General features: G+C 42.1%; 47 protein-coding genes (1 of these 47 cut by a window edge). 8 read left to right on the forward strand and 39 right to left on the reverse strand.

What is annotated here, in order from left to right; translation table 11 throughout:
• Positions 1–586 precede the first annotated feature (586 nt).
• Positions 587–1,090 (reverse strand): hypothetical protein, encoded by a 504-nt coding sequence (locus CVU62_02310; protein PKN39050.1) that lies wholly within the window; start codon positions 1,088–1,090, stop codon positions 587–589.
• Positions 1,087–1,398 (reverse strand): hypothetical protein, encoded by a 312-nt coding sequence (locus tag CVU62_02315; protein PKN39051.1) that lies wholly within the window; start codon positions 1,396–1,398, stop codon positions 1,087–1,089. The genes CVU62_02310 and CVU62_02315 overlap by 4 nt, the downstream gene beginning before the upstream one ends.
• Positions 1,399–1,738: 340 nt before the next feature.
• On the opposite strand from CVU62_02315, the gene CVU62_02320 reads away from it, so the two are divergent.
• Positions 1,739–2,146: a hypothetical protein gene (locus CVU62_02320; GenBank protein ID PKN39052.1), complete on the forward strand. Its 408-nt coding sequence runs from the start codon at positions 1,739–1,741 to the stop codon at positions 2,144–2,146.
• Positions 2,147–2,591: 445 nt separating this feature from the next.
• Here CVU62_02320 and CVU62_02325 read toward each other — a convergent pair whose 3' ends face one another.
• From CVU62_02325 to CVU62_02370, 10 genes are all read right to left on the reverse strand, one after another.
• Positions 2,592–3,056 carry a hypothetical protein gene (locus CVU62_02325; protein ID PKN39053.1) on the reverse strand — a complete coding sequence of 155 codons (465 nt, stop codon included), beginning with the start codon at positions 3,054–3,056 and terminating at the stop codon, positions 2,592–2,594.
• Entirely contained in the window at positions 3,016–3,570 is a 555-nt protein-coding gene (locus CVU62_02330; protein PKN39054.1) for a hypothetical protein, read from the reverse strand. Before CVU62_02330 ends, CVU62_02325 begins: the two co-directional genes overlap by 41 nt.
• A 78-nt stretch (positions 3,571–3,648) precedes the next feature.
• Positions 3,649–3,930 (reverse strand): hypothetical protein, encoded by a 282-nt coding sequence (locus CVU62_02335; protein PKN39055.1) that lies wholly within the window; start codon positions 3,928–3,930, stop codon positions 3,649–3,651.
• Positions 3,927–4,142, reverse strand: a complete 216-nt coding sequence (locus tag CVU62_02340; GenBank protein ID PKN39056.1) for a transcriptional regulator — start codon at positions 4,140–4,142, stop codon at positions 3,927–3,929. Before CVU62_02340 ends, CVU62_02335 begins: the two co-directional genes overlap by 4 nt.
• A 172-nt stretch (positions 4,143–4,314) precedes the next feature.
• Positions 4,315–5,451: a hypothetical protein gene (locus CVU62_02345; protein ID PKN39057.1), complete on the reverse strand. Its 1,137-nt coding sequence runs from the start codon at positions 5,449–5,451 to the stop codon at positions 4,315–4,317.
• A gap of 303 nt (positions 5,452–5,754) precedes the next feature.
• A complete protein-coding gene (locus CVU62_02350) occupies positions 5,755–6,924 on the reverse strand; it encodes an integrase (protein ID PKN39058.1) in 1,170 nt (389 codons plus the stop codon).
• A gap of 262 nt (positions 6,925–7,186) precedes the next feature.
• Positions 7,187–8,254, reverse strand: a complete 1,068-nt coding sequence (locus tag CVU62_02355) for an integrase (GenBank protein ID PKN39059.1) — start codon at positions 8,252–8,254, stop codon at positions 7,187–7,189.
• Between the two features lie 286 nt (positions 8,255–8,540).
• Positions 8,541–9,035 (reverse strand): hypothetical protein, encoded by a 495-nt coding sequence (locus CVU62_02360; protein ID PKN39060.1) that lies wholly within the window; start codon positions 9,033–9,035, stop codon positions 8,541–8,543.
• Complete coding sequence (locus CVU62_02365) at positions 8,999–9,328, reverse strand: hypothetical protein (GenBank protein PKN39061.1); 330 nt, start codon at positions 9,326–9,328, stop codon at positions 8,999–9,001. The genes CVU62_02360 and CVU62_02365 overlap by 37 nt, the downstream gene beginning before the upstream one ends.
• A 149-nt stretch (positions 9,329–9,477) precedes the next feature.
• On the reverse strand, positions 9,478–9,849 hold the full coding sequence (locus CVU62_02370) for a hypothetical protein (protein PKN39062.1): 372 nt from the start codon (positions 9,847–9,849) through the stop codon (positions 9,478–9,480).
• A 252-nt stretch (positions 9,850–10,101) separates the two neighbouring features.
• Here CVU62_02370 and CVU62_02375 point away from each other — a divergent pair, with 252 nt between their 5' ends.
• On the forward strand, positions 10,102–11,286 hold the full coding sequence (locus CVU62_02375) for a hypothetical protein (GenBank protein PKN39063.1): 1,185 nt from the start codon (positions 10,102–10,104) through the stop codon (positions 11,284–11,286).
• Positions 11,287–11,473: 187 nt separating this feature from the next.
• On the opposite strand, the gene CVU62_02380 is transcribed toward CVU62_02375, so the two are convergent.
• From CVU62_02380 to CVU62_02435, 12 genes are all read right to left on the reverse strand, one after another.
• A complete protein-coding gene (locus tag CVU62_02380; GenBank protein PKN39064.1) occupies positions 11,474–11,992 on the reverse strand; it encodes a hypothetical protein in 519 nt (172 codons plus the stop codon).
• 61 nt (positions 11,993–12,053) lie between these two features.
• Complete coding sequence (locus CVU62_02385) at positions 12,054–12,236, reverse strand: hypothetical protein (GenBank protein PKN39065.1); 183 nt, start codon at positions 12,234–12,236, stop codon at positions 12,054–12,056.
• 552 nt (positions 12,237–12,788) lie between these two features.
• On the reverse strand, positions 12,789–14,447 hold the full coding sequence (locus CVU62_02390) for a hypothetical protein (protein ID PKN39066.1): 1,659 nt from the start codon (positions 14,445–14,447) through the stop codon (positions 12,789–12,791).
• A 77-nt stretch (positions 14,448–14,524) separates the two neighbouring features.
• The gene (locus CVU62_02395; protein PKN39067.1) at positions 14,525–15,397 is read right to left on the reverse strand and encodes a hypothetical protein; all 873 of its coding nucleotides are present in this window, start codon (positions 15,395–15,397) and stop codon (positions 14,525–14,527) included.
• Between the two features lie 4 nt (positions 15,398–15,401).
• Positions 15,402–17,564 (reverse strand): hypothetical protein, encoded by a 2,163-nt coding sequence (locus CVU62_02400; protein ID PKN39068.1) that lies wholly within the window; start codon positions 17,562–17,564, stop codon positions 15,402–15,404.
• Positions 17,565–18,101: 537 nt separating this feature from the next.
• Positions 18,102–19,016, reverse strand: coding sequence for a hypothetical protein (locus tag CVU62_02405; protein ID PKN39069.1), 915 nt, complete (start codon positions 19,014–19,016; stop codon positions 18,102–18,104).
• Between the two features lie 93 nt (positions 19,017–19,109).
• Complete coding sequence (locus CVU62_02410) at positions 19,110–20,180, reverse strand: C4-dicarboxylate ABC transporter substrate-binding protein (protein PKN39070.1); 1,071 nt, start codon at positions 20,178–20,180, stop codon at positions 19,110–19,112.
• 205 nt (positions 20,181–20,385) lie between these two features.
• Positions 20,386–21,519, reverse strand: coding sequence for an acyl-CoA dehydrogenase (locus CVU62_02415; GenBank protein ID PKN39071.1), 1,134 nt, complete (start codon positions 21,517–21,519; stop codon positions 20,386–20,388).
• A 12-nt stretch (positions 21,520–21,531) separates the two neighbouring features.
• The gene (locus CVU62_02420) at positions 21,532–23,037 is read right to left on the reverse strand and encodes an acyl-CoA dehydrogenase (protein ID PKN39072.1); all 1,506 of its coding nucleotides are present in this window, start codon (positions 23,035–23,037) and stop codon (positions 21,532–21,534) included.
• A 41-nt stretch (positions 23,038–23,078) separates the two neighbouring features.
• A complete protein-coding gene (locus CVU62_02425) occupies positions 23,079–25,535 on the reverse strand; it encodes a hypothetical protein (GenBank protein ID PKN39073.1) in 2,457 nt (818 codons plus the stop codon).
• A gap of 197 nt (positions 25,536–25,732) precedes the next feature.
• Positions 25,733–26,971 carry a thiolase gene (locus CVU62_02430; GenBank protein PKN39074.1) on the reverse strand — a complete coding sequence of 413 codons (1,239 nt, stop codon included), beginning with the start codon at positions 26,969–26,971 and terminating at the stop codon, positions 25,733–25,735.
• A 115-nt stretch (positions 26,972–27,086) separates the two neighbouring features.
• Entirely contained in the window at positions 27,087–28,685 is a 1,599-nt protein-coding gene (locus tag CVU62_02435; protein PKN39075.1) for an ATP-dependent acyl-CoA ligase, read from the reverse strand.
• A gap of 433 nt (positions 28,686–29,118) precedes the next feature.
• Between CVU62_02435 and CVU62_02440 the strand changes: the two genes are divergently transcribed.
• The 3 genes from CVU62_02440 to CVU62_02450 all read left to right on the forward strand — a co-directional run bounded on the left by CVU62_02440 (position 29,119) and on the right by CVU62_02450 (position 33,043).
• Positions 29,119–30,171, forward strand: a complete 1,053-nt coding sequence (locus tag CVU62_02440) for a hypothetical protein (GenBank protein PKN39076.1) — start codon at positions 29,119–29,121, stop codon at positions 30,169–30,171.
• Between the two features lie 798 nt (positions 30,172–30,969).
• Positions 30,970–31,677 (forward strand): glycosyltransferase, encoded by a 708-nt coding sequence (locus CVU62_02445; protein PKN39077.1) that lies wholly within the window; start codon positions 30,970–30,972, stop codon positions 31,675–31,677.
• Between the two features lies 1 nt (position 31,678).
• Positions 31,679–33,043, forward strand: coding sequence for a hypothetical protein (locus CVU62_02450; GenBank protein ID PKN39078.1), 1,365 nt, complete (start codon positions 31,679–31,681; stop codon positions 33,041–33,043).
• 81 nt (positions 33,044–33,124) lie between these two features.
• Here CVU62_02450 and CVU62_02455 read toward each other — a convergent pair whose 3' ends face one another.
• The 3 genes from CVU62_02455 to CVU62_02465 all read right to left on the reverse strand — a co-directional run bounded on the left by CVU62_02455 (position 33,125) and on the right by CVU62_02465 (position 37,483).
• The gene (locus tag CVU62_02455) at positions 33,125–34,927 is read right to left on the reverse strand and encodes a hypothetical protein (GenBank protein ID PKN39079.1); all 1,803 of its coding nucleotides are present in this window, start codon (positions 34,925–34,927) and stop codon (positions 33,125–33,127) included.
• 8 nt (positions 34,928–34,935) lie between these two features.
• Positions 34,936–37,122 carry a hypothetical protein gene (locus CVU62_02460; protein PKN39080.1) on the reverse strand — a complete coding sequence of 729 codons (2,187 nt, stop codon included), beginning with the start codon at positions 37,120–37,122 and terminating at the stop codon, positions 34,936–34,938.
• Positions 37,123–37,288: 166 nt separating this feature from the next.
• Positions 37,289–37,483, reverse strand: coding sequence for a hypothetical protein (locus CVU62_02465; protein PKN39081.1), 195 nt, complete (start codon positions 37,481–37,483; stop codon positions 37,289–37,291).
• A gap of 206 nt (positions 37,484–37,689) precedes the next feature.
• Here CVU62_02465 and CVU62_02470 point away from each other — a divergent pair, with 206 nt between their 5' ends.
• Positions 37,690–38,784 carry a hypothetical protein gene (locus CVU62_02470; protein PKN39082.1) on the forward strand — a complete coding sequence of 365 codons (1,095 nt, stop codon included), beginning with the start codon at positions 37,690–37,692 and terminating at the stop codon, positions 38,782–38,784.
• A gap of 49 nt (positions 38,785–38,833) precedes the next feature.
• On the opposite strand, the gene CVU62_02475 is transcribed toward CVU62_02470, so the two are convergent.
• From CVU62_02475 to CVU62_02485, 3 genes are all read right to left on the reverse strand, one after another.
• Complete coding sequence (locus CVU62_02475) at positions 38,834–40,246, reverse strand: hypothetical protein (GenBank protein PKN39083.1); 1,413 nt, start codon at positions 40,244–40,246, stop codon at positions 38,834–38,836.
• A 170-nt stretch (positions 40,247–40,416) separates the two neighbouring features.
• The gene (locus CVU62_02480) at positions 40,417–42,222 is read right to left on the reverse strand and encodes a hypothetical protein (protein PKN39084.1); all 1,806 of its coding nucleotides are present in this window, start codon (positions 42,220–42,222) and stop codon (positions 40,417–40,419) included.
• A 175-nt stretch (positions 42,223–42,397) separates the two neighbouring features.
• Positions 42,398–44,035, reverse strand: coding sequence for a hypothetical protein (locus CVU62_02485; protein ID PKN39085.1), 1,638 nt, complete (start codon positions 44,033–44,035; stop codon positions 42,398–42,400).
• Between the two features lie 172 nt (positions 44,036–44,207).
• Between CVU62_02485 and CVU62_02490 the strand changes: the two genes are divergently transcribed.
• Both CVU62_02490 and CVU62_02495 read left to right on the forward strand, forming a co-directional pair.
• Positions 44,208–44,960, forward strand: coding sequence for a hypothetical protein (locus CVU62_02490; GenBank protein ID PKN39086.1), 753 nt, complete (start codon positions 44,208–44,210; stop codon positions 44,958–44,960).
• A 47-nt stretch (positions 44,961–45,007) separates the two neighbouring features.
• A complete protein-coding gene (locus CVU62_02495) occupies positions 45,008–46,420 on the forward strand; it encodes a hypothetical protein (GenBank protein ID PKN39087.1) in 1,413 nt (470 codons plus the stop codon).
• 11 nt (positions 46,421–46,431) lie between these two features.
• Here the strand turns inward: CVU62_02495 and CVU62_02500 are convergent, their stop codons facing one another.
• The 9 genes from CVU62_02500 to CVU62_02540 form a co-directional block, all read right to left on the reverse strand.
• Positions 46,432–47,235, reverse strand: a complete 804-nt coding sequence (locus tag CVU62_02500; GenBank protein PKN39088.1) for a hypothetical protein — start codon at positions 47,233–47,235, stop codon at positions 46,432–46,434.
• Positions 47,232–48,734, reverse strand: a complete 1,503-nt coding sequence (locus tag CVU62_02505; GenBank protein PKN39089.1) for a hypothetical protein — start codon at positions 48,732–48,734, stop codon at positions 47,232–47,234. The genes CVU62_02500 and CVU62_02505 overlap by 4 nt, the downstream gene beginning before the upstream one ends.
• Positions 48,735–48,736: 2 nt before the next feature.
• Complete coding sequence (gene asnB, locus CVU62_02510) at positions 48,737–50,623, reverse strand: asparagine synthase (glutamine-hydrolyzing) (protein PKN39090.1); 1,887 nt, start codon at positions 50,621–50,623, stop codon at positions 48,737–48,739.
• 7 nt (positions 50,624–50,630) lie between these two features.
• Complete coding sequence (locus CVU62_02515) at positions 50,631–51,356, reverse strand: hypothetical protein (protein ID PKN39091.1); 726 nt, start codon at positions 51,354–51,356, stop codon at positions 50,631–50,633.
• A gap of 28 nt (positions 51,357–51,384) precedes the next feature.
• Positions 51,385–52,350 (reverse strand): glycosyltransferase, encoded by a 966-nt coding sequence (locus CVU62_02520; protein PKN39092.1) that lies wholly within the window; start codon positions 52,348–52,350, stop codon positions 51,385–51,387.
• Positions 52,350–53,810, reverse strand: coding sequence for a B12-binding domain-containing radical SAM protein (locus CVU62_02525; GenBank protein PKN39093.1), 1,461 nt, complete (start codon positions 53,808–53,810; stop codon positions 52,350–52,352). The genes CVU62_02520 and CVU62_02525 overlap by 1 nt, the downstream gene beginning before the upstream one ends.
• Before the next feature lie 170 nt (positions 53,811–53,980).
• Positions 53,981–55,390, reverse strand: a complete 1,410-nt coding sequence (locus CVU62_02530) for a hypothetical protein (GenBank protein ID PKN39094.1) — start codon at positions 55,388–55,390, stop codon at positions 53,981–53,983.
• Positions 55,391–55,495: 105 nt separating this feature from the next.
• A complete protein-coding gene (locus CVU62_02535) occupies positions 55,496–56,338 on the reverse strand; it encodes a hypothetical protein (GenBank protein PKN39095.1) in 843 nt (280 codons plus the stop codon).
• Positions 56,326–57,671, reverse strand: partial view of a hypothetical protein gene (locus CVU62_02540; protein PKN39096.1) — the 3' portion only. The gene runs 352 nt beyond the window's last position; 1,346 of the gene's 1,698 nt are visible here — the last part of the coding sequence; its start codon lies off the right edge, out of view; it ends in the stop codon at positions 56,326–56,328. The genes CVU62_02535 and CVU62_02540 overlap by 13 nt, the downstream gene beginning before the upstream one ends.

A 57,671-nucleotide genomic window follows, 5' to 3' on the forward strand; every position in this document is an offset into this window, starting at 1 on the left:
GCAGTATGGATCAGCGCGTTGCACGCAAAGGGCAATTCCCTTTTAGATAATATATAAACAATATTGATTGCTTAAAGTCTGCATAAGTCCATTTTTAACAGTAAGTAGGCTAACAAACATAAAAATAGGGGTTTTGCCGTGTTTTGCTCAAAGTGTTGCAATTATTTTAGTGCATATAGCTTACTTGTTTTATAAGCGATATAAGCTATTTATATTCTACTTGCATTATGAAAAGAAAAATAGAAGTGGTACAAAATTGAGCAGTTTTCAGAGGTATAGCCTAAACACACACAAGGCCAAACAAGTGCAAAGAGGCCATAAAAAGCTTTAAATACACCTAAAAATAGGCCAATTTTATTTAAGAAAGTTCACAAAAAGTAAACATTGTAAAATCGTTTAAGTAATAAATAACATTAATTTATTAACTAAATTTGATTTTAAGAAGTTAACAAAAAGTATAAAAAGTACAGGGGGGCGGGGAAATATTCAGAAAATTAAGTTATGAATCAATAAACCCTCTTTAGTTGCGCGGCAAATTTTATAAAAATGACTTTTACGTTTACCGCTCATAGTATTCTAATTTTTATTAGTGTTGCATTACAGATGCATTAAAGGGATCATTCTTGCTAAATATTAACAGAGGGTCTTTTGTATCAAGATAGTTTACTACAGTAATGAAATCACAATATTTATTATTTTGTAAAAACACAATGCCTCTATTTTTAGGAATTTTGTCAACCCTCATGCTTATATATTTATACGTTTTTATGTCGTAAAGATATACAACGTCCAACATGCCATCATCTCCAAAACTGATAATTAGATGATATGCTGCAACCAAGGAGGTTTTTTTAACAGTAGTTTCCGGTTCACCAATAATCATAGCATACGCCGCTTCTAACATAGCTTCATACTTTAATTTCTCAAGATCATCGTTTTTTACTTGTTTTTCAGAATTTAATTGTTTCTCCATTTTTTTTAGGTTTTCAAGACCCTGTAAAGCACGTGCCTTCCAAAGCAGATCAACATCTTGCGCTAAAGCAGTAGAAAAAAAACAGAAAATAAATAAAGCAATAATAATTTTTTTCATTTCCCCCCCTTTTTTTTAAATGCAAAAACCGACACAATAGCGATCCCAATTGTAACAACATTTACTAATGACCATATCTCCCGGTTCAGATGCACACGGAAAATTGGATTATAGAGCAAAGCTGTAATTCCCAGAATCCAAACCCACCCCTGCATTTTTTGTTCAAATGATTGGAATGCAAGATAAGCAAACACGCCACAGCAAACCCAGCGAAGCAAAATATAATACGCATATGAATTGCTTGGATTAAGTGCCCATAGAAGCATAAAGATACAAATGACCTGCGGAATCCACAGTTGTTTCTTCATTCATTCCCCTTCTAGTATTTTAAAAATGCTTCTGATTAAGTTATTTGTGAAGATTAAAGACTGTAAAAAAATACTCTTATGGAATTAATTTGTCAATAGGGGGGTAGTTACCCCCTACCCGGTATAGTCAAAAATGGATGTTTATTGCCACGGTTGATAGTTACTGACCAGCCTCTGAAATTTCCCTAAAGTTTTTTATAAAGTAATTTTAGATAACAGGATGTATTTTCTTCTTTATAAAAAAATGAATGGTGTTAGCATAATTGAACGATTTTTAAAGAAAGATAAGTTCGTGTATTAATTGTTAGGTGTTGTTAAACATTGAAAGGAAAGAAACGCAATGGATACATCAAAGGACTATTCCGATAAAAATATCTTGTTGCAACTGACTCGTGAACAGAGGTTACAAATCTATAAAGAAGAAAAGGAACGAATAAAACCGGAGCAGAAATGGCTCTCAGATAAAAATAAAAGGATTATTATAATTCTATATATTATAGGTTTAGTGACGGCTTATTTCGGTAAAACTTTCATTGAATTATTTAAGACCGGACAATGGAATTATAAACCAAACTCAGAAATTATACTTCAACTTCTCAACTCTGTATTTTTACTATTCATGCCATTAATAGCAGGTTTTGCAACAGTCTTTATTATTTATATGCCTATTATGATGGTTTCTCTGTTAATTTTTGATTTCGACTTGACGGGATATCTGATGAAGATTTTCCATCTTGACGACGAATAAGATCGTAACGATTGTGCATAGCTTAGTATATTTTTTATTATCATTAACTTAATAACAGGGCATAAAAAGAAAGTCGCAAGATTAGTTAATAAAACTATGAATATCAATATAATATACATAGTCTATGATATTGGATTGAATTGTTGAAAGGTAAGTGCACTTCGTAATATAAAGAAATTTTTTAACAAAACTTAAAACACCAGGTTACCGTAAGACCTTTAACAAGACTCTTTTTTACTTCTATACGTGGCTATCATGTAAACGCATATAGATTTACTTGTTGCTTATGCTTTTTCCTATGCCTTAACTCTAACCGTTACCTTTACCTTAACTCATACCTATACTTTAACCTATACTTATACCTTTACCTGTACCTATACTTATACCAGTACCAATTTAATATTGCTGTAAGCCTTGTAAATAAATAGTTTGCAAAGATTCATTGTCAATTTAATTTCTCTATTAAAGAATCAATTACAGAATAAAGTTCGCTATTTTTTTTGTGTGAACCGTCTTTGTTTTTAGTTATGGTTTTAATATGCGCTTTAAAAGTTCCGTTCTTAAATATTGACGGTGACATTCTGTCTTTTCTTGCCGGATTAATATTGTTATTGGCAAGAACCCATTGCTTATAATATTTTGAACCCGGCGGGACTTTCTTAAAAGCGTTCATTGCCATAAATATTTCTATTCCCTCATATTCATACGGTTCTATAATTTGAAACCACAAGTAAATTTTCGTTGTTCCGTAGTAATTTTTCAAATCATATTTTATATAACAGACTTTACACAACCCCTCTGGAATACTCGGCCTTGCTTCCCCGGCCTCAAACCACCCTTCTAAATCTTGTTTTTCCAGTTCTTCAAATTTATGCAACTGCTGTTTGTTTAATTTCTCTGCCAAAGGCATTTCTTTCACCCCTTAACAAAATAATTTTATCTTCAAAGTTCCCCTTAAAAAGTAAATCAATTTTAAATTCTATCTCTGCCAGTGCACCCATAAGCCCGGCAAAATAAGCCGCGCCTTGCTCCGTTAATGCGCCGGGATTCTCTTTTACTTGTATTTTGACTTTGTGCAGTTCGCGGGATTGCTGGCAAAGTTTCTCATAAAGATTATTAATTGCCTCTTCATAATCTTTTTGAATTTTCTTTTCTCGCGCGATTGTCGGATCAACCCGGACAGGCTGGCCGCTTTTTATTCCTAGATAAATAAGCGCGTCTTTAAAAGTGATTCCCTTCAGTTTCATAATGAATGAAATCACGTCCCCGCTTTCACCGCACCCCCAGCAATGAAAAGTCTGTCTATCCCTATTCACCATAAAAGAGGGTGTTTTTTCAGAATGAAAAGGACAAAGTGCCTTGCCACGTTTCAATTCAATTCCTTCCTGTTCAATAACGTGTTTAATGTCTGGTTTATTGTCCATTAATCCTTTCCCTTAACCAATAGAGTCATGTTGCTAGAACCCCTTCTACAAAAGCCGCCAGAGCATTAGAAAGCGAATTTAAAGCCGCGCCGCCCTCATCTTTTCCATGTGATCTTTAGGCATGATTCTTTTTACAGTTCGCTTTTCCCGGTTTTGGTTGTAGGCCATGAAAGGATGAAGTGAGCAATGCGGCATATTACAATCAACTTTTCCGTCTGCGTAATATCCGGCGCAATCATAACAATGAGCATTGGCCGCCTGTTTTAAAGTTAGCTTCTGGCCGGATAAGTGTTTAAGCAATTCATTTTTCCCTTTGGCCGTCTTTCCGTATTTTCGTATGTTCTTAATTCTTTCAATCATGCCACTACCTCATCAAATGTAATGCGCCGACCTTCCATGAAAGCAATCACATCTTCGCTTTTGTATCTGATTGAGCGCCCGCCCACTTTCAGATAAGGCAAACCCTTGCGCATGAAACGTTCATTGCGTAATGTTGAAACCGCGCGGCCTGTTATTGCCGCAACTTCCTTTTCATTGAGATACGTTTTTCCTAATAACTCTTTTTCTGACATTTTATTTCCCCCTTAAGTGATTTACAGTTACGGAAAAAGAAAACCCGTAAGCTGAATGAAACTTACGGGCATATAATAATACTGGAAGTGATTATTGGCAAGAAAAGCTTAGTCTTTACAATTACTTATGTCCCTTAAAATTTAGGGGACAGGCGAAATTTAGGGGACAAGTTTATAAATATGTAACAGGATCATCTTCTCTTTGTTTGCGCTTTTTTTCCTTCTCATATTCTCTAGCGCAACTTTCTTCATAACAACGTTGTCTCTTATTATCCTTCGCAATGAAAAAAAGATTACAATAGGGGCATTTCTTCAATCTCTTTCTATCTTCTTTTTTATTGATAAATTGCATTGCAGAAAAACAGCAAACTCTAAAGATCAAATTATCCCATTCAAACATAAATTGAAAACTATTTCCGCGATACCAATGACCTACTGACTTCATTTCCCAACTACCAATGAAATTATCACTACCATATCCTTCAGCCCATTCACCAAATTCATATTCTTCAAATGGCAACTGCATTTTTATAATATCATCTTGATCATCAAGATAGTAATCGTGCCTACATTCGTTATATGATTGCAAAATGGTATGAATTAGACTTATCTCTATTAGCTCATTGCTGTGAGTAAGTTCTTCAAGAAAGTGTCTAAGGAATCCTCTAAGTATGCCCATATCACCGTTTCTATCAATAAGATAATTAAGTTCATCCATTGTTTTTTGAGAAATATATCGAAACCTGTCGTCAGTAATTTGCTTTTTTATTTTCTCAATTTCGTCATGAACATTTCTCAATTCTTTATATTCAAATTGATATAGTGGGTTCAATCGTTTATCAGAAAAATCAATCGAAACCTCATCGGGTTTAGGCAGTATGTCTTCTGACCAATCCAAGTATTGCGGTGCAAGAGTGAATACAAGAGCTTTTCTTGAGTCATCAAAATCTTTAAACTTTAGATATTTTCTTTTTGTTTCTTTGCTATCTTCTTCACTTGAAGACCTTTCAATAATAGTGTCCTGTATGAGATCAGGGGCTTCGTGCAATACAAGCAATGCTTCTGCTTCACGCATTTTTAGGGCAACAGCTCTTCTTTCTGTATCATTAAATTCACTTAGAAAATCGTCGTATAGTTTTTTTATTTCGTTAACTTCGTACAAAAACAAATCATCAGTTTTAAATAATTTACATATATTATCAAACAAAACAAGGTAAGCCGCCAAGGTTGTTTCTGCGTTTACAAGATGAGCTAAAAAAGCTCCGTATTCTTTAGGTGGAAATGAAAAGCGTTTACGTTTTTTATCCATTGCTTCCCCTCTCACAAGCTTCCCCTATGATTTATCCGGGGAAACGGAAAGGGGTGCTTCCGCTTATCGGCTGGCCTGCCTATCCCCGGACTATTCTTTTTTATAGTGTGCGAAAATCCCCTCTAATCTTGTTTGCTCACACCACCTTTGACAAGTTTTAAGCCTTGTATTTCATGCCGTCCCTGTTTTTGTAACCTTACTTTTTCAAATTCTCTTTTTCGCTTTATTTCTTCAATGTCTTTTTGTATTCCATTAAGTATCTTTATTATTTCCCGTTCTGTATTCATTTGCGCCCTCTCTTATTTATGCCTTTTTTTCTTTGTGAAGTTCAACCACGTTTTTATTTGTTGCCGCGTCAATGATATTCCCGGCCAATGTTGAAGCGTTCCTCAATGCCTCATCTCTTAAATGCGCATACCTTTGAGTCATAACCGGGGATTTATGCGTTAATAGCTTTTGTATTGTATATAAATCAACTTTGCCACTTGAAGCAAGCATAGAAGCGAATGAGTGCCTTAAACCATGCAAGGCGCGAAAGTCTGCCGGGATTCCAGCCGCCTTTTTAATTGGATTCACGCGGCGGCGTATATCTGTAAAGGGTTCACCGTCTGGCCTTAGAAAAACATATTCAGAAATTTCCTTTTTATTGTTTCTTATGATTTCAGTTTTGGGGTGATTCTCTAAGACTTGTCGCGCCTGTTCATTCAGAGGGATTTTCTGACTAACGCCGCCCTTTGGGTTTCTTATAGCGATAAAGCCGCGCTGAAAATCAATGTCATTCCATTTCAACTTGAACATTTCCCCGCGCCGCATACCCGTATATAAAGCAAGGCGCATAATGTTGGCCGCCTCAATATCTTCTGACTTATCAATGGCCGTTAATAGGTTTTTTAATTGTTCGGGGTTTAAATCTTCTGTCTTTTGGTTATCAACTTTTATTGTTTCAACTATGAAATTCAGATTGCCGCATAATTGCCGGGATACTCCGAAATTGACTATGCGCTTAAGCAATCCAAAAACATGTTTGACTGTTTGAGGCTTTAAAGTCTTTAGTAATCTAATGCGCAAACGATCAGCTTCAAGCCTTATAATCTTGTGCGGTTCTTTATTGCCAAAGTCCGGCATTAGATATTTTTCAAATCTTCCCCTGTCTGTATTGATTGCTTTAGAGTCTGCCTTATTTGCTTCATATTCTTTCCACAAACGCGCCAGAGTCATTTTCCCGGCCTCTGCTAACTTTGCCGCCCTCACTTGCTCACGCCGGGAAGTATTAGAAGGTTCTTTTCCCTTTGAACGTTCGGCACGAATACCCGCCGCCTTTGCCGCCGTCATGTCATTTTCAAATTGACGGCCTGCCTTTTCTTCAATCTTTTTACCATTAAGATAATAGATAATATAGAATGTTTTTTCTTTCCCTTTAGCTATGTAATAAACGCCCGGATATTTCGTCTTTATTCGGTCTTGCTTTGGCATTTCTCATTTCCCCCTTGTCTTTGTATGCCTTAAATATTTTCCCCTACACTATCCCCTACACTTGAAATAAATATAGCAATTAATAATAGTAAGTCAAGGGAAATGATATATGCCTTGATAGCATTGAATTATCTAGGATTAGATTATTAAAGGTATGAAAAAGTAAAACAGGGATAAAGGTTAGAATTCGGCCTCTCACGCCGGAAACCGGGGTTCAACTCCCCGTGGGACTACCATAAACTTGTCTAACAATTTCAACTGCTTATAGTGCTATTAATTTTTGTTGTTGTTGGTTTTGATACATGGTCGTGACTTTTGGTCGTGAATTTCTATTCGATAGAATTTCAAGAGCCGGTCTGATCGGTGCAAGTCCATGAATATATCTTTCCGTTGTCGCTAATTTCCTGTGTCTCAAAATACTTTGAATCGTCACCATCGGAACACCCGCTTGAGCTAAGATACTAGCCGTCAAATGTCTTACGGCGTGCAATCCGAAAGGCTTAACACCTGCCTTATTACAAATTCGCCTCATATGACGTTGACGAGCTATAAATGGAACACCTTTTTCAGGATTAGGAAACACCCATTCGGTTTTTGTTGCTTGCCGGTGTAGAATCATTGCATTAAAAAGTTCATCTGTCATTGGCAGCCAATCATATTCAAGGCTACCACCAAGTCTTTTTCTTGTTCCGATTCTCACCTGCTGACCGGCAAAATCAACATCATCCCATTTCAATCGGTATAGCTCCGATCTTCTGGCAGCCAAATGAAGATAGGCAAGGAGCATTACTTTATCTTGCCCCTCTAGGCTTTCATAGACGCTCCAGAAATCACTTTCCGGAGGCACGTAACGATTATGTCTCTCTTCCGGAAAACGCTCCGTTAAACAAGGATTAGGTGAAGGCAGACTCAAATATTTAATGCCCCAATTCCACCCAGCGAGCAGATTTTTTCTTTCCTTATTCGCCGCATAACCTGATCGCTTTGTCGCTTGCATCCGCAGATAATTGAGCACTATGACAGGCTTAATACTTGCAACCGGCAGAGATGGATCAACTTGTTTGAAAAATCTTTTGAATACTGATTTCTTTTCATCAAAGGTTTTTGCCGAAAATTTGATTTCCGCATATTCAAGATATTTTATTGCCCATTCAATGAGCGTCAAGGATTCCGAAGGGATCATCAATTCTTTTTCTGGTGTGTTTCTTATTTCCGATTCCCATGCAAGGGCTTTTGCCTTGGTATCGAATATCCTGTAATACCTCTTGCCCTGTCTCATCACATCGGCTATCCACTCTGTCTTGTTCTTCTTCTTTCGCTTGTAAGGCATGACTTGTCTCCTCTATTGCGTGAATGATTAAATTTTCAAAGAACAAGAAACGGCGTCCTAGCCTAATACCACCAATGAGATGATAATATCGCCTTACAGTCTCAGCGTCAACTCCGAAATATTCAGCAACTTCCTGAGCTGTCAACTTCTTGCCTAGCTTATTATTTAATTCATCCATAATATTAATTATTATAACTACTTATAAGTATGGCATTCTAGACACTATTATGATTCAAGCAACGGTATTATGTCCCGTTTGCTATCATTGAGACCTTTCCTCTGTTGCCTATGCAAACAGAGAATTCTGAAGTAAAGGACATCCATCTTGAAAATACTTCAACGGCCCGCCCACATCTATATCGCCCTTTTTAAATGCGTATGCTGATTTACAAAGATATTCTTCAGCGCCGCATCCTTTTCCTTTATACGGATGAATCCTTGCATATCCACCCATCTTATTATGCAAATCCATATATCCTAGTCTATTTACCCATTCCGGCACTCTACCTATCAGATCGTGGAAATGTATCGCGCCACGATATTGTTCTTCTCTAGCTCTAATCCAGATGACCCCGTCATTAGGTCTTTTCCAATATCTGACGCCGAATATTTCCCTGTTCAGAATATGGATAAGTTTATCGTGAATTTTTATAGCCGCTTCCGGGTGAATCATTTCATCAGTAAAGGGATTATCCCTATATGTGAAATGACAAAACCAACTCCACGGCCACTGGCTAACAAAACTCACCCATTCTTTTGGTAAGTTATTGGGTCTAAACATATAACCTTCCCGTTTCTCTGTTTCTTATCCCACAGGCAATTTCTTCTAAATTTTATCTTATGACGTTTAAATAACCTCACATGCAACCGTCTATCTTCTTTCAGACCATTCATTATCTGGGTCAACGTATTGACTCCAGGTGATACATATTTACTAGCACTCGTACTTTCGCACATGCGCGCCTGCTCGCTCGCGGGCGCTCTACCCGCGCCGCTGCGCGCAGGCTCTCTAGATTTAATCCGATTTTGTATGTTTTTTAATTCGTAAGTAAGACGCTTTTTCGAACCGTTCATTCTCAAATCCTCATAGCTGGATGAGAGCCTTGACAGGTTCAAGATGCACTGATAAACTTCAGACATCCTGAGTTTGTCGAAAGACTCTCTGGTTACTGAAAAGTCAAGCATTCGCACCCGCTAAAGTCGCTTGCTTGGCTTTTCTTTTTTTATCCTTTTTTCTTTTTACTTACTTTTTTCTTTTTATCAAAATCATCCACTATTTCATGATACAATTGACGCAATTCTTCATCAGTCTTTTCCTTATATAATTTCTGAAATATTGCCGAAATCATTTCTTCTAATATCTCACATGCAAGACCTGATCTTGTAGTCCTCCATCTTTCTGCTAAATGATCCAGTATTGCTACTTTAAATTTATCTATCCTCATCATCACGGGAACACTCAAATCTTCATAAGCATCTATTAAATCTAAGGTCTCTTCTTTTCTATTAATGAAATTAGTAATGTTTTCTTCAAACATTGGCCCTTTTTTGTTCTCCCTATCTCCGGCTTTCTTATTTAATATTTTTTTCTTCACGGCATTATCTCCTTTCAGAATAATCATAATGATTACATTTTGTAATCATTATAGTAAGTATTTTTATTATGTCAAGCTTTTTTAAAATTTTTTTTGTAATTAAGAAGTCAGCTCGGCACCGGCTCCGACGAGCTTGGCGGGAGCCCATTCTCGCCGGTGCCGTGATATTTGTTTTTAACCTTTATTGACAAATATTTATTTATATGTATGATTTTCCTCAACTATTGTAATAGACATTAAAAGGAGATTATTATGGAATGGAAAGAAGCTAAAAACGGTGACGATGGGAGCATCTCAATTCCAGATAATTGGTTATTTTTATACTATTACGAAGCTTTGAATACTCTCTTTCGCATAGAGAATGCACTTCGCGTTTTTGTCTACATTGTACTAAAGACGCAGTTTAAAGACGACTGGCTTAATCTCTCTGCCATAAGTGACGACGAAGAAAACACTACTTTAGGAAAAGTCGCAAAACAAAGGATGAGTCAAGCACGTAACTTTGGATATTTGGGATATGTGATACCATGTCCCTTAATGTATATGACAAGCGGCGAACTCGTACGCCTCATGACATCAGAGGCTTATTGGAAGTATTTTGCTGCATACTTTCTTGGCACTAAAGAAGTTATGAAAAACAAATTAGATGAGATTGGTGTCGTTCGTAATGCTCTTGCCCATTTCAGACCGATTAAAAAGGATGATGTTGAATTAATCAAGCAGAACGCTCGACATGTTCTCGGGAAGATAGAACCTTGTCTAACTGATATTATGCGTTGTGCAAACGTAGTTCCCACTAACACACAAGATGAGTGGTATACACAACTGAAGACACTCGGAACAGAAAGTTGTAGATTGTCTTTTAGACAGAGCGATGATGAAAATTGGATTCGATTGACGTTAGATTATAAGTGCGCGGTAATTAAACAACAAGGAAATCGACGAATCAGGCGTCACCGTGTCTTGCAGATCAATACACCTGCAATATTGCACCTTCTTCCAGAACTTAAAGGACTTTTGGCTTATCTTTCCGAGTCAGTTACATATCCAAGTTTGATAGAAGATGGATTAACACTAAATAAATCGGTCATTTTTCTATTTAATAAAAATATACTGTCGCAAAATTACAAAGCGTTGAAAGAACACATGGAGAGTTTATTAAGATTTATCTCTGAGGAGTCAGAATTACTCAAGGAGGATAATCTCGCACGCGGCGAGATTATTAGGGCTGTAAATGTATTAGCACGCTATAATAAAACAGAAGATGAAGAAGTTGGATATTGGTCATTTACCTATGATGAAATGTTTTGTGATGTGAAAGAAAGTGACCCGCCAGAGTACTGGGGTAGAATAGGGACTGTTGATGTAAACTATGTCACGTCCACAGATGATTATCCATGGATGCCAGTATCAGTGTCTGAGTCGGTGCCATTCTGAAATAATGACATCGGGACTTAATCGGTTTACACAAAATTAAAACTTAATATAATTGTTGATTTAGGCGTTTCCGGTATTCTCTTTAGCTGCAACGATAGTTTATTTTATCTCTTAATTATAAATAAGTTTTTCGGTAAGTTTTCTTGAGTTATTTTTCAAATAGAAAGAAATTTACAGATGATTAATTTTATTTATCAGCTTTCACAAACTTTATTCCATAAGTAAACAAAAGGAGCATCATTAAAGAATGGGGAGAAACAGATTTATAACGTAAGTATAGTAATAAATCCTGCCATTGATCTGACGTTATTTCAGGATTTGTTTTTAATTTAGGATTATTTGTATCATAATTGCAATAGAGGAAAGCCAATGAAATTGCGAAGATTTCGTTGATTATTGGTATAAACTCTTTACTATCTGTAACATTTTCAAGAGATTTAATTGGTTTTAACTTTCTTATCCAAAATGCTAAATGCCCCATTTTTTTATAAACATTAGGACATTTAATTTCCGAATATCTATCATATATATCCATATCTTCTAAATATTTCAAAAATACTTGTTGACCTATACTCAAATCAATCTCGAATTTAACGTTTTTTCCCAATCCCAAATCATCTGAAAATTGGGGTAAATGTTTATCAAAAAAGTTTTTGATGAATTCAACAGAAGGAGGCTTACCATAGGAGAAATCAGAGAGAGGCATAATATACCCTTGTCGATTGATTTATCAGAATTGATTCAATCAATGAATTTTTATTGAAAACTTATTTTACAGCACAAATATTTTTTGCTGCAGTCTTCAGCGCTTTAAGATTGCTCGCTGCGAACTGTTTCCAGCCATTCTCAATTTGTGCTTTCGTAAGGTCTAAACGTACCCCACGATTTTTTGAAAAACTTATTTTTTTGCCTTTTTCATCAAGAGGGATATTAATATATGTAATTTCCATAATTGCCCTCCTTTCTTTAAAATTTTTTTAATTATCAACAAAGAACTTTTAGCTACAAATTAACTATTTAAATGGTTCTATTTTGTAATTATACACTTTTTTCAAAAATCAACAATTTTTTTTATTTTTCAAGAATTGATGATTATACTTGACTAAAAGTCAAGCGATTGCAGCCTGTAACAAATTATTTATCTACTTGTCAATAGAAAAAATAATATTCTTACTTATATAAATAAGAATTACTTTTGCTTAAAATTTGATACTAATGAATAATATGAATTATTATTTAAATAATCAAGTATTATTGGGTCGTGAATTTAGTCGGGACTTAATCGGTTTTAATCGGTTTAAACAAATTTAAATCTTAATAAAATGGTGGATTTAGGCATTTCCGGTAAACTCTCACGCCGGAAACCGGGGTTCAACTCCCCGTGGGACTACCAAGCAAATCAATAAGTTACAAAATTTTCAGCAGTAGTGAAGCATTGATAAATCTTTATTTTCCAACCTTCTTGCCAATCTTCAGCCCTAAAATTGGTCTTTTTGTTCAATTTATAATTCGGTGATGAGCGTTGAAAGGTAAGTGCGCTCTTCGCCGATGGGAATCTTCGGAAGGATGACCTCCTGCACGGCTTTTTTCGCCCGCGTTATGCCCTGCTCTTTCTCTTTATCCGTAAGTTCAATATCGTCAAGTTCGGACGCCGCCTCGATTGATTCGCGTAAGCTGAAGACGAATTTGATCGGATCGTCTGATTTTCCCTCGTAGTAGGCACGGTATGCTTCGCGTATCTTGTTGGCCATGTCAACGATCTCCTTCAAATCTTCAATACGCTCCTTGCGATCTGCTGTGAGAAAATCTGCCGCCAGTGGATCGCTCTTGTCATTTACAACGTTATCCCAAAGCAATTGGAAGTCCTTCAGGTCGAGCTCCTTGAGATTCGCGACATACTGGCGGAGAATCATCGCTTCGTCAGAACGGTACTGTTTCGGCTCATGGGATGTCTTGTCCTCTTTTTCGAATGGTGGATAGGTAATTTCCATGATGCGCGCCCGCGATTTGATCGTTTCCGCGAGCGGCTTCACGCCCATGTAGTGTTGCGGATTTTGAAGTCCGACCAAGACAACTTCATTCGCCGCCTTAACCACTTCTTTGTCCTCGCCAAGGAAAAGCGCGCGGTCGTGATCGAATAGCGAGTTCAGTATTTTCGCCACTTCCGGCTTCAGGGTGTTGATTTCGTCGAATTCCAAAATCGCGCCAGGCGTCTCAAGCGCCTCCACGACGGTGGAATTGATCCGGTATGTGCCACGCTTCGAATCATATTCCAGCAAATATTTCAAATCCTGTTCGTCCTTACCTGCCGAGCAGGTGAAGCGGAAGACCGGCCGACGTGTAAGATACGCCAGATGGTCGACGATTTTGTTTTTACCGGTGCCCGCATCGCCCTGGATAATCACGACGCCCTGACCGCGCTCTCGCTGGCGGTTCATAAGGCGGATAAATTTCTCCATTGTCTTGACAACATGAAGAGTTTCTACAAAATACGGATCGCGCCCCAAAATTCCCGTGACTTTCTTAGTGGCCACTCCGTTCAAATGCCGCAGCACCCGCAAGACCCACTCTGAATTCGGGTGTTTTTCATGCAGTTCTTTGAGATAAACCCGCGCTTTCTCTTTTTTCTTTTTATCGTCGCTTGAAATGTTTTTAATGGCTTCAAGATAATTTTCTTTTGTATTCTTCAGAGCTTTGAATTTCTCGATGGGCATGAAGCGGTCTTTATCTCCAAAACGCACCTTACCCTCAACGGGCTCCCCACCGGGCTGTATCTCAAGGCCGTCGCTCCGCATGAAAGAAATATCCACCATCGTCTGCCCTTGTTCGCGGAATTGGTGCGCTACGATGTCCCATGAAAGTTTCTCTTCATTGTCCTCGAACACTGTCGTCCACTCGCGTCCGATGCGCACTTTTTTCCCGTTTCTTTCTTCGGCAATCATTTCTCTCTCCCTGCTCCGGCTCTCAAGAAAGGCTTCCACTTCGCTCACTTTCACCTTTACGTCCATCTGGCAAAGAATCTCCTTCACCTCTTCGGGAACGTTCCGGGACTGTAGAAGTTCTTCTCGCGTCCTTTCGATTTCACCCAGGCGATCAATGTCTTCCTGACGTAAGGCACTTAATGATTCTATTTTCCCCATGGTTTTGAATTTTTCTTTCATTGATTTCTGTTGCTATAAAATATTTTTTACAACCAAAAAACCGGTTAGTATCAAGATTCCAATAGCCAATGATGAAACTACCGGGACGGACACACGCCAAGGTGCAATGACGAGTATCCCCTGACAACGTAGTTAACACCCAGGCCATTGGAGCCGAATTTACCGACCAACATGAAGTAGCCATCCGACGACTGCACATCGGTCCAGTCCCAATCCTTTTCCAAAATGTGTTTGTTCCTTACATGGTAATATGCGGGAATGTCGTACGCTGCCTCGGCAGGCGTTCGCCGGGTAACGAATTTTGGATCGACCTTGTGTTCCTTCGCCCATTGTTGCAAAATTTTTTCCTGTTCGTCCCAATTCTTACTGCGCGACTCATCGAGTACTTCTTTTTTGACGATTGCCCACGTCATCCGCACGGCATTTTTCTGGTCCGTCGCAAACTTTTCATTATTATACCAACTCAGGTCATAGAAAAGACCTTTAAATTTCTTCCGCAAATTCTCTATCGTGGCCAGTAGTTCCCTGCCTTCGTGCATGATTGTCGGAGTCCGGAGGACTACCATAAAACCCTCGTCTTTCAGGCGTTCGATATCTTCCCTTGTCAGGCTCTGTTCCTTTATTTTTTCAATCCACATATTGGCGATTTGTTTCTTCTCATTTTCATTGAACTTCCGGCCTGTGAATTTTTCAATCTCCAGGATGCCGAGGAAATCATTTTTGAAGAGCGCTTTTATTTCACGCAGGGACAAGCCTTCCGGCGCACGTTCACTCTCCGGCAGCGTTTTTTCCCTGAGCCGGTTCAGACTTTCCAGCACGGCTCCGAAATCGTTTGCCACAAATGATTCCTGCGCCCGCTTCGCGAGGTCGGTAAGATCCCTTCGTTCGCTTTCGGCCTGCGTCTTTTCGTTCTTTTTCCTGAATGCTTCAAATGAAAATTTTTCCAGCATGGTATTATAAACTCTTTTTCTCGAACCGCGCGAGCTGATTGCTCAAAATCTTGAGGAATGCCTGCTGTAACCTGCCCACGTCCGGTACCGGCAGACCGTTCTTGTCATAATATTCCTTGATAGTTGCTTCCATCTCGTATCCTATCCCCACGCCAATCAGAGGGATTTGCTTAGACCATTTTCGTACGATGTTGTGTAGCTCCCATTCGGCGCCTGCGTGCGCCGCGCTCGGCACAGGTTTGCCATCGGAAAACACGATGAGCACCCCTGCCGCGTTGTTTTCCATAAGTTTTCGCTGGAGGCGGCGAGCGGCGGCGTCCACTGCATAACCGTCGTCGTTCCATTGAGCATTGGATGTTTCCACTTCTTTTAATACGCTCATTATCTTTAATTTTTTCTTCCCGAAGTACTCTTCATCGAATCTTTTAAGTTCGATCAGTTTATCATGGAATGCAAGTATCTCGAATGGCAAGCCTTTTTTCGAAAAAGCCTCCGCCATAAGGATGGCTGCTTTCAAAGCTTCTATGATATTCCTTCCCCGCATGCTGTTGCTCACGTCGATAAGAAGCGAAAACACCACTTCACGTATATCGGGTATTTCCCTGGTTTCAAAGAATTTGCCATGCTCCGTGGGAACTTCCCTCGCCAATCGTTTGGCGTCAATCCGCTTCCCTCGCTGTCGGCCGCCTTCCCATGCTTCTTCTTCCTGCGGCGGGAAAACCTCGTCCAAGCGTTCGACTAGTATGTTTACGTATTTTTTGATCTGATCATAATACTTGTTATACTGGCTGCGTTCTTCTTCCGTCAGGCCGGTCGCACGTTCCCGGAGCCGTTCTTCGGCTTCGCGAGCGGCCTTCGCTACTTCTTTTTTGGTCTTGTTGATCTGTTGCGCTCGGTCAGCTTCGCTTTCCTCGTATTCTTTCTCTTGAGCTTCGGCTTTTTTTACGTCCTCGTTGTTCACCTTGCGCGGTTTTATTTCAAGAGTGCCGTCTTTTTTCTCTGCCACTTCCACCGACTTCGGCTGAATGTGCCCGACAAATTCGCGTTCTTCTTCGGTAAGCTTTTCGCGCGCTGCCGTGCGGTATTTCTCTGTTTTCTCCGGAGACAAATCGTCCGACGAACGCTCAAGTTGCCCTTCTTCAGACAACATTCCTTCCTGCGACGCGTTTTCCTGTTCTTTCCGGGACGATACTTCTTCTTTTCCGTTTTTCTTTTCTACTGATTCCTGTTGCCCTTCGCCCTGTGTTTGTCCTTCCTGAGATTTGCCCCCGCCACTTCTATGTTGCGATATATTTTCAGATTCCGTACGCTGCCGCCTGGCTTCCTCTTCCACGTACCTGTCAATCAGTTCCTTGAAAACCGGCCATCCTTTCCGCCAGAGGATTTCCCGGAAAGCTTTGCGTCCCTTGCCTTCGTGCAGGTATTCGTCAAGTGCCGCCTGCGTTTCTTCATAGGCCTTCAGCACTTTCGCATCCTTTATCCTTGCCTTCATTGCCTCGAAGTCAAATCCCTTAATGAACGGTTCCGCGCCTTTCGCCCAACACAACGCGCTGTACTGGACAGGAAGCGGTCGCTTTTCAAAATCGTGCGTGAGCGCATCAGCAATATCCTCCTGGAGGTATGCACCAAGGCGCCACTTTGCGGTAGCGGATGTCTGTCCTTCAAGGGCGTTCGAGCGGCCGTCTTCCCACGCGTCGTAGATCATGAAAAGATCCATTGGCTGATAGCCTTCCATCTTCGCTCCCTCCTGTGCCTCGATAACCGACCGATAATCGGAATGCTTCAGACGGCCGACTTCACGGCGAAAAATGCCGAAAATGTAATCTTCGCTCCGATTTAGAAGATCTTTTTCAGAATACGTCATAATTTCCGGAGCAAGAAGTTTCTCGTCAAATTCTTCCAGGCTTTTTCCGGGATACCTGCGGCGTTCCTCTTCAAATTTTTCGGAAAGTCCCGCCGTCCATGCCTGCCCAGGCATCAGACGCAAACCGAAATTTTTTGACAATGTTTTAGCGACGAAACGAAGACGATTTTTCAGTTCCTGGATTTCGCGTTGATTACGCTTTTGTTGATCGGCTTTTATCTTTTCAGAGACAAACGTTGCGGCCTCAAATGAGGTCTTTTTCGCTTCCGGTTGAAATTCTGTATCAAAGGATACTTTCTTCATGGTGATGGTTTAATTATATAAATTATCAGCATAAAAGTCAAATTCCGAAGGGATAGCCTCTAACTACAAGCTATCCCTTCTTAAATTCTTAGAGTGTTTTATTTCTAATAATGACTTATTAAATTTCGATGTTTTGTCCAGAATCCATAACATGTAATGTATCTGTAATGTCTGAATAAATAGCAGCTTTTACGCGTTCTTGAGTTAACAGGAATAGTACTAGATTCAAAATTGCAATTACAAAAAAACAGAAACGACTCCGTATCATAAAAACATCCTGATATTTCATGAAAGGCTTTATTGTTATCGTTCCCTCTCAGCAGACTTGCCTCGGTAAGGACGGCAGGATTATCAGGATGAAAACCATACGCAGTGATTGAAGAACAATTCATAATCCTCTTCACTCCATACCGGGCGGCAGCAATCAGGACATTCTTCGTTCCATTTTCTTTAAGGACGGTATTGATACCCAATGTCGCATGAAATGGGTGGAAAGCCATTACAGCTTCCCACCCATTTCAATAAAAAAACTGCTTTTCAAAACCATCTCTCTCTATGTTCCATGTTGTACCGCGCCTTCTGTTTGGCCAACTCATTTACCGCGCAAAGCCCGCCACCAAGTTTACAGGAATCCATCTCGATTACGCGGTTATTCAGCTTATCATACATTTCTTCATCCTTGATGAGCGGAGCCAGATACCTTGCCTTAAACATATCCGCCAATCCAAATTCACCATTTTCGGCTTTGTTGCTGTTAGCAAAAGCTTCCATGGACTCATCTGCGCCGCCACCCAGACCGCTCCATCCTGGATAAATTGCATAGACGATGCCCATAGCCATCCAGCAGCCTCCCCAGGCATAATTCGGATCGAGCTCGATGGAACGTTTGACCATGGCAATCCCGTCCTGAACATCGGTAATCTTTCCCACTCTATCCAATTGCAGTGTGCAACGCTTGGCAATATTAAGAGCACACCAGGTCATAGCCTTCAAATCATCCTTGGTCAGGAACTTTACAGCATCAGGAATCTTAACCCCTTCTTCCATCGCTTTACGAAATTTGGAATTATTGGCTTTCAGTGCCCTCATACCGTAATCCGCTCCGACTTTATAAAGGGATATGGCGTAATCGTTATTTTCGTCCTCTTCAAACAAACCATAAGCGCAATACAAGTAAGAAGTTGTTGCCAGCAGGTTATAATCTGTCGGCGCCAACTCGGTCAGACCGGTAACCACCAGTAAAGCACCGGGAAGGCCATCTCTTACAAAAGTACCATTTTTTGTCCTTAAAAGTTTATCCACAAGGTCGTCCACCGACGTATCCAGCGCGGGAACGACGGTCTTCTGTACAGTATGCCGCGTTGCTGTACACCCTGATAAACCCATAGTCAGGAAAACAATCAAACAGAGGATTGAAATACCCTCGAAAAGCAGTCTAGTCTTTCTTGTCATTATCCCCGCCTCCGTAAAAATTAATTTTTTTGGAAAATAAGCTGCATTACACCCTGCGTTTTCTTCTGCAGGACAGATAACTGGGCATCCTGTTTATTTTCTATTTTTATTCCTATATTCCGCCAGGATTCCCTTAAGCTCCGCCAACTCGGCTTTTGTATAGTATCCCTTCTCGGCAAATTCATCCCAAACAGGGAGGAGTCTTTTCTTAAATACATCAATCTCCGCCCGTGTCATCTTGGTCTCTTTCAAACCGTATTTATACATGGCTTTAAGACATTCTTCATTATCGTCACGAACTCTCTGCCTAAACCCCTTCTCAATTGTTGCCATAAAATTATCAATAGCAACTTGATGCTCTTTAGGCAATTGGTTCCATGCCATTAACGAAATGATTCCAATTGCCGGCGAATATCGTATGCGAGCGGTATTGACGTATTTCGCAATAGTATACATCTGAGTGCCTACTATCCAGATAGCCGGGCTGACACTGGCATCGATTACGCCCGTGTGGTATGATGAAGCTATCTCGGGTACGCGAACCGGTACAGGACTTGCGCCAATAGCTTTCAGAGATCTTTCTTCCAACAGCCCGTTCCACGTTACGATCTTGACATCCTTGAAATCATCGGGTTTCCTTATTTCATGTTTTACGGAATAAATTTGATCGAAATCCTGTTCCGCCAGCAAGAAAAGGTGGTATCCTCTTTTTTCATACCATTGAGAAATTCGCGGTCTTAGCTTAGCGTAAACATATTCCACTTCCTGATAATTATCAAACATGAACGGGAGTTCTATCAAGGACATCTCCGGACAGGCCATTATCGTTCCCTGTCCGGAAAATCCTCCTCCATGTAACTGACCGTTCCGCATTTTGGCTATTATATCCTGGTCATCACCCATCGTACCGCCGTAATACCAATCCAGCTTCACCTCGCCATTCGTTGCTTTTGTTATTCCGGGTGCAATTATAGTTTTGATTAAAGCCGCCCAGCCTACTCCGTTGGGGGCCAGTGTACCCATTTTTAGAACATACACTGTTTTACCATTTTTGATTTGTTTAACATTATCTATTGCCCACGCTTCTTGAAATAAAAAAATTGAACAAAAAGAAAAAAGAACTAACACTTTCCACAAGAGCCGCACAACTTTTCTATCTTTCATAAAAAATTCCTCCCTGAAATATTTATGATGTAATGCGTAGCCTAAATTACCGAGCAAACACAAAAAGAAACAAACCGTTTTAATTAAAGAATATTTCCCCCTTTCAACAAATTCTCATACTAAACACCCTCCTCTCATCGCGTGCAAAGCTCACTTCGAGTTGACGGAAAAATCCGGCGGCGATACGGATTCTTTTCGTTAACTTTTATGCTATTATTTCACGTATGAGCGCCAATTTCTTAAGCGGGACCAAGCCAAGGAGCGCCTGAACCTGTCTGGCATCACGGTAGCGTTTTTCCTGCCCATAGTCCTTCATGTACCCGTTGCCACCCAGCAGTTGGACACCGTCGGTGACAACCTCGCACGCCAGATCATGGACATGCAATGTGGACGCGATGCTTATCTGTCCCCAGTCTTTAAGATTCTCATCGATAGCCTTGCAGGTCTGAGTCACACAGAGTTCAGCAGCTTTTGATTTGATCGCCATGTTAGCCAGGAGCATCCTTACTTCCGACCAGTTGATGACGGGTCTGCCGCCTTGTTCCCGCTCCTTCATGTAATCGATGGCTTCCTTGAGAGATCCTCTCATGATACCGGCATTGATGGCCGCGGCAGCCACGTGCATGATTGTGGATGCAGCTTCGAAATACTTTCCACCTTCACCTTCCCCGCCGATGATCTGAGCACTTGCTCCGTTTAGTGTAATGTCTATAATTGGGCAAGCATGGAGTCCAAGACTGAAGATAGGCCGGCTTTTTCTAACTGCCTTATCATTCAGATCTACAAGGAAGAATGAATAGCTCTTACCGCCGGCAGTTCTGGCCGGTACGATAGCCCATTTCGAAAAATTGCCCAGAACAAGATAGTCGAGCTTCCCGGTAAGTGTATAACCCGTACCGGAAGACGAAGCCTGCGGTAAAGCGGCTGCCTGACCGGGATCGGTGAAAGACGGAAAGGCGACGAGATATTCCCGTGCATTCGTCACGACAGGGTATATCTTTTTAGCTATCTCATCTGAACCGGCATTCAGAATGATCTGCTGGGACATTGCGCTTGTGAAGATAATCAGGGAGTAGGACGCATCCACCTCGGCGACATGGCCGAGCATCATACACATTGTACTGATCCCCTGTCCGATACCGGCGTACTTCTCGGGCAGCATGATACCAAGAAATCCAAGATTATAGATATTATGGAATACATTCTCGATGAGTTCAGTATCGAGCTTGCCGAAGGGGTATCGGTCATGCTCCTCCACATGCGGTTTGAGTTCGTCTTTGGAAAATTTTGTTATGAGTTCTTCAAATGGTTTCAGGTCTTTGTTTAATGCAGTCAGCATGGTGTCCTCCTTTTATTCTTCAAAGAATGTTGCCTTGGGACAGGCAGGGGCAATGATGGATTTGAACAGATTGATCCGGTTGAGCTGGTTGGTGCCCTCATAGATCTGGAGAAGTTTGGCGTCTCGCAGGATCTTCTCTGCGCCGTTGTCCTGCCTGAGGCCGGCCTTGCCCATGAGTTCGAGGGCCATTTGGCAGTTCCTCACCCCTAAATCCGTGCAGGAAAACTTGGCCATCGAAGCCAGTCCTGTAGTCAAGTGCTGGTCCTCCGGCTTCTGCCAGTCCAGGTACCACTTGCTCATCAGCCATGTCCCGATCGATTTGTTGAGCAGGGAAGCAATGATTGTGTTGAAAAACCACAGCGGCATATACTTCAGATAGTAGTACATGGGTTTCATCTGAAGAAGGTTGTACGGACCACGATGCTGATTGGCATAATTTGCCTCCTGATAGGCGAGCCTGCCTAGTCTGACATTGGCATACATTTCGGCCAGCCGACATTGCACCCATTCGTATGTAACCATCGACTTGCCGTCGATTTCGGTTTCATTTGCATACTTGAGAGCGGCATTGAAGGCCCCTCGCGCAGCCCCGATGCCAAACGCGCCAACTGCGGCACGGGAGATAGAAAAGACATAGTCGATATGACGCATGTTCATGTCGCGGGGGGAATGATCTGTAAAGGATTTAAGAGATTCAGGATAAGTCAGCACATACTCATCTGGCACGAAGCAGTCTTCGAAGTTGAGCACGCTGGCCGGACAGATTCTCTGACCCATCTTGTTCTCGTGTCGACCAAAGGAAAATCCTTTCATGCCGGTTTTAACCACCATGGAAACCTTGGTATCGGCGCCTTTTTTCAGGTCTCCATAGGCATAGAGGACGGTCCATTTCGAAAGATGTCCCATGGAAATGAAAATCTTGCTGCCGTTGACGATGTAGCCGCTCTTGACTTTCTTGGCATGACAGCCCAGCCTGCCGACAGCTTCCAGCTCTACCTCTTCCACGTCGGTACCGGCGTTGGGTTCGGTAATGGAAAAAGAAATAAGGCATGGTTCGCCGGTTTTTTCACCATCAACAACTTCACTTAGAACTTTCTTTGTTACTTTAGCATTGCAAGACATCATGAGTCCTGTCATACCGAGATAATGCACGCCGATCACATTGGCGATACCAAGGCAAACCGATCCGATCTCCTCCAGGAAATATGAGATGGATGGCATGTTGTAGCCCTTCCCGCCGAAGAGCTTTGGTATCCACAAAGTATAGAAGCCCCATTCGTTGGCCTTTTTTACCAGTTCCACGGGGAAGTAATCCGGGTCTTCATGGGTCTTGCGATCTAGTTCGAGGCATAAAGGCCTGGCAACCTCGTCATTGAACTTACGTGCGAGTGCGATCAGTTCTTCTGTTTCCTTAATCATGGCCCTGGGCATCCGCGGCGCATAATACATGGAAAGGGTCTCGTCCTCGAAACGCGGGAACCGTGATATGAATGACTTTACATCCGATCTTTCCAACATAAATCCTCCTTATTGTTTTGAGAAATTCAATAATTCCTGTATCACTCCACCCAGTTAATCTTCGGAAATTCGCGGTCCACGGGTTTATCAACCTGCACCGCGGGATAGCCGAGGGTAATAACTATGGACACCGAGCTATAAGGCCACGCGAGTCCCAGTTTTTTACCGAACTTCATTTTGGTTATAGGATCAAGGTTCAGCGCATTGGCCACGAATCCTACATAGCAGGTTCCCAACCCCAGTGAATGTGCCGCCAGCACCATGTTTTGTCCCAGGATGCCCATACCGAGCTCCGGTTCGGAGATGTGCAGACTATGTTTCAAAAGGAATATGGCCACCGGTGCGTGGAACATGCAGTGTGCCATTCCTTCGCCGAACCTGGGCGCCAGCGAACCCTGTATCGCCGCCATTGGCCTCTGATCGATAGAATTCGGTTTGATGAAGGCCAGAGCTTTTTTCAGTATTGTTCTGCCCAACCCCCTGCCCTGATAGAGCTTGGTGAAGATGGCGAGGAACTTAAGCGAGGAATCGGAAAGATCTTGCAGAAGCTTCCTGTCCGTAACTACCACAAATTTCCATCCCTGGCAGTTGCCCGCCGATGGCGCAAACCTGCCCGCTTCAATGACCCGGCTGATGAGTTCTTTCGGCACAGGTTGATCTTTGTACACGCGCACTGAGCGCCGACTGTACAGCACCTTTTCCACACCGGTGAGTTTATCTCCTATCTCGCTCAAAGGAACAGGTTTATCCAGTTGAAGCGGATTGGGGAATCCCTGACCAACCTCTGGATAATCGAAGTCATAGGCAAATCTACCTTCTTCCACATTGTAGAAATGAGGAAAAACCAGGGCTTCCTGCGGGCAGACTGCTTGACAATCGTGGCAGGCAATGCAGATCTTGCCGAAATATTGCACCCCGGCAAAATTCGGCTCGTTCAAACCGCAACCGAGGCATCTCTTTGGTTCAGCCGATACCTGGTTGCCATTCAACGTGGTACAAACCTCCGTATCAGGCTGACTGAGTCTTTGTTTTACCGGAATGTCCGTGGATTCGCTTCGCTCTTCCTTTTTAATTTCAGGAAAAGGAACACCTGTGTAGTCGATCTCTTTCACTAGAGGCACTGTTGCCTCCTTGCCCTTGATGAAGGCATCGATGGCCAGCGCAGCTTTTTTTCCCGCGCCGACGGCCTCGGAAACCAAGCCCGGCCCCTGTGCTGCGTCACCTCCCGCGAAGACTCCCTTCTCGTTCGTATTCCCCATGATGCCGGACGTAAGCCAGGATGAGCCGAGCAGGCGTTCAAAACCTTCTGATTTAAGGTTCTGACCCACGGCAATAATGAGAGCATCAAATGCAATGTCAAACTCACTTCCTTGGACAGGGACAGGTTTCCCTCGTCCCGATTCGTCCGGTTCTCCCAATTGCATTCGCTGGCAGATCGCCTTCCACGCCGCGCCGTCTTTCGATATTTGTACGGGAGCGCACAGAAACTCAATTTTTACGCCTTCCTGCCGGGCTGCCTCCACTTCTGTTTGATGTGCGGGCATCTCAGCAATGGTCCGGCGATAGAGGATGGTCACCTCTGAACCCATGCGGCGTGCCGTTCGCGCTGCATCAATAGCTGTATTACCGCCGCCAACGACAATGACTTTTCCCCCCAACTTGAGGGGTTGGTTCTTCTTTACAGACCTCAAAAAATCCAGCCCTGGATAAACGCTTGCCTCCTTGTCCCATCCAAAACTCACAGAACTACTGTTCTGAGCACCCGGGGCCAGATAGACAGCGTTGAAATTCTTTTTCAAATCGTCGAGCGTTATATCTTTTCCGATGGCGACGTTGAGCTTCATGGTAATGCCCATATCGATGATTCGCTTCATCTCCTTGTCCACCACCGATTCGGGCAGACGATATTGCGGAATCGCCCAGGTGAGCATGCCCCCCGGTTTTGATCCCGACTCATACACGGTAACCTGATACCCTAGCCGGGCAAGCTGGTATGCGCACGACATCCCCGATGGACCGGACCCCACCACCGCAATTTTCTCACCGAGCACCTTGGCCGGCCTTGCAAAGGATAGCCCCTTGTCGATGGCGTAATCCCCGATAAATCGCTCCATGCCGTGGATGTTGAGTGCCGCATCCACACCACGCCGGTTACAGGAATTCTCGCAAGGGTGCGGGCAGACCCTTCCGGTAACAGCCGGCATCGGGTTCGTCTCCGTGATTGTTCTCCATGCATCTTCATAAGAGCCTTCCTTGGAAAGGAGTTGCATGTACCACCTGATATCTATTCCTGCCGGGCAATTGTACTGACACGCCGCCTGCTGCCTCTGCGAAGGTTCTTTCCGCGGAACCATTTCAATGGATTGGACTGGACATTGTTTGACGCAGACGCTGCATCCAACGCACTTGTCTCTGTCAACCTCGATGCCGAACGGTTTTGTTGAAACCGGCGGATCACTAACATACTTGAACTTGCTTGGTTTAAAAGACCCGGACATACCCAACACCCCCTCTTTTGAATTTTTTCCTTACGTAAGTATTTTTGTGAGATTTTTTATTTATCGTACTGCATCCTGCCTCAATAATGCAGATTCCCAGATCTTTTCCTACCTATCGTGGAAGAAGCAGCTTCCCATCACAGCAGGGATATAACCTAAGCGGCCTCTTGTACAGGTTTGAGCAGACTGGAAATGTCTCAAACTTTCTCGAATAGGTGTATGGTCATAGAAGCCTCTTCTACGCCGAGGTTTCCTCCGCCGTTTTCCGTGAGGGCAATACGTGCACCCTCGACCTGACGATTTCCTGCCTCACCTCTGAGTTGGGTAACAACTTCGTGAATCTGGGAAAGGCCGGACGCACCAATGGGGTGTCCTTTGCATTCAAGTCCGCCGCTCGTATTCACGGGCAGTTTGCCGCCAAGCGTTGTGGCTCCTGATTCTGCAAAATGTCCGCCTTCGCCCGGCGCGCAAAATCCCATGCATTCGCACTGATGCAGTTCCCCGTAGGATGTAGCATCATGAAGTTCGGCCAGGTCAATGTCTTGAGGTCCTATTCCCGCTATTTCGTAAGCCTTTTTGGAAAGTCTCTCGCCGATATCCTCACCGTCAATATCACGATGGGTCGCCGATCCGAGCACGGAGGCCCTGATTTTCACCGGCCTTGCGATTTTAAGTTTCCGCAGATATCTATCCGAGCAGAGAATGGCAGCAGCAGCTCCATCTCCCACAGGCGCACACATGGGAACTGTGAGGGGATAGGTCACCGGTCGGGCATTCATGACTTCGTCAACGGTCATTGTTTCCTGAAACTGGGAATAAGGATTGAGAGATCCGTGCAGATGATTTTTGGAGCAAATCACGGCAAGCTGTTTTTTTGTGGACCCGTATTTTTTCATGTGCCACCGCGCTCCCATGGCATAAGCATCCATGAAGATGCTTCTCCCTTCTCCGGGAGGAGTCTCTCCCTCGGGCAGTTTAAAGTCCAATATCTTGTTGAGATCCATCAGCATGTTGATGTGTTTTTCAAAGTTCTCCACATCCATGCACGTGGCGTATGCGCTCAAGGAAAGAGCCTTGTTTTGATTGCTGATCTTTTCCGAGCCAAGCGCCAGTACTACATCATACATACCGGAAAGGATGGCGGTATACCCCAAGTGGAAGGCCGTGGAACCACCCGCACAGGCATTTTCACAATTCACGATGGGTATGCCCTTAAATCCCGAATCCCAGAGCATAACCTCGCCACGGATGGAATGCTGGTTGGAAAACATACCCCAGAAGGAATTGGCCACATAGGCAGCCTGTAGATCTTCTATTCCTAACGCGGCATCGGCCAGAGTCGCGTTCAGAGCATCTTTGGCCATCCCTCTTACAGACCCGTCGAGGTACTTGCCGAACCTTATCATACCGACACCGATTACATATACATTGTCCATCTGTATCTCCTCTTTATTTTTTATGAAATCTTGTTGATGCTAATTTCATGTCTACAGCCTTGAGCGTCTGAAATGAGCCATGACATACACTCCATATTTCGGGCTGATACATTTTCTAAAATGCGAAGACATTGCTTGCGTCCATGCGGAACTCGTCTCGCAATACGCGATCCAGATTCTTCTCGGAAGCAGTTTTGGGTATCTCGTCCACGATTTGAAGATACTGTGGTATATAGCCTTTTTCCAAGGTTTTGGAGAGTTCTTTCGCGATAATCGCCACATCGAGTTTTGTACCCGGAACGGGTACAACAGCGGCGACGATGTCGCTCTCACCCGGCGCCCCCGATTCAGCCGGTATGCCGTACACGCAGACATCACTCACGTAGCCGAGATCCGCTATTGCTTTCTCCACATACTCGGGCAAGATAAAGTCACCTTGACGCCTTAAGCCCCCGCCTTTGCGGAAATCGAAGAACAGCCACCCATTCTCGTCTTTGTGGCACATGTCACCGGTGCGGAGTATGCCGCCGCGGGTTTTGTCTTCGGAAGCCTTCTTTTTACCAAGATACTCCACTTCCACTTTACCCTGCTTCTGGGACACGACCAGCTCGCCGATTTCTCCAGGGGCACATTCAGAATCATCATCGTGTACCACTTTCATCTCCATGACTCCTTCAATAGGTTTGCCGAATGAACCAATGGGACCTTCACCCGGAGGATTGTGCGCAAAGCCACCCTCCACGGCACCGTACCATTCATGAATCTTCACGTTGAAACGCTTCTCGAAATCCTCCCAGATGCTCCTGGGTGTTCCTGCGCTCAGGACCTTACGCACCGGGTTGTCGGCATCGTCCGGCCTTCTGGGCTCGCTATAGATGCCCATCATCATGCCACCCAAAAGCGAAAAGGTAGTGCAACCGTGCTTCCTGCAGATGTCCCAGAGCCTACTCTTTGTGAATTTGCGGCTGATGACCGACGGAATATTTAACATTAGAGAAGGTATCAGAGTAACGGATTGCGCATTGCCATGGGTGAGCGAGAGTCCGGTGTAGAGCTTATCATCCGGGGTATATTGCCAGATAAGCTGGGCAAGCATGATAAACATGGGCAGCCGATGCGCCTTAACCACAACTCCCTTGGGATCGCCTGTAGTACCCGAAGTATAGATGACCTCGAAAGGTACGTTGATCTCCCGGTTCAAATTATCTGGAAGACCGACCTCGGGACCATCAAGGATCTCGTTTAGAGAGGGGTAATTACTCATTGCAGGTTTTTTGAAACCCTCTTTGTGCAATACTCCTATTACTTTGACGTCCTTTAGCTCGTTCAGGACATTATTCACATCGTCGTTGAACTCGCTGGAGTAGATGATGCCTTTCGAATTGGAATCCTTGATCTGGTAGTTGAGCTTGCTCCCTTTGGACCGCGGATCGATTGGTACGACGACAGCACCGGTCATGGACCCGGCAAGCATGGTATAAATAAATTCAGGGTGATTGCGCATAACCAGACTGAAGCGGTCTCCCTTACCGATGCCTGCAGCCTCAAGGGCTTTCGCAACTTTGCACCCGTTCAGGAAAATGTCTTTGTAAGTTACCACCTCGTCCGCCAGGCTATCGCCGTTTTCGAAAGTAACAACAGGAAAGTCCGGCATCTGCTCGCACTTTGCCTGTATTTCATCGCAAAGTAATCCTTGTACATATTCTTTCGGCATAGCTCCTCCTTGTGATATTGCCTTATTTTTCTGTTGATGCTAGAGTAGCAAGCAAGGTTACTTAAAACAATATTATGAGAGGTCAATTCAATTGTGAGTTGCGGTCAGTGAGACAGGTGCTGTCCGGATATTTCATAATTCTTTTTGAATATTGGGTATAATAATCGAATATTAGAAAGATTTTCAGACAGATGCATTATGACGAAACATCATGGTACGGCTAAAAATAATTGACTAATGGCCACTAACCACAATGTATATGGCCTTAAATCATATTCGATCTTGTTCAAATAGACGGTATATTGATTATCAATGAACAGAAAGAAGGTGTCAGTGCAATTTAATCTTCCAATGTGTGATTAAACTGTATCAAGAGTCTTTCAACGTCTCTCTAAGATTGTTCAAGCGAAATAGAAGGCATGGTCAGTACGTTATGAATAAAGCTCCCGATCTTGGCAAGATTCATCTCAAGTCAACGGATCGTCTAAATCTTAAGCGATCTATCTACAGCATAAGAATACTTGCCGAGTATGCAAAGAAATTCAATGTTTCCGCTGAGGTTCTTCTATACGGCAGCAAGATTAGTGCTGATGATTTGACGGATCCTGAAATATCCATCACTCCCGAAGAGGAGCTGAAGCTCTTCAGAAGAGCTATTGCCCTGATTCCCGACCCGAAGATCGGATTGGAAATAGGCAAACTGCACAATGTCAGCGCTATGAGCCGGGTGGCCATTCCAGCAATTTTCTGTGACACTTTTCTTGACGCAATCCGCATGGTATTCAAGTATATGGACCTCACGCAGACATATTGCCAATACGAGCTCATCGTAAAGGATAACGACGCGATCATGAGCTGCGAGGAACTTATTGTATTCGGAGATCTGAGGCGATTTCTGTGCGAGCGCGATTTAGTGTCTGCCTATACTTTATGCTGCAATGCATTGGGCGCGCCTCTTGTTCTAAAAGAGATAATGCTGACGTATGCACAGCCTGAATATGTCAATGCTTATCAGGATATTTTCAATTGCCCGGTTACATTCAACGCAAACAGGTATCAGGTGATTTTCGATAAAAGCTATTTGTCTAAACAATTACCCCTGGCCAATGCCCTGACCAGGGACACCTATGAAAAAGAGTGCAAGCGGGCTTATGCACACCTGCATGAACAGAAGTCCACTCTGGACAAAATACAACAGGAACTTTTGTTCCCTTATGAAGACCCCCCTTGCTTCGAAAAGCTGGCTCGCCGGCTGAACATGTCTACCCGAACCCTGAGACGTCACCTTGCTGTCGAGGGTATATCGTACAAAACCCTGTTGAATGAGTTCCGGAAGAAAAAGGCTCTTGAACTTATCTCCTCAACGAACACGCCGATAGAAAACATTGCTGCGGAACTGGGCTATAAAGACACAGCAAATTTTTACCATGCCTTTAAGAACTGGACAGGCACCACTCCCAGTAGCTATCGGAAGACAAAACTTTAAAGTAATTTTTTTAAACTCGACGATAGCAAAAGAAAAGCAGGTCATAAATTTATTGCTTTTCGAAACGGCAGACAAGAGCAAAATTGTACACTCTAGCTTATTTTCACGTTGCATTCTTCAAATGGTAATCCTCAATTCTAATGACTGCAAAATATTGAGGAATAGCAGATGTAACGTTCAATAAGTTATTGGATCGTGAATTTAGTCAGGACTTCATCGGTTTAAACAAATTTCAATATTGATAAAATGGTAAATTTACGCATTTCCGACAAACTCTCCCGCGAAAAACCGGGGTTCAACTCCCCGTGGGACTACCATAAAATGATTGGCATTAATTGATTATTTTACAACTTAGAGTTGGGTTCCTGGATAGGTGGATGGAGAGCGTTGCTCTCTTTTAACATATCTTGATTCCGCAGTCTTCTGTCGCAGCACCTGGATTCATCTCAGGAACTTCTCCGTCGCTTAGTACGATCTTATACCCACACCTTGGGCATTTGCGGATCTCAACTGATCCGACAGTGTGTCACCCGCCCGTACCGACGAAGATATAATCGGTGTGATCCTTTTTCAATTTACAGTTTTTACAAATCAATTCCATGTTTTCACCTACAGGACTATAAAACAATTTTTTAACATATTGTGTTTTGATTTTAAGAAGGCTGTCCTACCTTGTCAAGGGATATTTTATATTAGAAGAGTTTTTATCAAACAATTCTGCGGTAACATTCAGGGGAAACTGTTCAGTAGCCAATATTTCCTTGATTTTGCCGATATTTATAAAGTAATAAGATAACTATGGATAAACTTTACATTGTTATGCCGGCCTATAACGAAGAGAACGTGATAGTCAATGTCGTGGATGAATGGCACAAAGTTATTGAAAAAATCGGGCATGATAGCAAACTGGTAATATTTAATGATGGAAGCAAAGATAATACATTAAGCGTTTTAGAAAACATCCGGAGTAAATATCCAGATCTGGTAGTGATTAGCAAAGAAAATACGGGACACGGGCCAACATGCATCTTTGCTTATAAATATGCCATTGCCGAAAATGCGGATTGGATTTTTCAAACAGATTCCGATGGCCAAACAAGATCAAGCGATTTTTGGCATTTTTGGAAAAAACGGAATAGCTATGATTTTATTATTGGCTATCGCGTGAAACGCGGCGACGGATTGGCTCGACGGTTTATCTCGCAAACGCTTAAAGTAGTAATACTCATAATATTTAAGATTTTTGTGAAAGACGCCAACACACCTTTCCGTTTGATGAAAGTTGAATGTTTACGTAAATACATACCGGCAATCCCCCGTGATTTTTTTCTTCCCAACACATTATTGTCGGTGATGATTACGAAAAATAAGGAAAATTTTTTCTGGCAAGAAATTACTTTTGCTCCGCGAACTTCCGGCATTTCAACTATTTCTTTGGCGAAAATCGGCAAACTGGGAACAACGCTGATAAAGCAATTATATAAATTGAGAAATGTAAAAACCTGAGATGAAAATTGTCTTAATAAGACCAAATTATAACTCTCACATAATAACACCACCGCTGGGGCTGGGTTATCTCTCGTCATATTTAAAAAAGTTCGGGATAGACACAGTAATTATTGACGGGTTAAAAGAAAGTTTGGAATTGAACCAAATGGTTGGTAAGATTTTAGACTTGAAGCCTGACGCCGTAGCAATAACCTGTCTCACGGCTTTTTATAAAGAAGTTATTTTATTATCCAGAGAATTAAAAAAAAATAATATTAGAACTATTATCGGCGGTGCGCATCCTACTTTTTTACCTTATCAAACATTAATTGATTCAGGGGCTGATTATGTAGTGTGTGGAGAGGGAGAACTCTCGTTCCTTAATTTAATTAACAGAAGCTTTCAAAATGATAATATTCAAGGTGTTTACTCTTTAAAAAATTTAAAAAATGAACAGCAGCCAATAATAAAATCGCCGATAGTCGAGAATCTGGACGAACTGCCATTCCCTGATTGGGAACAAATAGACCCGAACAGCTACCCCAGGGCTCCGCATGGAGCTTTTATGAAGGGATTTCCTATCGGTGTGATTATCACCAGCCGTGGTTGCCCTTATGAATGTACATTTTGCGCCAGTCCCCAATTTTGCGATAGAAAAATACGATTCAGAACTCCGGAAAACGTTGTCGCGGAAATTGAATATTTGGTTAAAGATTTCAAAGTAAAAGAAATACACTTCGAAGATGATAATTTGACTTTAAGAAGAGATAACTTAGAAAAACTATGTCATTTGTTAATTGAAAAGAATATTAACATTAAATGGGCCTGTCCAAACGGAATCCGAGCCGATGAAGTCGATCAGGAAATTATTCAATTAATGAAGGACAGTGGATGTTATTATTTTGCCTATGGCATTGAATCCGCTAATCCTCGGATTTTAAAAAATATTAAAAAAAGAGAATCCATAGAGACTATTGAAAGAGCGATTGCAACAGCGGACAAGGTCGGTATAGCCTGCCAGGGATTTTTTATTTTTGGGTTACCGGGAGAGACTGCCGATACTATTGAAGAAAATATAAATTTTGCTGTCAGGTCAAAATTGTCACGGGCGCAATTTATGATTTTAGATGTTTTACCTGGTTCTGAATTGTGGGAAATACTAAAAGGCAAATTTGTTCCGAACTGGAATAAAGAAAGCTACAAGGAACCGGAATGGATACCTGATGGCGTAACCAGGGAACAACTGCTATCAGCGCAATCGACTGCCTTTAGAAAATTTTATTTGAGGCCCCAAATATTCTTTAGATTATTAAAACTGGTTGATCACAGACAGATTTTTTATTTTATTAGAAGATTAAAAGATTACAGGTTATTAAAAGATTAACCGTTATGATTATTTGATGATAGTCGGAGATGATTCAAACTTCTTTTTTCTAAAAAATCATTCCATGAGCAAGTTCAGATTCTAATTAGTGGGATTGATTTTTAATTTACTTCCCATAAAACGTGATACGGAATCATTATCCAGAAAACATCTTACAGACAAACCTTCCGCAATCGAAAATCTGTCTATCAGTGTCATATTGGCAAGAACATATTGAGAAATCGGATCGCCGGAAGGGAAAGAAAATTGTTTGTCTTGCCAGAAGCGCAGAGGTTCTTCCAGAGCAATAGGCACCAGAGCAGGCATTGCTTCAAACACGTAAACCAGTTTGGGCTTGCGCCCACGGGTTTTCATGAATTCCATTGTCATATGAAGATAATACTCAGGCTCCTCTATAAAAGAAATAATAGGGTCTTGCAGGGCTGGTCTACGCCGGGCTATCATGTGCACCATGGGAGAGGAAACATAAGAAATTATATAATCATTTTTATTCGAATAAGCCTGAGACGTTGTACTGATCCAGTCATACAAGTTTTTGTAAATCTGATTGGTTTTGATGCCCTTGCCGAACCCTGCTTCTATTTCAGCATTTGCCTGTTCAGGAGCCACATCGAAAAAAGTATATTGCCAGTCAGACCATGCCGTTGAATAGTAAAAAGGAGCAAAAAACAAGATTAAAATAGCCAATTTTACAAGATAGATTCTTTTTTTGATCGTTTCCATGGATAAAATAACGCATGCCATTGCTGCTATAGCGGGTATGGAAGAGTGAAGCACCGTCAGGAAACCTACGGCAGAAAGAATACTGCTGGTAATGGCTGCGATTACGCTATAAAAAAAGAGGACAATGGCAAGCGATTCAAAGTTACTCCAAGGCGTTTTCTTAACAATTTTGAATATGAAATAACACAAAAACAATAAATACGATGATGCCAATAAAGCGGCAAACCATAGGGGACGGCTATACCATCCGTTATACCAGCCATGATAATAAGGAGTTGTCAATCCGAACAGAGACGTGTTGATGGCAAAAAACATCATTATTGATAGTATGAACAATAAGCCAACTAATGATACCGTCTTCGATATCTTTGTACTCCACAAAAAGGCACTCGTAAAAAGAAAGGTGATGCTGACGCGTTTCAATGCTTCCCCATTAATGGAAATGAGGGGCCCCGCTAAATGAGGGGATGAAGAAAGCCTCAATTGAACCTCTGTAATAACACTCTGGATGAAGGCATTTCCGTAAATACCAAGGAAAATTATCCACAATAATAAAACCGGAGCCATAACAAAACATAGATCCTTAAAATTAAAATCAAGAGCTTCTATTTTAAATCTCCTGATAATAATAAACAATATAATCACCGAAATGACGACCACACTCATGTGGAGCAGACTGAAGCTGATCAGCCCCATGATGAAGAATGCCAGATGAAGAGTTATAAACAGATGGGGATAGGTGTAATAGTTAAGATTCGAGATTGCGCCCACGGGATCAAGCCCTGTAAACGCAAATACGGAAAATATGAGCGGTTGGAACCAGAAATCTTTATTGATTCTATATAGCGCGAAGCTCAAAAACAACAGTGAAAAAATAGTAAGAATAAATTGCAATTCCCGGAAACCGAGCAATGTTATGCCGGGGTAAAGCCTGAAAACAAGAGCGTTAATCAATATTGCAGCCCTGGGTGCACCTGTAAATTTGTCACTGAAAAAGTCATCACCGACTGTAAGCCGCCAGGCCTCTGTCATGTGCCAGCCTTCATCGCCAAAATTAAAACCGTATTGGAGTTTGAACCATCCGAATACGGCGGCCACAATGAAAATGCTACAAGATATAAAAAAGGGAAGAAGCTGGCTGGAATGGATTTTATTTTTCATATGAGGCCTCAATCCCTAACATTAGCTTCTTGAAGTTTCTTCAGAATCGCCTTATAGTCCTTCGTATTTTTGATGTTATCAAAATCATGGTCTGTCTGCAAAAGTCCCCCATCATTAAAACCTTTATCCACCGCTTTCGTAAGCCACAGAATTGAATCGTTAATTTGTTTTCGCTTGGCATAGATACAGGCAATATTATAGTAACTATCAATCCTATTCGGATCAATTGCTACAACTTTTTTCAAGAGATTCAAGACTTCCAGATCATTTCCTTTCAGAGATTGATTGATCGCCAGGCGCATCAAAGCCGGGATGAACTTCGGGTTGGTATCCAGTGCTCTTTGATAATATCTTTCGGCCTTATTAAAATTCCCCCGCCTTTGATAAAAATTTCCCATAAGCAAATTTGAATTCGGATTAGCGGGATCAATATTCAATTTATTTTCCAATACACGTAATGCAGACGCATTATCAAGAAAACACCTTACAGATAATTCCTGCGTAATGGGGAAACTGTCTATCAGTGTCGTATTGGCAAGGACATATTGAGAAATAGGATCGTCGGAAGGGAAAGAAAATTGTTTGCCTTGCCAGACGCGTAGAGGTTCTTCCAGATTAATAGTATACAGAGCAGGCATTGCTTCAAACACGTAAACCAGTTTTGGCTTGCGCCTACGGGTTTTCATGAATTCCATTGTCTTATGATAATAATCCTCAGGAAACTCTGCAAAAGAAATATGGGATTCATCCAGGGCTGGCCTGCGCCTCGCGATTATATACACCATGGGAGAGGCAACATAAGAAATTACATAATCATCTTTATTCGAATAAGCCTGAGACGTTGTACTGATCCAATTATATAAGTTTTTGTAAATCTGATTGGTTTTGATACCCTTGCCGAATCCCGTTTCTATTTCAGCATTTGCCTGTTCAGGAGCTACATCAAAAAAAAGAAATTTCCAGTCAGTCCATACCGTTGAATAGTAAAAAGGTGCGAAAAACAGAATTAGAATGGTTAATTGTACAAGATATGCCCTCTTTTTGATGGTTTCCAAAGACAGGATGATGCATGTCATTGCCGCCACAGCAGGGATGGAAGAGCCGAGTATTGCTCCAATGCCAACACCAGAAAACATACTGCCGTCGATGGCTGTAATTATGCCGGGAATAAAAACAATAAGAGCAAATAATTCAAAATTATTCCATGACTTTTTCTTGACAATTTTAAATATGAAATAACACAAAAATAAGAAATACGATGATGCCAATAAAGCGGAAAACCACATGGGACGGTTATACCAGCCGTTATACCAGCCGCGATGATAAGTCGTTATCAATCCGAAAAAGGTCGTATCGATAGCCGTGAACATCAATATTGCCAGTATTGATAAGACAGCCACTAAAAGAGCGGTCTTGGATATCTTTGTGCTCCACAAAAAGACAATCGTAAAAAGCAAGGTGATGATGGTATATTTCAAGACCTCCAGATTAATGTAGATTAACGAGTTCACTAATGGATTTGAAGGAGAGAATATCACTTGAAGTGATGAAATGACATTCCAGATGAAGGCGTTTCCATAAATACCAAGGAAAATTATCCATAATAATAAAACCGGCGCCATAACAAAACACATATCCTTAAAATTAAAATCAAGAGCTTCTATTTTGAATCTCCTGATAATAATAAACAATATAATCACCGAAATGACGACCACACTCATGTGGAGCAGACTGAAGCTGATCAGCCGAAGGGTTATAAACAGATGGGGATAGGTGTAATAGCTAAGATTCGAGATTGCGCCCATGGGATCAAGCCCTGTAAACGCAAATACGGAGAATATTATCGGCTGAAACCAGAACTCTTTACTAATTTTGTATAGCGCGAAGCTCAAAAACAACAGTGAAACAATAGTAAGAATAAATTGCAATTCCCGGAAACCAAGCAATGTTATGCCGGGATAAATCCTAAAAATAAGAGAGTTAATCAGTGTTGCAGCCCTGAGCGCACCTGTAAATTTGTCACTGAAAAAGTCATCACCGACTGTAAGCCGCCAGGCCTCTGTCATGTGCCAACCTTCATCAGCAAAATTAAAGCCGTAGCGGAGTTTAAGCCATCCGAATACGGCGGCTATCATGAAGATACCGAAAGATATGGCAAAAGGGAGCAGTTGGCTGGAACGGATTTTATTCTTCATAGTGACGGCGCCCCAAAAAGATTAAGAACAGCAGTCGTAAGCCGCAAGATATGTTCCTTTGTCTGAGTCGGGTTGAGGTTTGTTCTCTCTGTTTGCCGCCTAATTCCGCGATGAGACATCATTATCAAACATGTATCCTTTGGCCTCGGTCCATACAGAACACATATTATATATTTATCATACCCATATCAAAATTATTTTTGAAATACAATTGCGGAATGTTTTCATTGGAATCACAGGTATGAATCCCAAAGCAAGCTTTGGGAACGGATTCCGTAGCAAGCTGCGGAGTATTAAACCATCCGCTTCGCGGGATTGTTCCCAATCCCGATCCATTAGTATTGGATAATTCGACTAACAAACTTTAATGCGCTTAGCTTTTAAAGTTTGAGTCTTATTACAACTTACCCATTGAGCTGCTCTTCGCTTTCGGAATGGAAGTTTCAACAATAAAAAGTTTTAATGAATTACAAAAGATGGTGAAAAAAGCAATTGACTATTACAATAACGGGCGATATCAATTCAATAAGCGGATAAAAAACAGGATGCAGTATAGAATTCTTCGAGATGAGAAGCAAATACCTTAAAATCCTTAGACAAAAGATTAGAGAAAGCGATTTCTTGTGGTTTCCGAAAAACGCTGTCCGGATGGCCGGTGTCGTCGCTTCCGCATATCTTAATAAAAACGTTGTCGGTCCGGTGAATGTCATAATCGTACCATCATGGCGCTGTAATTCTTTGTGCAAGATGTGCGATCTCGCAAAAAAACCATCGGCAGGAGAGATGGACTTTAATGAGTTCAAGCGAATCGTAGATGAACTTGCCGATATCGGCGCATCAGTATTCTCCTTCTTTGGCGGAGAGCCTTTTGTGAGGGAGGATATATTGGAAATGATTTCTTATGTCAGATCTAAGCATCTGATTACACAGATTAGCACGAATGGCATAATTCTCTCCGACAAGAAGCTCGCTCGAAAGCTCGTTGAAACAAATTGCGACATTATCACTTTCTCTCTGGACTGCATGGATTCTGTGACATACAAGCGGATAAGGGGCGTTGACAAGTTTAATGAAACCATCGAAGGCATCCAAAACACTATCTACTTCAGGGATCTCCTAAAAAAGCAAACCGCCATCAATGTAAATTTTGTAGTGATGGATGAGAATATCGATGATGCCATGGAAATAATCAAGTTCATCAAGAGTCTGGGTATAGATCTTGTGACTTCTTATCCAATCGTCGAACTCGGTTACCTCAAAAATTACCAATCCAACGAATTCAACAAAAAGCTGGTTGATCTTTTTAAAGAATTAAAAAAAATCAAAGATCGCAACAATGTTTTGGATATTTCAATTGAATATCTTGATTACATCATTAAAAGGATCACAGATAAACGGCCGAGAGTTAAATGCTTTGCGCCAATCTCAGACATACATATCGATCCATTCGGAAATGTATTCCCATGCATACATTTCTTAGGCAAAGAAAAGGCTGTTGGAAATATCAAGGGTAAATCTATCAGGGAATTCTGGTATGGTAAGAATTATGCAGCACTGAGAAAGCAGTTGGCAAACTGCGACCAATGCGACTACATGTGCCATGTCGAGCCTGCGTTATTCTTCAACAAGTTCTGGTTTAAAAGCAATACAAAGAAAGCATGAAAGTCCCGCAAACAGCAATCTGTCCCGGAAAATCGATTTGCTGATTTATTTAACCGAAGATGCCTTTCGAAAGCCTTTTGAAATATTCAGGAATATACAGGGGAAGTCTTCGCGTCTGGGGGAAATCTCTTATAATTCTGGCGATTCTGTAGGGATTCATATAGAAATCCCTGTTTGCTTTTCTCTGATAATAAAACAACGTTTCATCAGGAACATCCGCCAGGTTGAACCTAATATGAGAATATTCTTTATCTTCATAGTTGATGTTTCTGAGTTTCTCCGGATTATTTTTCAAGGCGATATCATATATCTTTGTGTTCGGAAATGGAGTGAGGGTATAAAATGAAACAGCGTGAAGCTTTGACATGCGGGTGACCTCTAACGTCTGCTTTAAATCATCCTCGGTTTCCGTTGGAAATCCCATCATCACAAACCCGAATGTAAAGATTCTTTTCGAAGCCGCGTATTTCACGTTCTCCAGATATTTCCGGATATTAAGATTTTTTCCGATCAGCTTTTGAAGCCGCGGCGAGCCTGATTCCAGAGGGCAGGAGCAGTAGTACATACCCGCGTCCGTGAGAGCGTCAATCGAGCTCTCGCTGAGCTCGTCAACCCGCAGTCCGTTTGGGAAAGACAATCCGATCTTAGTCCCAAATTTCCCGATAAGTTCGCAGATTTCAAACAGCCTTTTTTTATCATGATTAAAGATATCATCGTAGATCTCAAAATCATTAATCCCGTATTTCTTCATATAGAATCTCATTTCTTCAACAACTCTCTGAGCCGAATGGATACGAAGTCTGTCTCCAAAAATCCGATGACAGTAAATACATCTGAAGGGACATCCTCTGCTGCTGAAAAGAGCGACATATTTCCTATGCATTAAAAGAGTCATTGCCTGGATTTTCCAGTATGGCTCAAGATCGATAAGATCATAAGCCGGGAATGGAAGCGAATCAATATCTTCAACAAGCGGAGTAATCCCTGGATTGGTCACTATTCCTTCCTCGGCACGCCTGAATATTCCGGGGACATCTGCCATGTTCCCGCCTCCCGAATACGCGTTAATCACCAACTCGAAAGCAAGTTCTCCCTCGTAAGGCACCGCCACATCGGCAAGGTTGCCCTCCAACGACTTCTCTCCAAACGCGGAAACATGAGGTCCCCCTATGACTATCAGTGCGTCAGGAAGCACGACCTTCAAATTACTTGTGATATAAGGAAGACTGTGTGCGTTCGTGGTCAGCATACTTAACCCGACTACGTCAGCGCCGAATTCTTTAGCCTGTTTTACGAGTTCGTCGTTTGGCATGTTACTTATTTTTTGATTAACAATACGTATCTCAACATTTAATTTCTGCCGGAGATGCGCCGCGATATACATTATCCCGAGAGGCGGAGTCACGCCCAAAACTGATCGCCTGAATCCAAGGCTGGCAAGAAATATTTTTAGAGGCCGCATAACATACCTGATTGATTCTTTTGACAAGAACTTGTTTTTCAAGTGAGGAGTTTAGGTGAATTGCAATTGCGTGTCAATGCAATATTGACCGCAGAATATGGGTTGTGGTATAGACGACTAAAGAAAAAACGGGCACACGTTGCAGGAGAGGCACAGAAGGGGCATCATATTCAGCGCAGTTGCAGTAATTTCTTAAAGGAAGAATCGACTGTCGCACCAATTTTCTCAGCAGTTAATACATCCTGTTTTGCTTCAGCAATGCGCCCCAGATTATAATATGTATTGGCCCTGTTTATATAGTTGATCGGGTTAAATGGTTTCAGTCTAATCGCCAGATCAAAGTCAGCCAAAGCTTTTTCGTATGATCCCATTTTAGAATAAATCACGCCTCTATTGCCTAGCACGTCCGAGACGAGGGGATTGGGAACATTACCGTTAATATAAAAAGGCGGCAGAAACCCGAGATAGCGATTGTAATCCTGCAATACCTTTTCGATATCATTTCTGTCTAAATAGATGGAGCTGCGATCGAGGTAGGCTGGTGGATACTCCGGATTTACCTCAATTGCCGCGTTGAAGTCGTCAAGGGCTTTGTCGGATTGCTTGTTTTTGTAAAAATAATGCCCCCTGTTGAGATAGGCGATAGCTATTTTGCGGGGATATTTTTCGATTACATCAGTCCAGAGGGTCTCGCTATTTTTCCATATGGGAATATATTTCATCGTTAATGCGCAAAAATAAACCATCAGAACAATAGCAAGACCAGCTGCCATCAAGCGGTATCGTGAAGTCTTTTCCGCTAATTGTTGCATACCCATGACCATAACAAAAAACAGCCCGATATAGGCAATATAGGTGTAGTGGTCATTAAGGAAGGCAGACTCGTTTGCCAAAAACGGCATGAGGAGCAAGAAAATATTAAAGGTAAAAAACAGCAGACCGAAGGTAACGAAACGTTGCTTTCGCCATAAGGCCAATGCACTTATAAAGATAATGGCTGCTATCGCCGCTCCTGCCCAGTGTTCCACATTAAGTGCGGTTGGTGTGGGGTAAAGAGCGGATATAGCATAAGGGAAAAACGATTTCAATATGTATACCGTGTACGCATATCCACCAAGTATAATCTGTTCTAAAAAACTAAAAGCATTTACGATTGCCTTGCTGTCAGTTGTGAGGTAAACATTCTTAAAGAAAAATGTCATACCCAGCAGACCACTGGCCAAAGAGCCGGCAAAGAAGACTGCTTTTTCGAGAATAACTTTCAAGCAGATTTTTCTTGTAAAATACCAGTCCAACAACACCATCACTAGCGGCAGAGTCACAGCCTGACCTTTGGAAAGCAGCGATAATGTAAAAAAAATGAAGGTAAGTACTAGTTGAGCGTTTTTACCGGAAACGATGTAGCGGATGTAGGTAAGCAGAGCGGCCAGATAAAAGAGCGCGTAAAGAAGGTCTTTGCGTTCTGTGACCCAGGCCACGGACTCTACCCGCAGGGGATGGATGCCGAAGAGCAGGGCCGCAAAACCGCTCCACCAGATGGAGAGACCCATTCTGCGGCACAACAGCAAGACTAACGCTGTGCAGAACAGATGCAGCAACAAATTATCCAGGTGGTAGAGAAAGGGCCGGTCCTTTACCAGCTTCCATTCCAGCGCGAAAGAGACGATCACCATTGGATTATAGGTATTATAGTCGGCAGGTGTCGTGAAAATCTCTTTCAGCGTTCCCTCTTTGACTAACCGGTTTCCATAGATGTACAAATCGTCGTCCCAGTTGGTCCAGTCCAACTTGAGGCTACCGGAAAATACGAAGGCCGTGATGATAAGCACCAGGAAGATCACAAGGAGGTCGTGTTTTCTCTTGTGGTTGCTATCTTCTATTCCCTTTTCTTGGATCAGAGCTTCATTTCCCACGGTGAAAGTATATGAAGAATGGTCTTGTGTGTCAAAGAAATATTTATACCCTTTCGCTTTCAAAGGCTAACTTTGTTGGCAGCGTCGTCAGCGTCCTCAACGTATTTACATATACGACTGCGGAGCCTCCTCCTTGCCGCCCCGTTAGCCTTTGAAGGCGAAGGGGTATAACCTACCGGATGTATCTTATGATCATGGGAGAGGTATATCAATGCTGACGCTGAACCACAGGGACAGGCTACATTTGGTTATTCCCGGCATATTGTTTTGGTGCATATATGAATAAGCAACCACCGCCTAGCCATGGTATTTCGTCCGGCCAGTCTTTTTTAAAAATTTCCGCGTAATCGGGCAAATCTAACGCTTTATAAGAAAGTATGACAGCTTCATGCCTGTCTATTAATTTCGCCTGTTTGGAAATATCGTCTACCCATGGGAAATGTACCGGTGCAATTTGGATACGCGGCAAATCATTCATCGCAAAAGCGACTACATCCGACGTATAATTAAGAATATGACATGAATTCTTAAAAGGAGCGATGGCTTCAAATACTTCCTGATAAAAATCATTATACTCTTTAGTTAAAAGTTTGCCTTTAAATATTCCAATAGTTTTATTGGTAACTCCATTACTAAACAAAACATCCATCTTCCATGGATAATAGGCTGAAGTGGTTGTTTTAAAGAACATGGTGGCTGACAAAAACAAACCCAACAGAACACTGGAAAAGACAATGAGATATTTTACCGGCTTTATGGTTTGGGTGAAAAAATTATAAAAAACAAACACGACTATACCTATGCCTAAAGACGCGCCATTGACCAACCGGAATGTTTCATAAACATGAACTGAATTCAAATATCCAAAGACCGTTATAAGGCATACGGCCGCTATATCATAACGGGTATATGCAGACACCACAGACTTACCGAATATTTTTCGAATGATTTCCCGCAAAATTATAAAGGAACATACTATCAGTATTAACGTGAATAGTTTACCTCGGAAATCGGATGCGTAACTATCGTTGATCTGGATGATAGAGGCCAAGAAATTAAGATATGTGTAAATACTATCGCCTTTTCCTATTGTATTGATTAGCATTTTGTTCTGATAAAAGAAATCATCCAGTGCGGAATTCATCGCGAGATACGCAAAAAATATTATTAAAGGAATAAAAAAGCCAAAACTCATGATTCCAATTTTTTCTATAATACGTTTTTTTGTGCCTTGAATGGTAAAAAATTCCCAGCACAGCAGAATTATGAACGGCGGAATAATTGCGATAACCGAAGAATACCGGGAAAGCACCGACATGCTCAGAAAAATACCTGCCAGAAAACCATTATACCGGTTTTCGGAATATCGTAATAAAAAAATCAGTGCCAGCAGTTGAAAAGTATACGCGAAGTAATTAGGAGATGGATAAATAATATACGGATGAATTAAGAAAATCAGCCCCACCGCAATAAAGGCCAAGTGTTTGGCCAGGAATCGGAGAAAAACACGATAGGATAGAAATAACGTCAAGGAATAAAATAGCCCTGTAATAATTCCAACGCTCATTAACCTTTCGCCAAACACAGTTAAGGCAACTTTCATAATCCATGTGTGGAGATATCCATAGAAAGTAAGTGTTTCGGAATGCGGTATGGCCCCCCTCTGTAAATCAAGCGCAGCAAGATAGGGCCAGCCCCAATGTAGACTGTCATAATTAAGCATGGATTCAATCCAGCTGCAGCAAAAACTCGCCGCGCAGATAAGTAATACCAGTAGATCAAACCCATTCCATCTGTTGAAGAAGAGAAAGAATTTTTCAAGAGGTTTTTCTTCGGATAATTCCTGCTTATTAGCTGATAATTTCCGTAATGCCATAATTTTTTTGATCAGTCTTTTTAAAAATCTTGATTAAACGGCGCATTTTGCTTGAACCTGCGCCACAATAAATAAAGGAAATTCAATCTAATATTTGCAGTTTTTCTTGTAAAGTAATATTTTAAGCAGTAGATTAAATAGTAACTACTATTTCAGTTCCAATGTCACCTTAATGCTTACAAACGGAGACAGGAATAAAATTAAAAACATAATCATTGATAAAGACAAAGTAAAATATTCCTTATTATTGTTGTCCAAACGATACAACTATAATCACTGGATATACGACAATATTCAAGATTTTATCGGAGACGATATTCTGGAAGTAGGAGCCGGCATCGGGAATATTACCGATTTCATTATGTTTAAAAATAAATTAACGCTTATTGATATTGATCAAAATTATGTAGATTATTTAAAGGCCAAGTATTCATTTCGTGATAAATCAAACTTTAAAGTTTTCAGGACCGATATTCAGGACGTTAAATCATCTCTTCTTGCCACAAATACGTATGACACTATTATTTGTTTAAACATTCTCGAGCATTTAAAAAATGACGAAAAGGCTGTTGAAAACATGACCTCTCTTTTGCAACCGGGTGGACGACTAATAATTCTTGTACCGGCTTTAAATATACTTTATGGGTCAATGGATGTATCTTTCGGACATTATCGACGTTACAACAAAAAAAAGTTAAAGTTACTTATACAGGGGCAAGATCTCGATATAGTTAAAGTTTATTATTTAAATTCTTTAGGTTTATTCGGATGGTTTATCAATGGCCGAATACTTAAAAACGAAGAGTTGCCGGAATATCAGACGAAATTATTTGATAAATTAGTTCCTTTTTTAGGGCTTGCTGAAAAAATAATTAAGCCTCCATTAGGACAGTCACTTATTCTCATTGCTCAAAAAAAATATTAAAAGCATAGATATTAAAATTAAACACAGGTCGCTTATTAACTAAACCAATGAATTTTGTTTTTATTAATCCGCCGCGTGATATTGCCGCAAATAATATATGGAGGATAATCAATTCCGAAAACCCTCCGCTGGGACTAGCGTTACTATCAGCAATATGGGATGCGCAAGGACATACTTCACAAATAATAGATGCCGCCGCCTTACAACTAAAGATTCCGGAAATTATTGCCCTGATTAATCCTGTTACGGATTTTGTCGGGATTACGGCAACTACTCCGGAAATTTCCCGGGCTTTAGTTATTGCCCGGAAGGTGCGCGAAGCTTTTCCCCGCATCAAAATAATAATGGGCGGAGTCCATCCAACGGTATTCCATGAAGAACTCATTCGGGATAAATTTTGCGATATGGTTGTTCGAAATGAGGGCGAAATTCCAATTACAGAATTAGCCAAGGGAACCTCATATAATCTTATCCCTAACCTAACTTGGAGAAAATCCGACAATGAAGTTGTTGTCAATCCCGATGCCAAAACATATGTGGATTTGGATAATTTACCCCTCCCTGCTTATCACAAACTACCGATGCATCTGTATCATTCTGCTTTAGGTGCAGCCCGGCAGGAACCGTCTATCGGAATGGTAACTTCCAGGGGCTGCCCCGGCAAATGTACCTTCTGTTTCTCGGGAATGTTTGGCTCTCAAATAAGATTTTTGTCTCCGGTAAAAATTATTGACCATATTGAACATCTTCAGAAAAATTATGGCATCAAAGAGATATCTTTTTATGATGACACATTCACTGCCAACCAAAAGAATGTCGCCGAATTATGTCAGTTAATTCTTACGGAGAAAATCAAGATTACCTGGTCTTGTTTTGCCCGGGTGGATTGTGTGACACCCGAATTACTTTTGCTGATGAAAGAAGCAGGATGCCATCAAATCATGTACGGTTTTGAAAGTATCGATGAGAATATCTTAAAAAACATCAACAAGAGAATTAATTTAACTCAATTTCAAAAAGCCATTGACTGGACCAAGGCGGCAAAAATCAATATCCGCGGAGCCTTTATGTTGGGCAATCCCGGAGAAACATTAAAAAGCATGGGAGAAACTATTGATTATGCCAAAAACACCGGGATTCCATTTGCTATTTTTAATATTACTACTCCCTATCCGGGAACGGCTATGTATAATGAGTTTGCATCAAAAAATCTGCTCTTACACCGGAACTGGGAGCTTTATAATCTCGCTGAACCGATCTTAAAGCTGGATACCGTATCCGATGAAGCAGTCAAACAATTCTATTATAAAGCCTACCGTGATTTTTATCTGCGGCCTGATTTCATTCTCCGGCACATCTTTGCCAAACACACTCTCGCTGAATTGTTGATTTATGTTAAAGCGGTGTCAAGAATCACGGGGTTGTTATTCAGAAACATTTTCCCAAAACCAAGCTTATAGAGAACGAGAATTTATTTTTTACATATTATTTGCCACATGGTTCCCCAAAACCGGCTGCCTTGGTTATCCAACATCTTATTAATATCTGCACCGGGAATACCTATTCCGGAAACCCCGATTTCCAGATCATGAAATTTTGAAAACATTTCCCTTATCTGACTCTTGGTGTAACTTCTGAGAATAGGCGCACCAAAACACTCCAGTATCATCGTGCCGAAACGGTGGTCAGAGCCAAACTTTTTGATTATCTTCCAGAGCAATCTGTCCTGAAATGTAACAATGTCCACGATTCGGGAAATGAATCTCAGCGCATGGGCGATAAAAACCTTGGGAGACGCCATTCGATAAAGATATATGTATCCTGTGCCGCCCTTCTTCAATACCCGATTGATTTCTTCAACCGCCTTTTTTGTATCAGGACTATGATGGAGGACGCCGCACGAATATACCGTGTCAAACGAAGAATCCGGGAACTCAAGGCCTTCGGCATTCCCGGTTTTATACACCGGAACAATGACGAGCTTGCCGGCGAACTGCCCCGCCGCTTCTCTGGCTTTGTCGATACTTTTTTCGGAAATGTCTATACCTGTATAAGAGCCTTTTTTCTTCATGGAGCAGACACATATGCTGTCAGTGCCCTGGCCGCATCCTACTTCCAGCAAATCTCCGTCCCTGGATGCGACAACCCACAGTATCTGCGCCAGCCACGGTTCCTTTTGATATCGATAATGCATCCTCTGTAAGACATCCGGTTGGCCATCACAGGGGTTTGAGTTCCAAAATATTCTGGTTGCTTCAATAGATTTTTTTGTCATTTATTCGCATTCTTTTTATTGGGTTTTTCGTGGGATTTAAACAAAGTTATGATAAAATTTTTCAGAATTCTCTTTCCCATCTCTGACTTCTGCGCGAAATCCCTCGGCGATCTGATGGCTGTTAATTCACGCAATAATCGTCGCGGACGCCAGTAAAATCTCAAATGTGAATCGTTAACAAACCGCAGCATTTTTTCACGAGACATATTGTTTTCAATCAAATAAGGAATTGTATAGTCAGGTGTGGGGTTTCGCGTAAACGCGTTCCAGTAATCTTCCGGAATTACGCCGCGCGCAAGAGCTTCCTGATAAATAGCAGTTCCCGGATAGGGAATGAGTATGGCAAAAGCAACATAATCGGTGTTAAGTTCCATTGCCAATTGATAGGTATCCCCCGCATCCTTCAATGTTTCATCAAGAAATCCAATCATATAATAGGTCAATATTTCGAATTTCAGTTTTCGCGCCATTCGCACTGCGTTGCGCGCCTGATCTTTGGTAATTCCTTTTCGGGAATTTTTCAAAATGAGATCATTGCCCGATTCAATTCCAAAGTGAATCCTCCGGCATCCCGCTTTTTTCATTATCTCCAGCATTTCATAGTCCACTTTATCAACCCTGCTCCGCACAGACCACTCAATTTTTATTCCTCTTCTGATTATTTCCCCACAAATTTTCAGAACCCTTTCCCTGTGCCACGTAAATGTATCATCATAAATTTCAATATTCTGGAAACCGGCGTTTGCTATGGCTTCAAATTCTTCCACGACAAGCCATGGAGCGCGAGACATTAATTTTTGCGCGTTGAGTTTGCAGAAAACACAGTTGTAAGGGCAGCCGCGGCTGGTAATCATGGTGGTTGACTTGACATTCGACAGTAGAGAAGAATACGCATCATTATTAATCATCGAACGATCCGGTGCCGGCAAGGTGTCAAGATCATCCATCACTGCAATACTTACGGCAGGCGATCTTATCTGTCCATCGGAATCTTTCCAGAACACTCCATTGATTCCGTCAGGAGGATTCCCGGCAATTAATTTATCCAGCGCATCTCTGAAGGCGAATTCTCCATCTCCGGCAACGAGCAGATCAGCACTGGCAGAGGCCAGCGACAACTCCGGATAAATAGAGGCGTGAGGGCCGCCAAGACAAATAATTGTATCCGGCAAAAGTTGTTTAACAAGTTCACAGGTTCGCACGGTGTTATACCAGACATCCGTCATTACGGAAAAACCGACAATGTCCGGATTCATCCGGGCAAGGCGGGATGCTGTTTGTTCGGGGGATAAATTTTCGAGAGACGCATCAAATATTTCTATCGATGAAAATCCTTCTTTTTTAAGATACGCAGCAATTGACATAAGTCCCAGAGGCGGTTTTGAACCTATCGCCTGATTCTCGTGGAATACAAATAGCGACTGCACGCATTCTTTGTAAGAAGGCATTACGAGAACAATGAGGGAATCCTTTGTAATCTTTTTCGTTCGTAAATCCATAATTAACACTTAGTCATTATAAAGTTATTATACCAGAGCTGAAAGCTTAAAAGTGCCCATAGATTTCTTCCATGATCCGCTCGCCGCTCCCGGTGTTCGGTCAGCAACCGGACAATTTCAGTATGATTGAAGATTCCCTGCGATTCAACTCTCTCGCGCGAAAAAAGATCGTCGAACACATCGGAAAAAACACCTCTCACCCATACCGCGGAAGGAGGCCCGAAACCTTTTTTGGGTTTATTGATAATGCGCTTCGGCAGGTATTTTTCAAGCGCTTTCTTCAAGAGTCCTTTGGGGTTGTTGCCACACATCTTGAGAGAAAGTGGAAGCGAGTTGACATAGTTGATGATATCTATGTTCAGAAGAGGAACTCTCGCTTCCAGTGAAGCGGCCATGGTCATGCGATCCGCTTGAAAAAGACCATTGCCTTCAAGAAAAAACGATGCATCGAGGTGCATGATTCTGCTGATGACATCCTTTTCCGTAAGGGCAGTGGCAATTCTTTCTACTTCTGAATAGGCCGATTCTGTTACTTGATCAAGAATATCCGGTCTAAAAAGACGTGTTTTGGCGGCATCGTCATAGTATCCCATCCAAAGAAAGTGTTGCAACTCCGGAGGCAGGTTCATTCCCTTCACAAATTTTTTCGCCCGGAATTCAAAGCTCATATAGGTGTCGGAAACCGGTAGGCAATCTACAAGTGCCGGAATAACACCGGAAGAAATAAACTCCGGAAGTTTGCGATAGTATGCCGCCAACTGATGCGCCCTGTATGTCGGATAACCAGCGAATATTTCATCTCCGCCCCAACCTGTCAGAACCACTTTTACCTGCTGGCGGGCTGAGCGTGACAGCATCAAAAGAGGAAGCACAGTAGAATCGCCAAACGGTTCATCAAGAATTGCCGCGGCGTCAAACAGCGATTGCCTCAGAATATCCCGCGTGCAGGAGACTTCCGTATGGTCAAGGCCAAGATGATTGGCTACCATACAGGCATCAGCCGATTCATCGTGAGTCTCTTCTTCAAATCTCAAGGCAAACGATTTTATCTTTTGACGTGAATGCCTCACGGCAAACAGAGCCACTGCCGAAGAGTCTATCCCCCCGCTCAAAAAAATCCCAACCGGCACATCGCTCATCAGTTCTAGTTTCACGGCATGCTCCATTAGCTCTTCAATTTTGCCGCATGCTATATCAAGAGAATCAGAACAACTCGCGCTATAATCAGGTTTCCAATAACAGCTCACCTGCCACTCTCTGTCGCATAAAACACCGCAATGACCGGCGGGAAGTTTGACAATTCCAGCAAAGGCGGATTGAGGCGATGGCACATAACCAAAGGAAAAATAGCGATTGATTGCCGTCCAGTCAGGTATGGGCTTGCTAAAGATATTCAGCAGAGCCTTGGCCTCGGAAGCGAAAGCAAAACCATCTCCATTCCGTGTAATATAAAGAGGCTTTATTCCCAAACGATCGCGAGCAACAAAGAGTCTTCTTCGCTTTATGTCCCATATGGCCAGGACGAACATTCCGTTAAATCCGGCAAGGCATGATTCTCCATACTCCTCAAATGCATGAAGCACGGTTTCGGCATCTGAATTTGTATGAAAAGAGTGGCCGCGCCTGACAAGATCTTCACGGATATTGCTATGATTATATATTTCGCCGTTGTAAACGATAACCAGATCGCGTTTTTCATTGAAGATCGGTTGATTGCCCGTAATCAGATCAACAACGGCAAGGCGATTCATTCCCAGCGCAAGGCCTGGCTCTTCATAGATTCCACTATGGTCGGGCCCCCGATGAGAAAGTGCACGCCGCATATCTTTGATAATATCCGGCGAAACTGGTTTATCATTGAAATTAATTAAGCCGAAGATTCCACACATTCTATTATCAACTTTTCCTGACTGTAATCATCATGTATGTCCAGTGACTTTTGGGTAAGAATGCTTCCACGCCCCTCTCCCACAATCGTGCAAGGTAGTAACAGGCAGAAACCATCCTTTGCCGGATAAGCTGCTCCGGCCACCCCAAAAAAAATGCGCAAGCTCTGATGAGAAAACTAGCCTCAATGTATTCAAGTTCTGTCGATCCAAAATCACTGGTCAATGCTGACAGCATCTCGGGTCGTGAGAAACGCATCCCCCGCTCGGCGGGACACAGCGCCCTGAAGACACGATTCAGCAGGCGTCGTCCATCCGATTCAACTATAATGACCACTCCTCCGTGCCTGACAACCCTGAATACCTCCGAGAGAACCTGTTCCCGAGCAAAGTAAATATGGTGCAACAAATCCCGGCACAACACCAGATCGTATTCGGCATCGTCAAAAGGAAGGTTGGTAGCATCGCCGCATATAGCAAGCACATCATCATAGACGGATTGTAAAAAATCAATCTTCTCAGAGGATAAATCAAGGCCAGTGATACGGGCATGTGGCAACTCCTGACGCAAGTAGTGCAAATTACTGCCCTCGCCGCACCCGACTTCGAGCAGATTTGTCCCATGCCGAGGGAAGAGAGACGCTATACGCTGTGCAAGACATCTCTCTTTTTCCGCTATGTACGGATTGTTCAAGCGGTTGTAAAAACGCTTGATGTCGACATTTCCATGGAACATCTTCTGGAGTTCGTAAAGTTTGTGGGTATCAGTTACTTTCAGGTTTCAACACCTCTTTGATCAAATTGGTCCGCCATTGTTCATCATTTACATGTGCGAGAAGATTGTCCAGGATCAGACCGGCCACCGGGAATACGGTACCGATAATTAAGAACACGAAAGTTGCAAAGAAAAGCACCGGCGCTAAGGCATACAGCCAAACAGGGCTTTGACGCGTCAGGAAAACAAAAATAAGCGATGCCAGGGAAATACCGAATAAGCACCACGCGATAAAAGCGATCTCCGTGAAAACGTGAAAGGGACGAACTCTATAGGCAAGCGTTGATGTCAGAGAAATAATATCCAGCAAGCCGCGATATCTCAAAAGGCCATATTTGGAAACACCTTGCTTTCGCGGAGCGTGCGAGACTTGTATTTCGGCAACAGAAAACCCAAGGTTCTGGGCTATGGCCGGTATCAGGCGATGAAGATCTCCCCGCAGATTCAGATTTTTATAAAGGTCTTTTTTTAATATTTTCAGGCCGCAATTGATATCATGGATACGTACTTTGAGCACTTTACGGGTAATTAAATTGAAGACACCGGATAATAAACGTTTGAGAAGTGAATCTTTACGGGACACACGCCAACCGTTAACCATATCGAAACCCTGGTCAATCTTTTCCAGCATCAGGGGAATGTTTTCCGGCTCATCCTGGAGATCAGCATCCATCATGACGGTCACATCACCACCGGCCAGAGCGAAACCCTGCATCAAAGCCAGTGACTTACCGTGATTGCAACGGTGTCTGATAATGCCGATATTAGGGAAACGTTCACGCAAATTTACCAGCCGCTTATAACTGCCGTCGTTACTGCCGTCATCGACTGCTATAAATTCAAATGACAGGCCAAGCCCATTCAGAACAGTTTTAGTTCTCTGATAGAGTTCCTCGAGACTTTCGGCCTCGTTGAATACCGGGACCACAACACTAACAGTCTTTATCTGCTCCATCAGTTTTCTCCTGTCAGTGAAAATTGAAATATGTTCGTTCCGGCGGTAAGGAGAATAAAAAATTCTTCAAGGCTTTCCATACGGCAAAACCTTTCCTTAAGATATCCCGGCCGCAGGTAAAAACTGCGGTAAGCTTTAACAATCCAACGCGACAAATCTTCGCCGCTGATACCGCAAATGTTTTCGGAGAAGAAACCATGAATATGCAGGTTGTCCATGTTGGAGGCCGAACCGTCCCTGATTTCGGGATAGCTGCCGGCTACACGATCAAAGAGCTCTGTTCCGGGATAGGGGGTCAGGATTCCGAAGCTAGCTGTTGAGGCCCGCAATTTTTTAGCAAAAGCAATGGTCTGATTAATCGTCCCGATTGTTTCTCCCGGCCCGCCGAAAACTATATGAGCATGGGTATCTAGACCAATCTCTCTGGCCAGAGCAAAGGCCTTGATCGTCTGTTGAACATCGCTTTCCTTTTTATAATTTTGCAAAATCTCATCTGATCCGCTTTCTACGCCGAATTTAATCATATGACAGCCCGCCCTCTTCATAACGGCCATGATATCCTTATCAATAGCATCAACCCGGCTGTTGGCGATCCATTTTAAATCCATGTTCTTTCTGATCATGCCTTCGCAAATCTCTACGTTGCGCTTTCGGTCTGCTGTAAACGTCTCGTCACGAAAAAAAACCTCCCGGTAGCCCAGGGCTATAATGCTTTCCAGCTCCTCAAGCACTTTTTCGGACGATCGCATACGGTATTTGTTGCCATAAAAGGCGGGAACGGTGCAGAAGATGCAATGACCGGTACAGCCGCGCGAGGTTTGCATAGTTGTATAAGGCATCCTCTTCACAACCGGATTAAAGTAATCAATCCCTTCGGGAAGCAGAAAACGGTCGGGAACAGGGAGTTCATCCATGTCCATGAAAGAACGAGGCGGATTAATCACCGGCTCTCCGCGTTCATCACAATAACCGATTCCTTCAATGCCGGAGACGGAATGACCATTGATCAACTCACGCATAAGGCACCGTAAAGTCTCTTCCGGTTCGTGCAACACAATGAAATCCACCGCCGGATCCTTGAGACCGTACCGGGGCATAAAGGTAGGGTGCGACCCAAAGAGAACCGTTTGCACATCGCTTTTTAGTTTTTTGATTCGTCCCAATAGTTCAACATCAGCACGGAAGGACTGAGTTGATGACATCAACGCCACAGCACGTATTCCGGCAAAGCGAGAGCGCATCATGGCATCAAATCTTTCCCTCTCGTACTGAGCGTCAATGAACATAACATCAAGCCCGACATTGCGAACGTGAGTAGCGCAGGACAGTTCATTCAACGGCGGCATCTGCATACCTCCCACTCTGCGTCCATTGCACCAGCAGCCGTAAACAAAGTCTCTGACGATGTTGCGACCTTTGGAATCCGAAACTGGTTTAAGGAATAATATTATATTATCCATTATCCGTAATTCATCAATTTATGGAATATGTTTCCTCGAGAAAATGTATACTTTTTTTGTTAAAGTTTACATGATTTTGTCCAAAAAGCAACGACAGGTAATACTATAGAATTATTTCTTTTCACGCCTTATAATATAAAGTGGTTGTACTAAGTTTTGATATTTCCGATTCAGACAAATTTTCCACTCTTCGGCAGAGTTTTTATTAAAGTAATAAGCGCATATTGTGGAAGGTAGAGGACTCTTGGATAGCGAATGGCCAATCTCAGCAATCTTTTCGGATTTAGATAAAAGCGCCAGTAGCCGCGTCGAAAAACCTTTTGTAATTGACCGTCTGTCATTGCCGAAATATTCGGAGTATTATAAAAATTTATTTTTTGTAGATCAATGATGTAGTTTTTGTTTTTGAGGATATCAACAGCCATTTCCGCCAATACAGTACCGGCAAACGGTGTAACATACACAAACACTGCTCGGTGTAAATCAGAACGGGCGGCAAATTCTACCGTGTCGAATGCTTCTTCGTAAGTTTCTGTCGGGAAACCTATCATGAAGAAACCGATCGAATAAATTCCCGCCTTAACAGAAGCGTTGATTGCGCAAACGGCCTTATCAATGTTCAGATTCTTGTGAATCATCTTTTGCAGCCGGCGGCTCGAAGTTTCTATGGCAAAACAAATTGACACTGTTCCGGCCTGCTTAAAAAGATTCAAATCTTCTGGCTCGAGCATATCAGCCCGGACGCCATTCGGGAAATGAAGTTTAACATCACCAATTCTGTTTTTGATGCCGTCAAGTATCGCATGCATCCTTTTGCGATCCAGATTAAAGCAATCGTCAATTATTTCAAATTCCCTGAATCCATGCTGGAAGCGAAGCGCTTCCAACTCGGCAAGAACTGACTCGACTGATCTTTTTCTGAAGACCTTGCCCATTGTCCGATGGCAGTAAGCACACTTGTAGGGACAACCTCGTGAAGTTATAACAGCCATATAAGGACGGCGGCCAACGCTGGCAAACGAATCCATTTTTGCGTATAATTTATGATCAAGTAATTCCCAGTCGGGAAAAGGAAGCGAGTTTAATTCTTCCTCAGTCAGTTGCCGTCCCTGATTTATTTTTACCTCACCATCAACTAAAGAAGCTATTCCAGTAATTGAGTCTGTAGAAAGATCTTTCTCTACAGCATTGATCAATTCGGGGAATACCAGTTCTCCTTCTCCAATAACAACAAAATCAGCTCCAAATTTTTTTATCGCTTCTTGCGGATTGGCCGACGGCCACGGACCGCCGAAAATAACTGGAACATCCGGCAGAAGCTCACGGACAACCTTCATTACTTTTTTTGTGTTCTCCAGCTCGGTAACAATTACACTTATGCCGATAAAATCCGGTTTCCAACCGGTTAGCGTACTCCTGAGAATATTGAAATCTTTATAGTCAAGGCCGCAGTCGTGAATTTTCGCTTCATGTCCGGCTCCTTTCAGCGCTGCGCCAATGTACATAAGTCCCACCGGCTGTGTTATTAACGAAAATCCTAATTCTATAAACCTTGGTTTGATCAGAAGTATCTTCGACATTTAAAATTTAAATTCCTTTTCTATCCTTATCAAATACTTAAGACAAGAATGTTTTGCGTGAAATGAACTTGTCCATTCTTGAGTTATACTAAAAACACCGGCACATTATTTTTCTGCCCCAAAAAGGTAATAACAGTTAAAACCTTTCTTGAAAAAGAACTTCAGTATTTCGACGGATTTCTCGAATCTCTTAATCCCGCTTTCATCCAATACCCCTCTCAGGTTGGATCTGTTTTCTGTAATGTTTTTCCTCCAGCAGTCTAGCGTTAGCTCTACTTCATTGCTTATATTTTTTGAGAATATATTTTTAAAACCGGATTGACACAGTAATTCAGTGTAGCGTTCTGGTGTTTCCGTACTTCCTTTTCCAAAGGTTTTTATCAAATTTATTATTTGGAATAAAAATTTTAACTTAATAATCAAGTTAAAATTTTTATTGATCAGAACATCTGACAGAAGAATATATCCACCCGGCTTCAGCAATCTGTAGCATTCATCAAATAGCAATGCTTTGTTTTTTATCAAATGCGACGATTCCATAACCCATATTACATCGAAACTTTTATCCGCAAAACCGGTAGCAGTCATATCCGCAACCATGAAACGGACTTTATCTTTATATCTACTTCCCATAATCCTGCTATTTGCCAAATCAACACCTTTTTTGCTTATGGAAATACCTGTTATGTCTGAACCGAATTTATCATGGAGATAGATAGCGGGAGCACCGATACCGCATCCCGCATCTAAAATTTTTGTCTCCGGTCCCAGCTTGCAGAAAGAAGAAAGTTCATCAATGAGATTATCAGTAGCTCTATTCAGGTCATCTTCAGGTGTTTTGAAATATCCGAAATGAAAATTATCACCGAAAATATATTTCCAACCTTCAGTTATTGAATCGTAATGACGTCCAATATCGAAATATTTCTTCATCCTTACAGCCTGCATTTAACATATCTATAAAGTATGGACATCTTTTTGGACAAGGGAGTCTGGTCCCATGAATTTCTGATACTTCCTTTGATGTATCGGGGAAGCTCATCATAAACAACTTTACAATCAACAAGATTTACGCCCTTATTCGCCAACACCTTTCCCAGTGTCTCTTTTAAATTCATTTCGTCAGAAATACGGAAGTATTTTACTCCTAAAGAATTTGCCAAATGCTCTAAGCCGGGGTTATTCAAATTAACGGAAACATCTTTATTATACAACGTTTCCTGCAATCCCTTAATAAGCCCCAACGCGCCATCATTAAAGACAAAAACCGAAAGGTTAATCTTTTCCCTTATGGCAGTCAGGAGTTCAAATCCGCTGATTAAAAATCCCCCGTCACCACAAATACATACAACCTTTTTATCCGGCTTGGCCATTGCGGCGCCTATCGCAGCCGGAATACCAAAGCCCATTGCCTGATAGTCCGCCGGAGTCAAATAGGTTTGAGGATCGAACACTTCGAAATCGCTCAGGCTCCATAGTTGATGATATCCAACATCTGTGGAAATAATTGCGTCTCTCGGCAGACATCGTCTCAATTCCTGCAGAAATCTTGCCGGATGCAAAGAACCGTTGTTTTGTTTTTTTCCTATTTTGGCGGCATGCCCGGTTTTGAATTTTTTAATTTCCTCGATGGCTTTAACATTCACCGTTCGTTTTACACCGCTCAACGACTTATTCAGTTCTTTAAGGGCATTTTGGGCATCTGCCTGTACAGAAAACAAACTGGAATAATTTTTGTCCAGATTATCTTTTGCGGCATCTATATGGATCATGTTATTAAACTTCAGCCCCCAGCCTCCAGTCGCCATTTCAGAGAATTTTGTTCCAATTGCCAAAATCAAATCACAGTTTTTGAAAACACGATATGCTGCCGGAGAACCGGTCAGACCAAATCCATATCCGGTAGACAACTCATAATCTTCAGGAACAACTCCCCTGCCTGATATTGTTGTGGCAATGGGAGCGGAAAGTATTTTTGATATTTCCAGCAGTTCACCACCCGCGCCAACACACCCCCTTCCCGCATAAATTCCAACCTGCCGGGCCTCGCCGATATATTGTACAATTTTTGTGACAGCCTCTTTTGTAATACTCATTGGTGCAGGAAAAACTTCCGGCACCAGTTCTAATTCCTCTATTTCCTGATCCATTACCTGGCTTCCAATTTCAACAACAACCGGACCAGGTTCCTCCTTGCAGGAGAAATTATATGCCTCAAATAATTCGTTAATCTGAGAAATTGACGAAATCGCAACGGCCTTTTTTACAACAGGTTTTACGA

This window comes from Deltaproteobacteria bacterium HGW-Deltaproteobacteria-2 (genome assembly GCA_002840505.1).
GTDB lineage: Bacteria > Desulfobacterota > Syntrophia > Syntrophales > Smithellaceae > Smithella.

What these genes read in the sequence shown, in the direction of transcription:
- CVU62_02355 (PKN39059.1), bottom strand. Translation starts at nt 8,254, where the DNA reads ATGCCTTACAAGCGAAAGAAGAAGAACAAGACAGAGTGGATAGCCGAT.
- CVU62_02485 (PKN39085.1), bottom strand. Translation starts at nt 44,035, where the DNA reads ATGGCATTACGGAAATTATCAGCTAATAAGCAGGAATTATCCGAAGAA.
- CVU62_02530 (PKN39094.1), bottom strand. Translation starts at nt 55,390, where the DNA reads ATGTCGAAGATACTTCTGATCAAACCAAGGTTTATAGAATTAGGATTT.
- CVU62_02450 (PKN39078.1), top strand. Translation starts at nt 31,679, where the DNA reads ATGAAAATTGTCTTAATAAGACCAAATTATAACTCTCACATAATAACA.
- CVU62_02375 (PKN39063.1), top strand. Translation starts at nt 10,102, where the DNA reads ATGGAATGGAAAGAAGCTAAAAACGGTGACGATGGGAGCATCTCAATT.
- CVU62_02335 (PKN39055.1), bottom strand. Translation starts at nt 3,930, where the DNA reads ATGATTGAAAGAATTAAGAACATACGAAAATACGGAAAGACGGCCAAA.
- CVU62_02505 (PKN39089.1), bottom strand. Translation starts at nt 48,734, where the DNA reads ATGGATTTACGAACGAAAAAGATTACAAAGGATTCCCTCATTGTTCTC.
- CVU62_02380 (PKN39064.1), bottom strand. Translation starts at nt 11,992, where the DNA reads ATGCCTCTCTCTGATTTCTCCTATGGTAAGCCTCCTTCTGTTGAATTC.
- CVU62_02420 (PKN39072.1), bottom strand. Translation starts at nt 23,037, where the DNA reads ATGTTGGAAAGATCGGATGTAAAGTCATTCATATCACGGTTCCCGCGT.
- CVU62_02460 (PKN39080.1), bottom strand. Translation starts at nt 37,122, where the DNA reads ATGAAGAATAAAATCCGTTCCAGCCAACTGCTCCCTTTTGCCATATCT.
- CVU62_02345 (PKN39057.1), bottom strand. Translation starts at nt 5,451, where the DNA reads ATGGATAAAAAACGTAAACGCTTTTCATTTCCACCTAAAGAATACGGA.
- CVU62_02410 (PKN39070.1), bottom strand. Translation starts at nt 20,180, where the DNA reads ATGAAAGATAGAAAAGTTGTGCGGCTCTTGTGGAAAGTGTTAGTTCTT.
- CVU62_02430 (PKN39074.1), bottom strand. Translation starts at nt 26,971, where the DNA reads ATGGACAATGTATATGTAATCGGTGTCGGTATGATAAGGTTCGGCAAG.
- CVU62_02395 (PKN39067.1), bottom strand. Translation starts at nt 15,397, where the DNA reads ATGCTGGAAAAATTTTCATTTGAAGCATTCAGGAAAAAGAACGAAAAG.
- asnB (PKN39090.1), bottom strand. Translation starts at nt 50,623, where the DNA reads ATGTGTGGAATCTTCGGCTTAATTAATTTCAATGATAAACCAGTTTCG.
- CVU62_02390 (PKN39066.1), bottom strand. Translation starts at nt 14,447, where the DNA reads ATGAAAGAAAAATTCAAAACCATGGGGAAAATAGAATCATTAAGTGCC.
- CVU62_02520 (PKN39092.1), bottom strand. Translation starts at nt 52,350, where the DNA reads ATGGAGCAGATAAAGACTGTTAGTGTTGTGGTCCCGGTATTCAACGAG.
- CVU62_02400 (PKN39068.1), bottom strand. Translation starts at nt 17,564, where the DNA reads ATGAAGAAAGTATCCTTTGATACAGAATTTCAACCGGAAGCGAAAAAG.
- CVU62_02500 (PKN39088.1), bottom strand. Translation starts at nt 47,235, where the DNA reads ATGACAAAAAAATCTATTGAAGCAACCAGAATATTTTGGAACTCAAAC.
- CVU62_02495 (PKN39087.1), top strand. Translation starts at nt 45,008, where the DNA reads ATGAATTTTGTTTTTATTAATCCGCCGCGTGATATTGCCGCAAATAAT.
- CVU62_02445 (PKN39077.1), top strand. Translation starts at nt 30,970, where the DNA reads ATGGATAAACTTTACATTGTTATGCCGGCCTATAACGAAGAGAACGTG.
- CVU62_02405 (PKN39069.1), bottom strand. Translation starts at nt 19,016, where the DNA reads ATGACAAGAAAGACTAGACTGCTTTTCGAGGGTATTTCAATCCTCTGT.
- CVU62_02360 (PKN39060.1), bottom strand. Translation starts at nt 9,035, where the DNA reads ATGTTTAGACCCAATAACTTACCAAAAGAATGGGTGAGTTTTGTTAGC.
- CVU62_02385 (PKN39065.1), bottom strand. Translation starts at nt 12,236, where the DNA reads ATGGAAATTACATATATTAATATCCCTCTTGATGAAAAAGGCAAAAAA.
- CVU62_02535 (PKN39095.1), bottom strand. Translation starts at nt 56,338, where the DNA reads ATGCAGGCTGTAAGGATGAAGAAATATTTCGATATTGGACGTCATTAC.
- CVU62_02350 (PKN39058.1), bottom strand. Translation starts at nt 6,924, where the DNA reads ATGCCAAAGCAAGACCGAATAAAGACGAAATATCCGGGCGTTTATTAC.
- CVU62_02470 (PKN39082.1), top strand. Translation starts at nt 37,690, where the DNA reads ATGAGAAGCAAATACCTTAAAATCCTTAGACAAAAGATTAGAGAAAGC.
- CVU62_02320 (PKN39052.1), top strand. Translation starts at nt 1,739, where the DNA reads ATGGATACATCAAAGGACTATTCCGATAAAAATATCTTGTTGCAACTG.
- CVU62_02415 (PKN39071.1), bottom strand. Translation starts at nt 21,519, where the DNA reads ATGCTGACTGCATTAAACAAAGACCTGAAACCATTTGAAGAACTCATA.
- CVU62_02440 (PKN39076.1), top strand. Translation starts at nt 29,119, where the DNA reads ATGAATAAAGCTCCCGATCTTGGCAAGATTCATCTCAAGTCAACGGAT.
- CVU62_02365 (PKN39061.1), bottom strand. Translation starts at nt 9,328, where the DNA reads ATGAACGGTTCGAAAAAGCGTCTTACTTACGAATTAAAAAACATACAA.
- CVU62_02340 (PKN39056.1), bottom strand. Translation starts at nt 4,142, where the DNA reads ATGTCAGAAAAAGAGTTATTAGGAAAAACGTATCTCAATGAAAAGGAA.
- CVU62_02325 (PKN39053.1), bottom strand. Translation starts at nt 3,056, where the DNA reads ATGCCTTTGGCAGAGAAATTAAACAAACAGCAGTTGCATAAATTTGAA.
- CVU62_02525 (PKN39093.1), bottom strand. Translation starts at nt 53,810, where the DNA reads ATGGATAATATAATATTATTCCTTAAACCAGTTTCGGATTCCAAAGGT.
- CVU62_02455 (PKN39079.1), bottom strand. Translation starts at nt 34,927, where the DNA reads ATGAAAAATAAAATCCATTCCAGCCAGCTTCTTCCCTTTTTTATATCT.
- CVU62_02310 (PKN39050.1), bottom strand. Translation starts at nt 1,090, where the DNA reads ATGAAAAAAATTATTATTGCTTTATTTATTTTCTGTTTTTTTTCTACT.
- CVU62_02435 (PKN39075.1), bottom strand. Translation starts at nt 28,685, where the DNA reads ATGCCGAAAGAATATGTACAAGGATTACTTTGCGATGAAATACAGGCA.
- CVU62_02515 (PKN39091.1), bottom strand. Translation starts at nt 51,356, where the DNA reads ATGTTCCATGGAAATGTCGACATCAAGCGTTTTTACAACCGCTTGAAC.
- CVU62_02490 (PKN39086.1), top strand. Translation starts at nt 44,208, where the DNA reads ATGCTTACAAACGGAGACAGGAATAAAATTAAAAACATAATCATTGAT.
- CVU62_02315 (PKN39051.1), bottom strand. Translation starts at nt 1,398, where the DNA reads ATGAAGAAACAACTGTGGATTCCGCAGGTCATTTGTATCTTTATGCTT.
- CVU62_02330 (PKN39054.1), bottom strand. Translation starts at nt 3,570, where the DNA reads ATGGACAATAAACCAGACATTAAACACGTTATTGAACAGGAAGGAATT.
- CVU62_02475 (PKN39083.1), bottom strand. Translation starts at nt 40,246, where the DNA reads ATGCGGCCTCTAAAAATATTTCTTGCCAGCCTTGGATTCAGGCGATCA.
- CVU62_02425 (PKN39073.1), bottom strand. Translation starts at nt 25,535, where the DNA reads ATGTCCGGGTCTTTTAAACCAAGCAAGTTCAAGTATGTTAGTGATCCG.